The 57671-nt window shown below is 39.4% G+C and carries 51 protein-coding genes, 1 tRNA gene, 2 pseudogenes and 1 riboswitch (1 of these 55 running past the window's edge); of the genes and pseudogenes, 6 read left to right on the forward strand and 48 right to left on the reverse strand.

Translation table 11 applies throughout. The annotated features are described in order from the left end of the window. The 4 genes from tig to KP78_RS16510 all read right to left on the reverse strand — a co-directional run. Positions 1-22, reverse strand: partial view of a trigger factor gene (gene tig / locus KP78_RS16500; protein WP_041090495.1) — the 5' end (the start) only. Its footprint begins 1268 nt before the window's first position; 22 of the gene's 1290 nt are visible here — the first part of the coding sequence; it begins with the start codon at positions 20-22; its stop codon lies off the left edge, out of view. 153 nt (positions 23-175) lie between these two features. Beyond that, the gene (locus tag KP78_RS16505) at positions 176-1141 is read right to left on the reverse strand and encodes a tetratricopeptide repeat protein (RefSeq protein WP_041090496.1); all 966 of its coding nucleotides are present in this window, start codon (positions 1139-1141) and stop codon (positions 176-178) included. A 441-nt stretch (positions 1142-1582) separates the two neighbouring features. Then, positions 1583-1741 (reverse strand): hypothetical protein, encoded by a 159-nt coding sequence (locus tag KP78_RS20170; RefSeq protein ID WP_157841519.1) that lies wholly within the window; start codon positions 1739-1741, stop codon positions 1583-1585. Next, on the reverse strand, positions 1731-2105 hold the full coding sequence (locus KP78_RS16510; protein ID WP_041090497.1) for a hypothetical protein: 375 nt from the start codon (positions 2103-2105) through the stop codon (positions 1731-1733). The genes KP78_RS20170 and KP78_RS16510 overlap by 11 nt, the downstream gene beginning before the upstream one ends. A gap of 410 nt (positions 2106-2515) precedes the next feature. Here KP78_RS16510 and KP78_RS16515 point away from each other — a divergent pair, with 410 nt between their 5' ends. The 4 genes from KP78_RS16515 to cotJC all read left to right on the forward strand — a co-directional run bounded on the left by KP78_RS16515 (position 2516) and on the right by cotJC (position 4573). Continuing rightward, on the forward strand, positions 2516-2836 hold the full coding sequence (locus KP78_RS16515) for a hypothetical protein (RefSeq protein ID WP_041090500.1): 321 nt from the start codon (positions 2516-2518) through the stop codon (positions 2834-2836). Positions 2837-3464: 628 nt separating this feature from the next. Next, on the forward strand, positions 3465-3713 hold the full coding sequence (locus tag KP78_RS16520) for a spore coat associated protein CotJA (protein WP_422723719.1): 249 nt from the start codon (positions 3465-3467) through the stop codon (positions 3711-3713). Positions 3714-3717: 4 nt separating this feature from the next. Beyond that, positions 3718-3981 (forward strand): spore coat protein CotJB, encoded by a 264-nt coding sequence (locus KP78_RS16525; protein ID WP_041090504.1) that lies wholly within the window; start codon positions 3718-3720, stop codon positions 3979-3981. Positions 3982-4003: 22 nt separating this feature from the next. Further along, positions 4004-4573: a spore coat protein CotJC gene (gene cotJC / locus KP78_RS16530; protein WP_041090506.1), complete on the forward strand. Its 570-nt coding sequence runs from the start codon at positions 4004-4006 to the stop codon at positions 4571-4573. Positions 4574-4809: 236 nt separating this feature from the next. Here the strand turns inward: cotJC and KP78_RS16535 are convergent, their stop codons facing one another. The 7 genes from KP78_RS16535 to KP78_RS16565 form a co-directional block, all read right to left on the reverse strand. Then, the gene (locus tag KP78_RS16535; RefSeq protein ID WP_041090508.1) at positions 4810-5964 is read right to left on the reverse strand and encodes a M20 family metallopeptidase; all 1155 of its coding nucleotides are present in this window, start codon (positions 5962-5964) and stop codon (positions 4810-4812) included. Positions 5965-5966: 2 nt separating this feature from the next. Beyond that, complete coding sequence (locus tag KP78_RS16540) at positions 5967-7013, reverse strand: ABC transporter ATP-binding protein (protein WP_041090510.1); 1047 nt, start codon at positions 7011-7013, stop codon at positions 5967-5969. Continuing rightward, complete coding sequence (locus KP78_RS16545) at positions 6994-7992, reverse strand: ABC transporter ATP-binding protein (protein ID WP_041090511.1); 999 nt, start codon at positions 7990-7992, stop codon at positions 6994-6996. Before KP78_RS16545 ends, KP78_RS16540 begins: the two co-directional genes overlap by 20 nt. 47 nt (positions 7993-8039) lie before the next feature. After that, the gene (locus KP78_RS16550) at positions 8040-8960 is read right to left on the reverse strand and encodes an ABC transporter permease (RefSeq protein WP_041090512.1); all 921 of its coding nucleotides are present in this window, start codon (positions 8958-8960) and stop codon (positions 8040-8042) included. Positions 8961-8978: 18 nt separating this feature from the next. After that, complete coding sequence (locus KP78_RS16555) at positions 8979-9896, reverse strand: ABC transporter permease (protein ID WP_041090514.1); 918 nt, start codon at positions 9894-9896, stop codon at positions 8979-8981. A 63-nt stretch (positions 9897-9959) separates the two neighbouring features. Continuing rightward, a complete protein-coding gene (locus KP78_RS16560; RefSeq protein WP_041090516.1) occupies positions 9960-11522 on the reverse strand; it encodes an ABC transporter substrate-binding protein in 1563 nt (520 codons plus the stop codon). A 279-nt stretch (positions 11523-11801) separates the two neighbouring features. Next, entirely contained in the window at positions 11802-12848 is a 1047-nt protein-coding gene (locus tag KP78_RS16565; protein WP_041090517.1) for a DmpA family aminopeptidase, read from the reverse strand. Between the two features lie 275 nt (positions 12849-13123). Here KP78_RS16565 and KP78_RS16570 point away from each other — a divergent pair, with 275 nt between their 5' ends. Next, positions 13124-14206, forward strand: a complete 1083-nt coding sequence (locus KP78_RS16570) for an ATP-binding protein (protein WP_052474896.1) — start codon at positions 13124-13126, stop codon at positions 14204-14206. A gap of 361 nt (positions 14207-14567) precedes the next feature. Here the strand turns inward: KP78_RS16570 and KP78_RS16575 are convergent, their stop codons facing one another. The 26 genes and pseudogenes from KP78_RS16575 to KP78_RS16700 form a co-directional block, all read right to left on the reverse strand. Beyond that, on the reverse strand, positions 14568-15977 hold the full coding sequence (locus tag KP78_RS16575; protein ID WP_084220126.1) for an NCS1 family transporter: 1410 nt from the start codon (positions 15975-15977) through the stop codon (positions 14568-14570). Positions 15978-16087: 110 nt separating this feature from the next. Next, positions 16088-16834, reverse strand: coding sequence for an aspartate/glutamate racemase family protein (locus KP78_RS16580; protein WP_041090519.1), 747 nt, complete (start codon positions 16832-16834; stop codon positions 16088-16090). Between the two features lie 162 nt (positions 16835-16996). Further along, positions 16997-18415: an NCS1 family nucleobase:cation symporter gene (gene ncs1, locus KP78_RS16585; RefSeq protein WP_052474898.1), complete on the reverse strand. Its 1419-nt coding sequence runs from the start codon at positions 18413-18415 to the stop codon at positions 16997-16999. A gap of 302 nt (positions 18416-18717) precedes the next feature. Beyond that, entirely contained in the window at positions 18718-19965 is a 1248-nt protein-coding gene (locus KP78_RS16590; protein ID WP_041090521.1) for a hydantoinase/carbamoylase family amidase, read from the reverse strand. Positions 19966-20008: 43 nt separating this feature from the next. Beyond that, positions 20009-21796 carry a hydantoinase B/oxoprolinase family protein gene (locus KP78_RS16595; protein WP_041090523.1) on the reverse strand — a complete coding sequence of 596 codons (1788 nt, stop codon included), beginning with the start codon at positions 21794-21796 and terminating at the stop codon, positions 20009-20011. A gap of 1 nt (position 21797) precedes the next feature. After that, positions 21798-23870, reverse strand: a complete 2073-nt coding sequence (locus tag KP78_RS16600) for a hydantoinase/oxoprolinase family protein (RefSeq protein ID WP_041090525.1) — start codon at positions 23868-23870, stop codon at positions 21798-21800. Positions 23871-24059: 189 nt separating this feature from the next. Beyond that, positions 24060-25745, reverse strand: a complete 1686-nt coding sequence (locus tag KP78_RS16605) for a sigma 54-interacting transcriptional regulator (RefSeq protein WP_052474899.1) — start codon at positions 25743-25745, stop codon at positions 24060-24062. Positions 25746-26022: 277 nt separating this feature from the next. Further along, a pseudogene (locus KP78_RS16610) lies at positions 26023-26903 on the reverse strand (aminoglycoside phosphotransferase family protein); the annotation flags it as partial. Positions 26904-27050: 147 nt separating this feature from the next. Beyond that, on the reverse strand, positions 27051-27344 hold the full coding sequence (locus KP78_RS16615; protein ID WP_041090526.1) for a Dabb family protein: 294 nt from the start codon (positions 27342-27344) through the stop codon (positions 27051-27053). Between the two features lie 123 nt (positions 27345-27467). Continuing rightward, positions 27468-27971: a GNAT family N-acetyltransferase gene (locus tag KP78_RS16620; RefSeq protein ID WP_041090528.1), complete on the reverse strand. Its 504-nt coding sequence runs from the start codon at positions 27969-27971 to the stop codon at positions 27468-27470. 207 nt (positions 27972-28178) lie between these two features. After that, positions 28179-28334: a hypothetical protein gene (locus KP78_RS20830; protein WP_235420967.1), complete on the reverse strand. Its 156-nt coding sequence runs from the start codon at positions 28332-28334 to the stop codon at positions 28179-28181. Positions 28335-28407: 73 nt separating this feature from the next. Next, positions 28408-28945: pseudogene (locus KP78_RS19450) on the reverse strand (LD-carboxypeptidase); the annotation flags it as partial. A gap of 73 nt (positions 28946-29018) precedes the next feature. Continuing rightward, the gene (locus KP78_RS16630; protein ID WP_235420968.1) at positions 29019-29501 is read right to left on the reverse strand and encodes a GNAT family N-acetyltransferase; all 483 of its coding nucleotides are present in this window, start codon (positions 29499-29501) and stop codon (positions 29019-29021) included. Between the two features lie 800 nt (positions 29502-30301). After that, complete coding sequence (locus tag KP78_RS19455; protein ID WP_106388593.1) at positions 30302-30469, reverse strand: aspartyl-phosphate phosphatase Spo0E family protein; 168 nt, start codon at positions 30467-30469, stop codon at positions 30302-30304. A gap of 1162 nt (positions 30470-31631) precedes the next feature. Then, positions 31632-34859, reverse strand: a complete 3228-nt coding sequence (locus KP78_RS16640; RefSeq protein ID WP_041090531.1) for a DEAD/DEAH box helicase — start codon at positions 34857-34859, stop codon at positions 31632-31634. Positions 34860-35239: 380 nt separating this feature from the next. Continuing rightward, positions 35240-35313: transfer RNA gene (locus KP78_RS16645), tRNA-Arg, on the reverse strand. A 108-nt stretch (positions 35314-35421) separates the two neighbouring features. Next, positions 35422-35928 carry a metallophosphoesterase gene (locus tag KP78_RS16650; RefSeq protein WP_041090533.1) on the reverse strand — a complete coding sequence of 169 codons (507 nt, stop codon included), beginning with the start codon at positions 35926-35928 and terminating at the stop codon, positions 35422-35424. Between the two features lie 9 nt (positions 35929-35937). Next, entirely contained in the window at positions 35938-36534 is a 597-nt protein-coding gene (locus KP78_RS16655) for an XTP/dITP diphosphatase (protein WP_041090534.1), read from the reverse strand. After that, on the reverse strand, positions 36531-37292 hold the full coding sequence (rph, locus tag KP78_RS16660; protein ID WP_041090536.1) for a ribonuclease PH: 762 nt from the start codon (positions 37290-37292) through the stop codon (positions 36531-36533). The genes KP78_RS16655 and rph overlap by 4 nt, the downstream gene beginning before the upstream one ends. Positions 37293-37442: 150 nt before the next feature. Continuing rightward, positions 37443-38246, reverse strand: coding sequence for a glutamate racemase (gene racE, locus KP78_RS16665; RefSeq protein ID WP_041090539.1), 804 nt, complete (start codon positions 38244-38246; stop codon positions 37443-37445). Positions 38247-38257: 11 nt separating this feature from the next. Continuing rightward, entirely contained in the window at positions 38258-38716 is a 459-nt protein-coding gene (locus KP78_RS16670) for a MarR family winged helix-turn-helix transcriptional regulator (protein WP_041090540.1), read from the reverse strand. A gap of 132 nt (positions 38717-38848) precedes the next feature. Continuing rightward, positions 38849-39073 (reverse strand): helix-turn-helix domain-containing protein, encoded by a 225-nt coding sequence (locus KP78_RS16675; RefSeq protein WP_041090542.1) that lies wholly within the window; start codon positions 39071-39073, stop codon positions 38849-38851. Positions 39074-39169: 96 nt separating this feature from the next. Continuing rightward, positions 39170-39631: an acyl-CoA thioesterase gene (locus KP78_RS16680; protein ID WP_041090544.1), complete on the reverse strand. Its 462-nt coding sequence runs from the start codon at positions 39629-39631 to the stop codon at positions 39170-39172. Positions 39632-40184: 553 nt separating this feature from the next. Then, a complete protein-coding gene (sdhB, locus tag KP78_RS16690) occupies positions 40185-40949 on the reverse strand; it encodes a succinate dehydrogenase iron-sulfur subunit (RefSeq protein WP_041090667.1) in 765 nt (254 codons plus the stop codon). 20 nt (positions 40950-40969) lie between these two features. Beyond that, entirely contained in the window at positions 40970-42730 is a 1761-nt protein-coding gene (gene sdhA / locus KP78_RS16695) for a succinate dehydrogenase flavoprotein subunit (protein ID WP_041090548.1), read from the reverse strand. 84 nt (positions 42731-42814) lie between these two features. Continuing rightward, positions 42815-43423: a succinate dehydrogenase cytochrome b558 subunit gene (locus KP78_RS16700; protein WP_041090549.1), complete on the reverse strand. Its 609-nt coding sequence runs from the start codon at positions 43421-43423 to the stop codon at positions 42815-42817. A 498-nt stretch (positions 43424-43921) separates the two neighbouring features. On the opposite strand from KP78_RS16700, the gene KP78_RS16705 reads away from it, so the two are divergent. After that, positions 43922-44374: a YslB family protein gene (locus KP78_RS16705; RefSeq protein ID WP_041090551.1), complete on the forward strand. Its 453-nt coding sequence runs from the start codon at positions 43922-43924 to the stop codon at positions 44372-44374. A gap of 61 nt (positions 44375-44435) precedes the next feature. Here KP78_RS16705 and KP78_RS16710 read toward each other — a convergent pair whose 3' ends face one another. The 11 genes from KP78_RS16710 to KP78_RS16760 form a co-directional block, all read right to left on the reverse strand. After that, complete coding sequence (locus KP78_RS16710) at positions 44436-45683, reverse strand: aspartate kinase (protein ID WP_041090552.1); 1248 nt, start codon at positions 45681-45683, stop codon at positions 44436-44438. Positions 45684-45804: 121 nt separating this feature from the next. Next, positions 45805-45986: riboswitch (Lysine riboswitch) on the reverse strand. 68 nt (positions 45987-46054) lie between these two features. Further along, positions 46055-47827, reverse strand: a complete 1773-nt coding sequence (gene uvrC, locus KP78_RS16715) for an excinuclease ABC subunit UvrC (RefSeq protein WP_041090554.1) — start codon at positions 47825-47827, stop codon at positions 46055-46057. 153 nt (positions 47828-47980) lie between these two features. Then, entirely contained in the window at positions 47981-48295 is a 315-nt protein-coding gene (trxA, locus tag KP78_RS16720) for a thioredoxin (RefSeq protein WP_041090557.1), read from the reverse strand. A gap of 75 nt (positions 48296-48370) precedes the next feature. Beyond that, complete coding sequence (locus tag KP78_RS16725; protein WP_052474900.1) at positions 48371-49447, reverse strand: ABC transporter ATP-binding protein; 1077 nt, start codon at positions 49445-49447, stop codon at positions 48371-48373. Between the two features lie 12 nt (positions 49448-49459). Then, positions 49460-51067: an ABC transporter permease gene (locus tag KP78_RS16730; RefSeq protein ID WP_041090560.1), complete on the reverse strand. Its 1608-nt coding sequence runs from the start codon at positions 51065-51067 to the stop codon at positions 49460-49462. Further along, positions 51054-52148 carry an extracellular solute-binding protein gene (locus KP78_RS16735; RefSeq protein WP_041090562.1) on the reverse strand — a complete coding sequence of 365 codons (1095 nt, stop codon included), beginning with the start codon at positions 52146-52148 and terminating at the stop codon, positions 51054-51056. Before KP78_RS16735 ends, KP78_RS16730 begins: the two co-directional genes overlap by 14 nt. Positions 52149-52380: 232 nt before the next feature. After that, a complete protein-coding gene (locus KP78_RS16740; RefSeq protein ID WP_041090564.1) occupies positions 52381-53361 on the reverse strand; it encodes an electron transfer flavoprotein subunit alpha/FixB family protein in 981 nt (326 codons plus the stop codon). A 60-nt stretch (positions 53362-53421) separates the two neighbouring features. Then, positions 53422-54195 carry an electron transfer flavoprotein subunit beta/FixA family protein gene (locus KP78_RS16745; protein WP_041090565.1) on the reverse strand — a complete coding sequence of 258 codons (774 nt, stop codon included), beginning with the start codon at positions 54193-54195 and terminating at the stop codon, positions 53422-53424. A gap of 27 nt (positions 54196-54222) precedes the next feature. Continuing rightward, positions 54223-54996: an enoyl-CoA hydratase gene (locus KP78_RS16750; protein WP_041090566.1), complete on the reverse strand. Its 774-nt coding sequence runs from the start codon at positions 54994-54996 to the stop codon at positions 54223-54225. 16 nt (positions 54997-55012) lie between these two features. Further along, positions 55013-55594, reverse strand: a complete 582-nt coding sequence (locus KP78_RS16755; RefSeq protein WP_041090567.1) for a TetR/AcrR family transcriptional regulator — start codon at positions 55592-55594, stop codon at positions 55013-55015. A 276-nt stretch (positions 55595-55870) separates the two neighbouring features. Then, positions 55871-57568 (reverse strand): long-chain-fatty-acid--CoA ligase, encoded by a 1698-nt coding sequence (locus KP78_RS16760; RefSeq protein WP_041090568.1) that lies wholly within the window; start codon positions 57566-57568, stop codon positions 55871-55873. Positions 57569-57671: the final 103 nt, after the last annotated feature.

Raw genomic sequence — 57671 nt, forward strand, 5'->3', positions numbered from 1 at the left:
GTTTTTCCCATTTAGCTGACATACTAAATTCCCTCCAACACATCTATAGTAATTATTGGTTTCACGCTAGTTAGCAGTGAAGACTTTGATTCTGTGAATATTGCCATCACGAACCCATTATACAACCATTTTATTATAACATATGATGACTTGCTTTCAACAGCTATACATTACATCATATAATTGAAGCTTTTTCAAGTATCTCTAGTTCTTTTGTGATTGGACTATCAGCCAAATCACCCCAGCCCTCTTGTTGACCCATATATTGATAGGCAAGCTGAATATACGCTTTGGCTAGTAATGCTTCGTCTTTGTGCTGCCATGTTAAAGGATAAAGAAGAAAAACATGACGTTTTACAATTTCTGTTGTCAGGTCAACAAGGTAAGGATCCGCATGCCCAATCTTTGAGTCAATCTCTTGTTGAACCTTTAAATATGATAAGGATTGAAAAGGATCTTCAAGTTCAGCAGGAATCACCTGCAGCTTCTTATTCCATTTTTCAATAGCGGCGAAATCTTGTATACCCTGCTCTCTCAACACATTCAGTACCATTGATTTAATAAATGGGTGTACCTCCTTTTCCTTTAATGAAGAAATAAGGTCATTACGAATAGGATAGATATTTTGCTTTGACAAATTTGCCACTTGAATCATTTGCTGTTCAAGCTCTTGTTCAAGTACAAATGCTTGAAGCGCTTTATCTTCCTCTTGCTGTTCCTGCCGCTTACTCATGGATAGTAATTGTAGAAACTGCTCTTCTCTATCAGGAGATAAAACCCTTTCCTCCATCACAGTCTCAATGGTTGCTGCAATCCGATCATACTCTTTTAGTTGAATCAAGTTTAATATATACAGCTCCAATACTTCTTCATAGTTCCCGAACCCCTCATGCAGCATCCGTTCACATAATGTTTTTGCAAGGCTCCATTGTCTATTCTCATAATAAGCAACCGCAAGCGTCAGATTAACGACGGCATCTTCTTCAGCAATTTTATATGCCTCAAGGAGCAGTTCAATTGCCTCTTCGTGCTGCTGATCCTGAAGCCTTGCCAATCCCTTTTCGACTAAACGATCCTTTAATCCTGGAAAAGGAATGACCTTTCTTTCACGAGATCCTTTATTTCCGGGTCGATTTGGCACGCACGATTCTTCCTCTCATTCAAATAATGTGTTTTGAGTGTAGCATTATCGTGCATTAATTTCCAAACAAAAGTAGGAGTTGTTTCAAACCGAGGAAGCACAATGATACACAAAAACCAAAATAAACGCTGTATCCCAAATTTAGTGGTACAGGGTTCATCGATGTAGCTTTATTTCTCATCTTAATAATGAAGCTGTTTTTGTAAAAAAACTTTTGAAGAAATTTCAGATGGTTAATTCAAAAAAAACCAACTTTTCGCTGAACATAAATCTCGTCGAACTCCTAACCCTATCTATGAATCATATAATAGATAGAGTTTTTCTGTTATAAAACTCTATACTGTTTTTCTTATTTTTTCACCCTGTACATGGCTTGATCTGCCTCTCTCATTAACGTTTTAAGCCCTTTATCATTACTTGTTAATAAACTGGACACCCATACTAAAAATCATGACCTTCAATGGTAACAGGATGAGCTGAAAGTGTGTGTAAAAGCCGGTCTCCAAATGCTTTCGCTTCTAATTGTTCCGCTGAATCTTCGGGTACTAAAAGGATTAATTCATCTCCTCCAATACGAGCAGCAATACTGTTATGACTCAATTGCACAAAGAGTACTGTATATGTCTCTATTCCCTTTAAAAATAGGTACACCAAGAAAGCAGCCATTACCGATTTTCATCGTAACTGGATGATTAAAGGTTAAAGGATTCTCTCTCAAATTCGGAATGACAAGAGGCTCACTTTCATTTTCTACTACGAGGCGACCAAGTACATCACTAAAAGGTGTATGGTCGCCCTCCTTTAGCAAAAGAGACTGCCGGTTAAAAGCTTTTATAATAAAGTTGTTTATTTTACTAGCAAGAAAAATGGTGTTTACATCAATCGTTTCACTTGATAGCTCCAAGACATCTTTTGCCACGGTGTCTAGTTTACTGTAGTACCCTTCTCCATCAAGCATTTTCATTTAAGACGATCTCCTATGCGAAATTCAATCCAATTGCTTTCTTTCTGACCAACACTTCATTTTTTTAAAATTGTTGGCTCAGATATTTCTAGGTATTGCAGTACTTTCGGACCGCCAAACGTATTAAAAATTAATGCTTTCATTTTTCAATCTCTTTTTCTAAAAATATGAGCCTCATGTTAACGGAATCTTAGTTATTCCAAAAGTTCATATTACATGTTTGATTGATTTCTTTACTATACAAAACCACCTTTATTTATAAATAAAATGTCCGTTTTTTTTTGAGTATCCTCCGCTTACAACAAATCCATATACCCGTCCAAGGATACGATGTTGTATTGTAAATATATGTTTGTGGATTTTTTCACGTTCCAGGTGTATCATGTCACTATCGATTTAGGAGGAATAACGTGGAAAAGAGACGTGTCAAAATACTAATCGTTCTATTTTTTTCAGTTTTTATTCTGTCTGATTATCTTGACACAATACAAGGTGCTCATCCTTTTCAATCAACGGATACATTTTCCAAATATGATAATGGATTAGAACCAGCTTTGAATAAAGATGGCGAACATATCCTAAAGTTTTTCACGGCTGTACCTGCAGAAGCAACCATCTTAATCCTATTAGTTTTGTTTTATTACCAATTTCCGATATGGTATTTAAGCAGGAAAATGATCTTCCTCCAGCCCATTTACTTTGGGTCTAAGTTTTTAAATAAACCTATTTGATTGTCTTATAAAATCAAAATCAAGGAGGAAATGAATCATGATGTTATTGAGATTTGCAGTTATTGGGATGTTTTCATTTACAGCAATCAGCATATTAGCTTTTCAAAGCATTGAAGCCATTCAAGCTTTTATAGATCTTGCAAAAAAGAAATAATAACGATGGAGTGAATGGGCAAATGTCCATTCACTCCTTTTAATGTATTCTCAAGCTTACACACCCCTCCTCATTGTTCTCTCCCGTTTTTTCTCTTTCTGCGACTTCTATACTAAAATTCTTTAAAATTCCGTTATATTTTTTAGATTACATGTGTCTATAGTGGCGGGTACCAGATATAGCACATGCGTTTATACTTGTTTCCTTTACCGGTTTATTAATGATTGAATATGGTCATATTGATTATTTTTTAGCAGCAAACCTACTATGTAATCCGTCCCCGGTTCCGTGTTGGGCAGTAAACTAGCAAAAGAGTTTCTTTGTTTTTTCTTCAAATATTAATCGTTGTCATGATTTTTATAAGTGGTATTAAAATTATTTTTATGTAGTTTTTGATAAGGTGAGCTTTTTATAAATGGACGATACATACCAAAACTGAACATGAATATAATCTTAGAATTAATAATTTGTGAGGTGAATAAATATATGCAAAACCAGCCTAAAACGTTCTCGAACATAAAATCCTACACACCTTTTCATAGCACCCTTGATCCTTGCCCTCCAATTGGCCAAAAATATTATCGCACCCCCCCTAACTTATATTTGGGAGTTCAGCCGTCTAATCTTCAGCAATTCACCCCATTGGAAGCACTAAAAAAAGGAACTTTATGGCCTGTATTTTATGATTTTTATGAAAACCCCTACAAAAAAAGAGGTGGATAACACAATGATTAAGGCATTACCAAATGAGTACTATCAACAATTGGAGGAGATTCAGGCAGTTGACTTTGTATTAATGGAGTTAACCTTATATTTGGATACACATCCCGCTGATTCTCATGCTATTCAGCAATATAATCATTTTGCTCACAATAGTCTACTGCTCAAGCAAAAATTCGAGGCTAAATTCGGACCACTGCAACAAAGAAGCATAAATCAGAAAAATGATTTTTGGATGTGGAAAAGCGGGCCATGGCCATGGCAAATTTAAAAAATAATGAGGTGAAAGCTAAATGTGGTCATACGAAAAAAAATTGCAATATCCTGTAAAAGTAAGTACCTGTAATCCTACACTGGCAAGATACTTAATGGAGCAATATGGAGGAGCAGATGGAGAATTGGCGGCAGCTCTTCGCTATCTGAACCAGCGCTACACAATCCCTGATAAAGTAATCGGTTTGTTAACAGACATCGGAACGGAAGAATTTGCTCACCTTGAAATGATTGCAACAATGATTTATAAATTAACAAAAGACGCAACACCACAGCAATTGCGAGATGCTGGACTTGGAGACCATTATGTAAGTCATGATAGCGCATTATTTTATAATAATGCATCTGGTGTTCCATTTACTGCTGCATATATTCAGGCAAAGGGCGATCCAATTGCCGATCTATATGAAGATATCGCAGCAGAAGAAAAAGCACGTGCAACCTATCAATGGATTATTGATATTTCAGATGATCCAGATTTAAATGATTCTTTGCGTTTCTTAAGAGAAAGAGAAATTGTGCATTCACAACGTTTTAGAGAAGCTGTGGAAATGCTCAAAGAAGATCGCGATCAAAAGAAGGTTTTTTAAGTTAGTTCTTACTATTTATTCTCCATATAAATAAAAAAATAAGCCCTTGTACATGTGTAAATCATTGCACAGGAGCTTATTTTATTTCTAGATTGCTGGTACGTACAGTCTTAGCATTACCAAACTATTCTCTTTTATTGAATAAATCATTAAAACACTTCTGTCATAGCGTGAGAGGTAAATGGTTCATGATCACTTCTGACGAGCATGTAATCAGTAGTGATGTGGATGAAAAACTATTTATTCTCTTTATTATACTCTCTAGATAAACGCTGAATAATTTTTGCAAGCATATGGGTTCTCTCTGTTAACGTATCAAGCTCCAAATATTCATTTTCGCTATGAGGATCCCCGCCAACTGGTCCAAGTCCATCGATCGTTGCTACTCCTGCAGCCGAGGTATAAGAAGCATCAGAGCCTCCTCCAGTGAAGGTATCTTTCACTTCCACTCCAACCTCTTTTCCAACTTTCTTTATGATGGCTAGAAGTTCTTTTGTTTGTTCATTCTTTTCCATCGGAAGCCTGGTAATCTCACCGCTTACTTCAACCTTTGTTCCAGGTACATCCGTGTGAGAGCAAATCTCTTCAATTTCTTTTCTTACCTGGTCCGCTTGTTTTGCTTTAGATATCCGAATATCCACCTCTGCAACTGCATGCGGTGAAATCGTATTAACGGACGAGCCTCCTTCAATGATCCCAACATTGACTGTGATCCCGCTCTCATGATCATTCAACTCATGCAATTGAATAATTTTGTGGGCAAGCTCTTCAATGGCACTTCTTCCTTTTTCAGGTTCAATTCCAGAATGGGCTGCAATTCCTTCTACTGTCAGCGTAAAACGTCCTCCTCCTTTTCGAGCGGACACGAGCGATCCATCCTTGCGCGCTGGCTCCATTATAAGAGCATATTCCTTCCCCTTGGCGTGTTTCTCAATTAGAGACCGCGATGTAATGGAACCGATCTCTTCATCTCCATTCAAGATGATTTGAACGTTTTGATAGGATTTATCATTTTTTTCTTTTAAAGCTTTGATGGCATAAAGCAGTTCAACCTGACTCCCCTTCATATCCACAACACCAGGGCCGTAAGCTCGATTTCCATCAATATGAAAAGGTCTTTCATCTGCTGTGCCTTTAGGAAAGACAGTATCCATATGAGCAACGAGAATAATCTTCGGATTAACGGCCTCTTTATGTTGGATAATTAAGTGATTTCCATATTCTTCTTGCTTGTCAACTACAATTTCAAAACCCAATTCTTTATATTTCTCACTTAAGATTGTACCGATTCGGTCAACCCCTTTTTTAATATAAGTACCACTATCAATATTCACGATCTTTTCCAATAGGCTAATCATTTCTTCATTCTTCTGTTTTATATAACGTTCCATTTTTATCTCCTTTCTGCCAAAACTGGCTTTTCAGCAATAATACCTTTTCCATTATTTAATGGATAATGACAAGCAACAAAATGCCCCTCTTCTTTTTCCTCAAATATGGGTGTTTCTTTTTTACATGTTTCATCTGCATACGCACAGCGCGTATGGAAACGGCATCCTGACGGAGGGTTTGTTGGACTTGGGATATCCCCTTTTACGATTATTTTCCCATCAGGATTTCTAAGCGTAGGATCAGGAATTGGAATGGCCGCGACTAGCCCTTCCGTGTAGGGATGCATTGGCTTTTGAAACAATTTTTCCTTCGTGGTGAGTTCAACAATCTTGCCTAAATACATGACTGCGATTCGATCACTAATATACTTAACCGCAGGTAAACCATGGGCAATAAAGATAAAGGTAAGATCAAATTCTTTCTGAAGCTTCGCCATCAGGTTCAAAATTTGAGATTGAATGGAAACATCCAGTGCTGAAACAGGCTCATCACATATAATTAATTTAGGTTTTAATGCAATAGCTCTTGCAATACCAATTCGCTGGCGTTGTCCACCGCTGAATTCATGCGGGTATCTTTTAGAATAGGAGCGATCGAGCCCAACTGCATCCATTAAATCAAAGACTTGCTCCTTTAGTTGTTTTCCTTTTGCCGCTCCATGCGTTACAAGCGGTTCGGCAATGATATCAAATACTCTCATTCGGGGGTTTAATGAAGAAAAAGGATCTTGAAAGATCATTTGAATATTCTCTCTCTTTTTTCTTAATTCTTCTCCTTTTATCTTTGTCAAATCTGTCCCTTCAAAAAGTATTTCTCCCTCTGTCGCATCAAGCAGCCTCATAATGAGATTTCCAGTCGTTGATTTCCCACATCCCGACTCACCGACTATGCCAAGTGTCTCTCCGTGTTTTACGTGTAAATCAATTCCATCCACTGCTTTTAATAGAACTTTTTTTCGAGAAAACCATCCTTCAGAAAGATCAAAATGCTTTTTGAGATTTCTCACTTCCAACAAATAAGGTGTTTCTTTATGATTTAACGAGGTCATGAAGATTCACCTCCTTTTCTTCATGCAGCCAGCATCTGACTTTGTGGTTGTCGTTCAGCTCCATTAACTCCGGCTGCTCTGATACACATTTGTCCATCGCAAACTGACATCTAGGATGAAACCTGCATCCTTTAGGCATTGAAAGCGGGTTTGGAACCGTCCCTTCAATAGAGACTAATTCTTCATCCAGCATATGTACTTTTGGCGTGCTATCCATTAATCCCTTCGTATAAGGATGCTTTGGCTCTCTGAATAGGGTGTATACATCCGTATGTTCAACTATTTGTCCAGCATACATCACCATAACCGTATCAACCATCTCTGCCACAACACCAAGATCATGTGTTATAAGAAGAATAGAGGTTTCTAACTCTTCATTTAAATCTTTCATCAGTTCTAAAATTTGCGCTTGTATCGTGACATCCAATGCCGTCGTCGGTTCGTCTGCGATCAGCAATTTTGGATTACATGACAAAGCCATCGCAATCATAACACGCTGTCTCATACCTCCGCTAAGAGAATGGGGGTAGGAAGAAAAAATTTTATCTGGACGCGGTATACCAACCTTCTCTAACATTTCAATACTTTTTTGTTTGGCAACTTTACTTGTTACCTTTTGATGAAGTTTAATCGATTCAGAAATCTGGTTTCCTACAGTAAATAATGGGTTAAGGGAAGTTAAAGGCTCCTGAAAAATCATGGCAATCTCATTCCCTCGAAGCTTTCTCATCTCTTTTTTCGACAATTTCGTAAGATCTTTGCCTTCAAATGCTAGTTTCCCATCTTCAATTCTCCCAGGTGATCCAACCAGTCCCATAATCGAAAGAGAAGTAACACTTTTTCCGGAACCTGACTCCCCAACAATGGCGATCTTTTCCCCTTTTTTAATATCAAATGATACACCGTCAACGGAAGGAACAACACCGCTTCCTGTATGAAAATGCGTTTTTAAATCCATCACTTCAAGTAATTTTGTCATTTCAAACCTCCGTTCCTTCATTCTCCTCCACTGATTTAGATAAAAAATCACGATCTCCCCTGCGAATGAGGATCAAGGACATCACGCAGCCAGTCACCCAGAAAAATAATCCCAAGAACCGTAATCGTAATCGTTACTCCAGGAAATGTTGCGAGCCACCAGCTTGTAGCTAAGTAATCCCTTCCATCACTTAAAATACCACCCCATGAGACTGTCGGAGGCTGTATACCCAACCCAAGAAAGCTTAATGAAGCCTCTAGTATAATGGTTGTAGCAACACTTAATGTCGAGATCACAATAAAAGAAGAAATTACATTAGGCAGCAAGTGCCTCAAGATAATTTTATTGTTTTTCACCCCTATTGATCTTGCTGCTTTAACAAACTCTCTTTCTTTAATAGAAAGTACCTCTCCCCGCACAAGTCGAGCATAACTCACCCAGTTGGTTACACCAAGCACAACAATTAGGGTTATAACACTTGGACCAAAAATAGTTAGAATAACAAGTGCAAATAAAATATTTGGTATAGCTAAAAATGAATCTACCAGTCTCATCAGTATATTATCAATAATTCCTCCGTAAAATCCGGAGATCAATCCGATAAACACTCCGATGATTCCTGCTAGAATAACTGAAGTAACACCAACCATTAACGACACCTGTGAACCGTAGATAATCCTGCTTAAAATATCTCTTCCCAAGTTATCCGTCCCCAAAAGGTGAGCAGCTGTACCACCGTCCATCCAAAAAGGAGGAAGCAGCATATTAGCCGGATTAATTGCTGCCGGATCATGCGGTGCTATCCACTTTGCCGTTAATGAAACCAATACGATTAAAAAAACAATTAAAAAACCGACTGTTCCCGTTTTACTTTTTAACAGTAAGCGAGCCCATTTAAGAAAAGGTTTTGCCTCTTTGTTTATTATTTCTCCATTTTCCGCAGCCACATTTACTTGCGCACTAGACATCTCATGACCTCCTTCTCATTAGTTGTATTTAATTCGTGGATCCAGTAGCCGATACAGTAAATCCGCGAATAAATTCATCAAAATGACGAGAATCGCGATGACAAACACACAAGCTTGAACGACTGCCATGTCTCGAGTATTTACAGCTTGAATCAGAAGCTGTCCAAGCCCAGGCCACGAAAACACAGTCTCTGTAATCAACGCTCCACCGACTACTGTAGAAGTCTGCAATGCCGTGATCGTCACAACCGGAATTAATGAATTTCGAAAGGCATGCTTATATACAACAAAAAAATCATGGATCCCCTTACTTTTTGCGGTTCGCACGTAATCTTGGTTTAAAATATCAATCATGCTCGATCGGATAAGCCGTGTCATTTCTGCAGCGATTCCGGTCCCAAGAGTAATGGCGGGCAAAACTAAATGCAGCATTGTCCCTCGACCGGATACCGGAAACCATCCCAAAGTGACGGAAAATAACAGAATCAGCATGATCCCCAGCCAAAAATTCGGCATTGCTTTTCCGATAACGGCACCGCCTGTTGCCAGCAAGTCAAGACTTGAATTGCGTTTAGTTGCAGACCAAATACCTAAAGGAATCGAAATGACAATTGCCACAAGCATGGCCGCTACTGCAAGCTCAATCGTTGCAGGGAGCCTATCAAGCACTATAGGCAAGGCACTTTGATTAAATCGGAAGGATTCTCCAAAATCACCTTGCAATAAGTTCACAACATAGGAGCCATATTGAACAAGAAACGGACGGTCAAGACCAAGCGCTTCTCTTAAATTTTCAACATCCTCGAAGCTTGCATCCTCTGGAAGCATTAAGGCAACTGGATCTCCTGCAACAAAAACAAGTGAAAAGATAATAAACGAGATAATTAACAGGACAGGGATCGTTTGCAGCACTCTGCGAATGAAGTATTTGACCATAGTTCCACTCCTTATAACAATGACTAGGAAGAAAAATCCTCCCTAGTCATCACTAAACGCTATTTATTTTTTTGTAATAGAAGGTGCATATAACATTTCATCCATTGTTGGAACGAAATTAATACGATCACTAACACCATGGTTAATGGTTTCTTGATGCAACATGATGAATGGAAGATCTTCCGCTGCTATTTCTTGGATTTCTTGAATTTGCTGCTCTCTCTCCGCACTATCCATATTTTGTGCAGAAGCTGCTAATAACTCTTCAATTCGATCATTCTTATAATCTGTTTCTCCTGCAAAACGCTCAGCACGATACCAATCGACAGAATAAGCACCATCAAACATAGAGTTACCTAATCCTAATAGATAAGCATCTTTATTTTCTTTTGCAGCTCTCATTTCTACGAAGTTACTCCACTCCATAAATTCGATATTCACTGTAATGCCGATTTGTGATAACATGCCTGCTATCATTTCAGTTACCTCGACATCTTGAAGATATCTTCCTCTTGGTGAATGGAGCGTCATTTCAAATCCGTCTTCATACCCTGCTTCTGCCATTAATTCTTTTGCTTTTTCAAGGTCGTATACATAGGAATCATACAGTTCTTCGTTCGCACCAAAGTTACCAGGAGCGACCATGGTTTGTGTCGGGATTCCTGCACCTTGTAAAACATTTTCTGTTATAGCTGCGTTATCGATCGCTAAGTTCATTGCTTGTCTAACACGTACATCAGAAGTAGGATATCCTTCTGTTGAACGAAGAACGAGAAGGATATTACGGTTTGATGTTTCACGAACCATGGAGGTTGAATCCCCAGAATCAACGCGCTCCCAATCTGCTGGCGGAACATTCACCGCAATATCAACTCCGCCAGTCAAAAGTTCAGATACGCGTGTAGAATTTTCAGGAATGATACGAAACACAACTTCATCCCATTCTTCTACCTTTCCTAGATAATAGTCTTCAAATGGAGTAAACACGATACGATCATCCGTTACCCACTCTTCAAACTGGTAAGGACCTGTTCCGATGGGATTTGAAAGGAAATAATCCCAGCCATTCTCCTCAATATAATTTTTAGGAAGCATTCCTGAACCAAGGCGAGAAAGTCTTGGAAGTAAAGAAGGCTCTGGAGAATGCGTAATAATTCGCACTGTATGTTCATCTACAACTTGTACTTCTTTAATCTGGTTATAGTTCGGGTATTCACGGAGCGTGTCATCTTTCGCTACTCTCTCAAGCGTGAATTTTACATCCTCAGCAGTAAAGTCATCACCATTGTGAAATTTAACCCCTTCTACGAGTTTTACTTCTAAGGTAAGATCATCAATTTGCTCATAGCTCTCAGCTAGCTCAGGTTGAATTTCCTGATTTGAATCTTTCTTAAATAGATAGTTGAACATGTTGTCGTGAACTGCTTCCGTTGACGTATTGTTGTGGTTATGAATGTCAAAACCAACAATATCTGTCCCCAAAGCAATTGTAAGCGTGCCCCCGGAAGCTTCTGTCTCCTCAGAACTATCCGTCGTAGTACCCGTGTCACTGTCACTGCTGCAAGCAGCAAGCAGCAAAGCAAATAGTACGACGATTGACCCTAAAAACTTGTTCGCCTTCTTCAAGTAAACTCCCCTTTTCTTTATGTATTTTTCTATAAAAAGCCAAAACGGCTATTTATATTATAAATATACAATATTCTTATTAATTTGAATACTTAGTAATTATTACACTCACTGACATTACATTTCAATATATTTTATAAATATTTGAAAAAAAATTTTAAATCACGTTTTATGCTTCAATCAACATCGTGCAAAAATCAATCATTATCGTTAACATAATCAAAAAAATAAAAAAAGACAGATTCTCTATTTGAAAGAGAATTTGCCTTACTATCTATGCTATCGTATATCATGCATAAAGTCTTTTAATGAATAAAGGGTATTTCCATTTCTCCCTGTGGTTGTCTCTGCTGTAATTAGTGAATTTAAGATGGCTTCCTCTGTCGTTTCGGCAGCAGCAATAAATGCTTGGTCAATATCCTCTTCGTGAATAGCATAAGATGGAACTAACTGATTGGGATTATCATGACTAATTTTATTAGCAGTTGAAAAGCCGATAAAAATATCTCCGCTCCCGTTTCCAATATAGGAGCCCGTCCTGCTGAGCCCGACACTTGCTCTTTTTATGATTCGCTTGAGCTGACGGGAGGTGACGGGTAAATCTGTCGCAATCACAATAATAATGGAGCCTTTATCACCCTCAGCCTGATTGTACAGAAGCTTCTCCTGAATTTTTTCTCCGGCTCTTTTACCGTCTAGTAGAAAGTTATGTATTTCTCCAAAATTTGAAAGCACAAGTGCTCCAAGCATATATGTACCATGCGGATATTGAAGTATTCTTGATGAGGAGCCAATTCCCCCTTTTAACCCAAAAGACTTCATTCCGGTTCCAGCTCCCACAGCTCCTTCTAAAAATTCTCTGTCACTCGTTTTTAATGCTTCATATACATGCTCTTTTTTTACAGCCTGCGCACGAATATTATTTAAGAACATATCATTGCATTCTCCTACGATAGGATTTACAGTTCCGGTCGTATTCCCAATCTCTTCGTTTTGTTCGATCATATAAGTCAGCAAGCTGTTTGTGCATTCTCCGATGCTTAAAGTATTCGTTAATAGAATTGGCGTTTCAATTGTTCCAAGCTCTTCAATCTGTATCGTCCCTACGGTTTTTCCAAAGCCGTTCATGACATATGCTGCACCAATCACCTTTTCCTTAAAGAGATTTCGATCATGTGGATGAATAGCTGTTACGCCTGTTTTTAGATCCCCATCATCGATTGTAGCGTGTCCCACCGAAACCCCCATTACATCAGTAATTTTATTTAGTACGCCCGTCTTTAGCTTGCCAATCTCGACCCCATAATCCCTTATTCTTTTTTGCATAAAATGTACCTCCAATGCCGCATTCTATTAATTATTTTAATATTATACAAAATTAGTCATTTTATAAGATCTTTATGCAGGGATTTCCCTGAATCACGTCGAATAACATCCTTGTCAAGGAATTGCTGATTATCATTAATTGATCAAATACCATTAACTTATCTTATAAATATCTTCACCTTAATTATTATAATTATCCATAATCTCATCTTCTATTTACTGTCGCTATAACTGTATTTTCAACTTTAGAGAATGATTAGCAAGGAGCGGATAAAGTGAAAAGTAAAAACTACAATGGATTCTACAAAACAATCATTGAAGATGAAACAATCTATCGACAAATCATTGAATATTCTGTGGAAACAATCGTGATACATGCTGGTCACAAGGTTTTATATATAAATGAATCCGGAGCAAAATTTTTAAGAGGGACAAAAGAAGCACTTTTAGGTGCGAATGTGCTCGATATATTTCTAGAGGACTCGCAGCCAATGATCATTGAACGAATTCATAAAGGAATGACAGGAACCGAACCAGCCGAGCTAGTTGAACAAACTATACGCCGATTAGATGGAACACTTGTTGATGTGGAGCTATATTGCCATCCCGTTATTTTTGGTGATCAAAAAGCGATTCAATCCATATTTCGAGATATTACAAAACGCAAACAATCCGAGAGGCGTTTGAATGATAAAGAAAAATTAGCTTCAATTGGACAAATAGCAGCGGGTATTGCTCATGAGGTGAAAAACCCTCTAACATCGGTAAAGGGTTTTCTTCAATTATTAAAAGAGACGCAATCACATCCCTATTTAGATACAATGGAAGCCGAATTGAATAAAGCGCTCGATACATTACAAAACTTACTGCAAGTAGCAAAGCCCGACTTACTTGAGGAACCAATCGTTCCAATTGATTTTTGTAAGGAATTAACCTCCTTAATGCTCTTATTCCAGGAAAGACTTTATAATGTGGAAGTAGAATTGCTTTTAACAGACTCAAATATGATCATTCTTGGAAAGAAAAATTTATTTCTAAAGGCGTTTTTCAATCTCTTAAAAAATGCTCTTGAAGCGATGAATAATAATGGGATCATTCGAGTTGAGCATTACTATGAAGATAACATGATTCATATAAAAGTGAGTGACACGGGTATAGGAATTCCAAAAAATAAGATCAAAATGCTGGGGACACCTTTCTTTTCCAGTAAAAGTGATGGAACTGGTATGGGACTGACCCAAGTATTTACCACGATTGAGGATCATGGGGGAATGATTAGAGTCCATAGTGAAGTTGGAAAAGGTACAACCTTTCATGTTCAGCTGCCTATAAATGTCGAACAAAAGGTTACCGATTAATTGAAAATCGCAGGCCTTTTATGTTTGAAATTAGGGTGGATTGTAAATTCAGCAATTCACTCATACTATTCAACTTTTGTAGAAAAACTATTTTTTAAAAGATAGATTTAAAGCTAAAATAAGGTATTAATTCTCAAATTTTATCGATATACCCTGAAAAAATGACTTGTTCCTAAAATGGTCAGTACAATAATTAAATACAACTGTAAAAAGTCTGAAATATGTATTGGCATAGTTTTCTTTTTTAAAACTTGTATAATTTAATTCAATATCCATTAATCTCAGGAATCTTCCTGCTGATAAAAAATCCCCACTTTATAAGCAGGGATTTATATTTCCATACAACTTAACTATCTATTTTTTAACCAAGCTTCACTCGATTTTGCTCTTCACTAACCCGATTTTTAAATGTTGGAATATAAGTACAGCCAGCCCAATAAAGAAAAGTACTGATCGGCAAACTAACCATCCAAGAAATTGGCAAGAAGATGACGCCTATAATTCCTCCAATAAAAAGAGAGCCTAATCCTAGCCAACTATATTTTACCGTATTTTCGTACATAGCATCGATATTAACCTTTTGTCTGCGAACAAAATAATAATCAGAAATTAAAATACCTAAGAGCGGTCCTAGAAAGGCTGAATAAAAGGCTATGAAGGTAGAAAAAGATGAACTTGTGATGAGCAGCCAAGGAAAAGTAACTATACTTAATATCCCTACAATAATAACTGAATGGCCCCACTTTAAATTAAAGATTTCCATTAATACAAGTGCAGGCGGTTCGATGTTAATAGTTAAGTTACTTGTAAATTGTGCAACCACAATGAATATCATCATAGCCACAGCAACAGCCGGATTTGGGATAACGGATACGAGGGCTTGAACAGGGTCCCAAATTCCAGTAGCAGCTGCTGACAATACTCCAATTGCAAGCATGATGATAAACATAGGAACGATTCCAACAATATGCCCTACCCAGTTGTGTTTTGCGTCATTTTTTAAGTAACGGCTTAAGTCTCCGTTGTTGATGGCAGCTGTAATTAAAATACCTACGGAAGCTGTAATCGCTGCAAAGAACGGCATACCCCAGTCCGGAGCAGTATTCCAGCTTGTGGCCATATTTATGTTACCTACACTGATAAGCTGATAAACAATATAGCCTAAAAACCCAAGAACGACCACTGACAAAAGTGAATCAAACCATTTAATGCTTTTTATTCCAAAGTATCCAATAATCGTTTGCAGTACTTGGAATAGGATGAAATACAACCATATATTGCTATATCCCCAGATCGTTTGTGTCACATAATTTATGGCACTTGCTCCTATCCAGGAACCAATCCCGTACCAGAAAATAGCTGGAATGACTCTGATTAACGAAACAATTCTTGCACCATGATACCCAAATGGCAAACGAGCTTGAACAATGAATGGTATTCCATGTACCATTCCTGGCTTTGAATTCACAACAAAGAAAATACCAATAATAAATGCTGATATAATGGTTACTAGAGCTGCTTGAATTATATTTAAATTTCCAACAGGAGGCAGGAATGACTGCCCAATCATAAATAGTTGGATAACAACCATTGAAGATATCCAAAGAGTGATGTACGTTGTCATTCCAAAAATACGGTTTTGATTTGGTACAGGCCTTAAAGAATCACGTCTTGAATTTTTATTTAGTTCTGTTGTGTCATAACCCATTTTTAGCACCCTCTCACTCATGATTAATATAATTTCTAAATTTTCAGTCTTTGTTATAAACAATAGAAGTGCCGCCCAAAAATTGATTGGGTTACACTTCTACCCAAAAAGCTTGTTTTAACCATATTGCTTTTCTTTCTCTAAATCTCTTCTTGTGTGTATTCGTTAGAGATCTACTTAACTGCTGCTTGATCTCCAAATGTATCCAAAAGACCGGTATACTCTTTTTTCTCCGGGTATTTATAAGTTTTAAGTTTGCTAGTTTTCTTTCCTAAATCCACAATAGATTCAGCAAATTTCACTCCGGCTACCACACCATCAATAACAGGAACTCCCAGCTTCTCTTCTAACTTGTCTGCAAAGTCTGCCATGCCAGCACATCCCAGCAAGATAGCCTCTGCATTATCTTCAGAAACAGCTTTTTCTCCTTCTTCTTCCAACATTTTCATTCCTCTTTCAGGATCTTTTTCAAAATCAAGAACTGATAATGGTGTAGTTCTGATGTTTACTACTCGTCTGCTCATTCCATATGAATCAACAAGCTCCTCCAGCATTGTTTTAATTCTTGGCAAAACCGTTACAACGGAAAATCTTGCGGCAAGCATTGAAGCTAAATAAAGAGACGCTTCCGCAATACCCACAACTGGTTTATCCGTTACTTCTCTTGCAGCCTGCAGCCCCGGATCACCATAACATGCAATGACGTAAGCATCTACCCCTTCTTTTTCTCCCTTTATGATCTCTTCAATAACACCTGGTATACTTAGATATTCATCATAATAGGATTCTATTGAAATCGGCCCCATTTTTGGGCTTACTGCAAGGATTTGAGTATCTGGCCTTGCTGCGGATTTAGCTGCATGCTCAATACCCTCTGTCATTTCCAACGTCGTATTCGGATTAATTACTTTAATTTTCATAAAAAATTCCTCCTCAGATTTGTCAATTCTTTTGGTAAATTAACTTTTAAGCAGGCTTTCAAATTCGAACTCTAATAATTTCTACGAAACGAACTTTGTTAGACTGTGCTTTCAAGAGAGATCCTATTACAGTTGCCAAATCTTCTATTGTTTCTTAATAAATCAAACTTCCTTTTTAATTTGTTGATTTTCAATTACAAAATCTTTATTTGTAATTTCTGGCTGATTATATATTTTGCAAATCCAATATTTCATCAGTACGTAATACAGTACCATTGAAATTATTAACGCTGAAAAAAAGCCATAGTCTGGGGACAGAAACACAGATAACCCAGCAGGAATATACGCAATAACAGCAGCAGGATTTATATTATGCCAGTATTTGTATTGACCATCCACTTTATATAGTTCTTCTATATTTAGTCTGCGCTTTCTAAGTAAATAGTAATCTGAGAACATAATACCGACTATTGGTGCTAATGTTGCTGTAATAAACATTAAAATTTCCGGGATATATTCAGCGTAATTCCATGGTTGTATGAGTAGTCCAATAACTCCTGCCGTAATTGAACCAGCCACAAATGTAATTTTACGCGGAAAAAGATTGACTATTATATATCCCGGAGGAAGAAGGTTTGCACTTATGTTTGTAGACCATTGAGCTAAGATAACAAAGGCTAGGCAAATAAATAAAAGTAATGGATTATCCTCTCCCATTGTTTGAACTAGGACATCAATAGGATTCCAGTTCCCTGTTGCTACTCCACTTGTTAGCCCAATGACCGTAAATAGTAGCATCGACCCTACTAAGCCTACTGTATGTCCTAAAAAGCTCCCTTTGTTCATTTTCCACCAATTGGTTTCATTTTTATCGTTGTTAATTTTTAAAAACCGGGTAAAATCAGGAGCATTTAACGCCATTGTAATATAAGTACCCATCATGACTACAATCGCGTATCCCATAGAGATGCCGCCTTCTCCTCCCCTAGAAAAAATATCATTAATACTTAACTCGTATTGCTGCATTATAAACACCTGCATGATCAAACCAATTATTAAAATACTGGGAGCTGCCAACCATCCAAAATTTGTTATGGCTTTTATCCCCATTGCCGTATTAATAATTTGTAAGGCCCCGAATAAAATGATTAATAATGTTAGGTTCGAATAGCCGATTAGCATTTCCATAATGACATCTAAGGCATATGCACCCATCCAGGTTTGGAAACCAAACCAAAATATCGCTGGAATCGCACGAATCACAGCAGGTATATGTGCACCTAAGTATCCAAAGCAGGCTCTAATGACAACTGCGTAAGGGATACCGTATTTAATCCCTATATCGCCTAACATAGTCAAAAGAAGAGCTACAATTAAATTCCCCAGGAAACAGGCAATAACGATCTGTAATGGCGATAGAGCAGGATAAAGCTGAGCCGCTGCAATAAAAGTTACTAGCTGGACCGCTATGCCTATCCACAAAACTAAAAAGCCTAATGTAGAAACTTTTCTATCATTCTCTGATGTAGGCATGATATCTTTCCCGGTCAAACTAATACCTTTACCTGTATCCTTATTCAAATGCATTACCTCCTAATATTTAAGTCTATCCAAAATTTCATTAAAATCATCTTACAATCTCTATTTTTTTCTTTGCGGCTGTATTTAATTCGATTCCCAATAGATAAATGATACTGTGATGATAATCCAGGAAGAATATTAATACTTAGAGATTTTTCTAGATGAGAGATAAAATTTTTTCATGTACATGTGATAGCATGAAGACCCTGGAGGTAATGGCCCATATGGATTTTATCTATTATTTAATATTAGTGTTCACCTCTTTTCACTTTCAAATTATTTTTAGTGAATCAACAAAAGATCTATAAATACTTTAAAACTGTTTTATACAACACTTTAGTGCCAAGTAGGATATCAGCTATTTCTGCCCATTCTTTTGGCTGATGACTTATTCCATCCCGGCATCGAACAAATACCATTCCTATATCTGTTATCTTCGCTAATAGCATCGCATCATGCCCTGCTCCGCTGACCATTACCGGAGCCGCTATTCCTATACTAGAAGCGGCTTCCCGCAAACTATCAACTAAATTTTCCGAACATTTTACAGGTTTTTCGTCTACAAATCTTTCAATCTCATACTCAAGTCCTCTCGATTTACAAACATGTTTAATTTTTTCTTCTATTTTTTGAATTACGTTGTTCCTTCTCACTAATTCAATGTCCCTAATATCAAGTGTAAACTCAACAGATTCAGGAATAATATTATTTCCTCCGGGGAAAACAGCCATTTTTCCAATTGTTCCTACTGTAGGAGCGTTGGGATCTGCCATACATAGGCTTTCAACTTCAATTACTACTTCTGCAGTTCCTATGAGTGGATCCCTGCGTAAATTCATTGGCACAGTTCCTGCATGGCCCGCTTCACCTTTCAATCTTACTTTTAGCCATGATGGACCAGCGATGCCGCTTACAATTCCTACCGGATAGTCATTAGCATCTAAATATGGCCCTTGTTCAATATGCATTTCCAAATACATCTTAATATCACCAGCCTTACGGACAGACTGCTCAATAAGGTCAGGATCAATGCCAAATCCAAAAGATTTTAACGCATCATATCGAGAGATGCCATCCTCATCTTTTAAACCTAAGTGTTCACGTTTAATTTTACCGACCATACCTCTGCTTCCAAAGAGACCATCTGAAAATCGGGAACCTTCTTCTTCACAAAATGCGACCACTTCAATAGGATGATCATGCGAGATATCGGCATCATATATGGATTGTACTATTTCCAGTCCTCCGATAACTCCGATGATCCCGTCAAATCGGCCGCCATTACGAACAGAGTCAATATGGGATCCAATCATTACAGATGGTAAAGAGGGGGATTTCCCCTCCTTCCGTCCGATTAAATTCCCAAAGTGATCATGTGAAACAATCATTCCCGCTTCTTTCATCCATTCTATTACAAGCACCTGCGCGTCTTTATCTTCCTCACTTAAAGCTACTCGCTGAACCCCTGTATCATTAACTTTCCCAATTTTAGCAAGGCGCATAATACGGTTATACATTCTTTCACTATTGATCTGACAAATTGTCTGCATCCAATCATCCTTTGTATTAATACATTCAAAACTAGTAATAAAATTATTTAGCCATAAGCACTCGTTGATTATTTGTTTTTACATGATCAACCATATTTAAATCCGTTATTATTACTCCATAGTCATCAAAAGCTTTTTCTTTATTAATATATCCATCAAGCACATCCGATAATACTTGCTCTGGATCTCTTTCAAGAGGATTCCCATATCCGCCGCCACAAGGTCCAACCAATTGAAGTGAATCCCCTGTTTTAGTTGGCCGATTTGGTAATTTAGAAGGAAGCTTATGTCCTTCTTTATTCTTGCCATCACGAATTGTAAGACTTCCAACTGAACCTTCATTTCCGCCATCAAATCCCCAAGGCTTGAATTTATGTCCGTCTCCCTCTACAGAGACACTTGCGTCTGACAGGAATGAGATTTCACGGATAGAACCAATTCCTCCGCGCCATTTACCTGCGGCCGCTTCATTATCTCTTAATTCATATCGGTTCACTCTGAGCGGATAATGGGATTCAATGTCTTCAATTGGGTTATTTCTCGTATTCGCATAGAGAGTATCAACTGTATCCATTCCATCTTTTCCGCTGCGACCGCCATAACTCCCTTCCATAATATCCATGTATACCCAATAGTCATTTCCCTTTTTACCACTAAAAGCAACGACTTGAAGGTTTCCAACTCCTGCACTGATTTGATGAGGCACTACCTGACCTAAGGCCTTCATTAACGTGTCTGCAATAATGTTCCCTGAACAAAAACGAGCAATGGTTGGAGCGGGAAAAATCGGATTGCAAATTGCTCCTTCAGGCGAAATGATTGAGATTGGACGCACCAATCCAGAATTTTGCGGGAAATTACCATACTCGGTTGAATCCAAAAGTATCGAACGCAGTGTTAAATAAATCGCGATGTCAACCGTTCCGATTAAGGGCATATTTATTGGTTTATCTGGAATTTGTGGCGATGATCCAGTTAAATCAACAGTGATATCACTATCTTGAACCTTTACAGTAACGACAATTTTTATATCTTTATGTGTACTGTCATCACTATCCAGGTAGCCATCCAAATAGCCTTCCGCCACATACTCACCATCCGGAAGCTGTTTAATGGCATTTCTCATCATCGTTTCCGAGTACCTCATTAATTCATCAGTAGCGGCTTGAATCGTTTCTAACCCATATTTTTCTACAATTTCCACATAGCGATTAGAACCAATTTTTGCTGCTGCAATCTGCGCCTCCATATCCCCGACAACCATATCCGCTGCTCTAATATTGTCACGCAGCATATCCCAGATATATTTGTTCTTAACACCTTTTTCATAAACTTTAATTGCTTTAAATTGAAGACCTTCTGCGTAAGCATCAACTGCATCGACAATTCCACAGCTTCCTGGTGTTGAAGCACCAATATCGAGGTGGTGTGCGGTTGTTACTGAAAAACCGATGAGTGAATCTTCATGAAAGACCGGTACACAAAAACCAACATCTGGTCCATGGGAGGCTCCATGGTATGGAGAATTATGCATAATGATATCTCCTGGAAAGAAGGTATCTCCCCGCTCTTCCATAATTTCTCGAATTCCTTTTACATAACCCGGAATCGGTCCAGATTGAAGGGGGGTACTGTGCGATGACTCACAAAGCTGCTGACCATTAATATCAACCAATGCACAACCAAAATCTTCCGACTCACGGATAATACTGGAGTAGGACATTCTAGCCAGCTTATGTCCCATTTCAATTGCCACATTTTCTAATGCACCTAGAATAACTTGAACGGTAATCGGATCTGCTTTTATTACATCAGTATTTGTGTTCGTCATCCTACACACCAACCTTTATAATCATATTTCCATACTTTTCGATATGCGCAGTACAGTTAGGCGGAATCACTGTTGTCGTATCCTTTTGGAGAACGATTGCAGGTCCTTTAAACTCTACACCCACAGGGATTTTGTCTCTTTTATAGAATTTTGTCGGTACATTTTGAAGTTCCCCATCGAGATTAAAAATACTTTCTCCCGTCTTCACTAATGCATCCTCGAGACTATACGCAGGCTCATTCGCTTGTTTTTCAATTTTTGGCATTACACCAATGCCCGTAACCCGAATGTTTACGATCTCGATCGGTCTTTCCTCAAAGTGGTGCCCATACTCATTTTTGTGATTTTCATGGAATTCATCAAAGGTTTTTTGAAGCTTTTCATTATTTAATACACCGGAGGATAAATCGACTCGAAGCTCGTACCCTTGTCCTGCATAACGGCAATCTGCACTCCGATGGATTTGAATAAGCTCATCAGAAATCCCATCCTCTTTTAACTGAGCAATTAATTTTTCTTCAAGAGTAGAAAAGTCTTCATTTAGCTTATCAAATTTTAGATTTGTACTCATTAGAAATGCTGTTTTGATCACATCGTATTTTAAATCTGTTGTTAATAAGCCTGTAGCGGAATTGATGCCTGGGTATTTAGGAACAAGAACCTCTGGAATATTGAGAATTTGTGCCACTTCAACAGCATGCAACGGACCTGCTCCACCAAATGCCACTAATGAAAACTCCCGTGGATCTTCTCCTTTTTGAATCGTTTTTTCACGAATGGCGTTGGCCATATTGTTATTCATAATTTGCAGAACACCTTCAGCTGTCTTTTCTCTGCTCAAATTTAATTCTTCTGCTAATTCATCAATTACTTTATATCCTGCATTTGGATAGATCTTCATTTCTCCACCAAGAAAATTGTTTTCATCAATTCTGCCCAGTACAATATTGGCATCACTAACTGTTGGTTTTTGCCCTCCATGTCCATAACATGCAGGTCCCGGACGTGAGCCGGCACTTCTAGGCCCAACCTTAAATGCTCCACCTTTATCAATATGAGCAATACTTCCGCCGCCTGCACCGATTGTATGAATATCAATCATCGGCACCATGACTGGATAACCGGCTATAGATGTATCTCGTGCAGAGGATTCTGTATATCCATCGTTTGTTATTATCGCGATATCTGCACTTGTACCTCCTACATCAAAGGTAATGAGTTTTTTGCGATCCGATAATCCCCCTGCCCATGCACCGCCAAGCACACCTGCAGCTGGTCCGGATAACAGGGTATTGATAGGTTTTTCTGATACCGTCTTTGGAGTTGCCACTCCCCCGTTTGACAGCATGATATGTAGTTCAGCGGAAATGCCCGTGTCTTTTAATCGTTTTTCAAGATTATTAATATAATATTTCACTTTTGGTCCCACAAATCCGTTGATCGAAGCTGTGGTAAACCGTTCAAACTCACGAAATTGAGGCGATACTCCTGAAGAAGTCGTTACAAATGCTTCTGGATATTCTTCTTCAATAATTTCCTTCACTCGTTCCTCGTGACCCGGATTAATATAGGAGAATAAGAAGTTGACAATAATGGATTCAACCTTGTTTTCTTTTAACGTTGCAACTGCCTTTCTTACTTCTCCTTCATCAAGCGGTGTAATGATTTCGTCCTTGGCCGGCCCCATTCTTTCCGTCACAGCAAGACGATTTCTGCGCTGCACTAAAGGACGATCCTGCCATGGAATTTCTTGCATGATCGAGTAATTTTCCGGACGCTGATGCCGTCCGATATGAATGATATCTCGGTATCCTTTCGTCGTTAACATCCCGGTTTTCGCGCCATCATACTCCAAAATGGCGTTGGTCGCTATCGTTGTCCCATGAAATACGTGATCAATTTCTGATTTATTGATATTATAACGTTCACATAATTCCAATATCCCTCTAACAACACCATCTGAAGGGTCTTCAAGTGATGTAGGCACTTTATGGATCTCAGTTATACCACTCTCTGTATCACTTAAAATTACATCTGTAAAAGTTCCGCCAACATCTATTCCGAATAGTTTCATAAAAATACCTCCTCTTTTGCTATACCTTTTATTATGCAAGAAGCGTGCCAACTTTAATCGCTAATAAAAATGGGAAAAATCAGATAAATAAAATAATAGACTTGCATTATTGCAAGTCTATAAAAACGCTTTCAATTAAACAAACGATTATTCTATATATTCTGAAAACTAATTGCAGAATTGCAATACCTATTGCATTTTTGCAAAGTCAATTTCATATTTCTTAATTTTCCTGCTGATAGTAGATAAATCAACACCTAGCTTTTCACTTACTTCTTTCATAGTTTTAGATTCTTTAAGTGTTTGCAAGATGATCTTCTTCTCAAAATGATTCATTGCATCCTTTAAATTTAACGTTGTAGGGGCTTCTGTATTTCTTATCATTTTTTCTGGAAGATGTTTTATTTGTATTTGTTCATTCGGTACGGTAAGAATAAGACGCTCAATTGTATTTTGAAGCTCCCGCACATTGCCTTTCCACTCATGATCCATAAACAGTTGAACCACGTCTTTATCTATACTTTTAGCTGTCTTATATTTTTCATTATAAAAATCGACAAAGTGTTCAACTAAAAATGGGATATCTTGTTTTCTTTCGGCTAATGGCGGTATGGTAATGGGTATCACAAACAAACGGTAATAGAGATCCTCTCGAAAGGTTCCTTCCCTTACCATTTCCTCCAGATCTCGATTAGTAGCCGTTATAAAACGAACATCTACTTTAACTGGTGTTGTATTGCCAAGTGGTGTAAATTCCTTTTCTTGCAGAACCTGAAGCAGTTTAGCCTGTAGATTAAGAGGCAGCTCTCCTATCTCATCCAGAAATAACATGCCTTTGTTCGCTGCAACGACCAGGCCTTTCTTCCCTTCTTTACTTCCACCGGTAAAAGTGCCCTTTGAGTAACCAAAAAACTCTGATTCCATTAGGCTCTCAGGAATTGCTCCACAGTTCACTTTAATAAACGGGGCATTTTTCCTTGAGCTTAGCTGATGAATAGTTCTCGCCAGCACTTCTTTTCCTACACCTGTTTCACCTTGAATAAAAATTGTCGCATCGAAATCTGCAACCCTGTTTACTAGATCATATACCTTTTCCATTGCCTTGGATTTTACAACAATGTCCTTTGCTTTCTTTTGTACTTTATTAAGCTCCTGCTGATAATAGCGAAGTGTATTTTTCACTTCCTCCAGCTTATTTTTTAAATCATCAACCTCTGTTACATCCTTCGATATATTCACTACTTTGCTTAATGTTCCGTCTTCATTAAAGATCGGGTGGCCATCAACAAGTAATTTCCTTCCTGATTGCGTCACTTGTTCAAGCCGGATAGGCTGCTTTGTATCAATTACTTTTCTAGTCGAAGAAAAGTTGATAACACCTTTTTTTTCTAATTGAAATGCTGATTTCCCGACAAATTCATGTTCTTTTAATCCCATGATACGTTCACAATTACTGCTTACTCTTAATATCAATCCATCAGATTCTGTAATGGTAACCAGTTCTCCTGTTAAATTCATAATAGATTCTATTTCTTTCTTTAAATTCGACATAGCAGGGGATTTAACAATAAAACTTTGCAGAAAATCATTCGGAAACTTAATAATAATTCCTAGTTTACTTAGTTTAATTGGAAATTCTATTAAATTAGCATATTGAGAATTACCATATGTCGTAATGTCTGCATTTCCTTCTTTTATTACTTTAATAATGTTGCTTTTAGGAATGATGTGCTGGATCATTTTTTCTTTGATTTGTTTCGCAGAAAGGTTTAGCATCTTTTCAAAATAGTCATTAGTATATAGTATCCTGCCCTTATAATTTACGAGGAGAATACCAAAAGAAAGAGACTGTTCGTAAATGTTCTTTTCAATCAATGCTAAAAACTCCTTCTATAAAAAATTTACCGGTTTTCGTGATTCCACTTATAGGAAAATTAATAGTGGCCTGATGAAATGATTATGATCTGCTATACCAATTCCCCCATCATATCATCGCTCCTTTTCCAAGTTCATATGAAAAGATCATCTCCAAATCATTTCTGCTTAAATCATAGTTCTACACATGAGTTTCCATAAAAATTCTTTTTTTACTATATTGGTCCATCTCTTTTTTAACCACAGACCATTTTTTCACCTCATATAATCCGAAACCAGGTTTTTCTAGCTCAAAATTCTTGTGATCTTCCAGAACAACATGCAAGCGTTCCATCATTTCATCTGCAACACTGATGCCTGCTTTTATTGACCAAACAATGGAAAAAAATAAAGTCATTGCCACATAAATCGCATAAAGCCTCCAAAAATCTTCCGGGATTTTTTGATTGAAATACCCAATTATTTGTCCAATCGAAAAAGGAATACTGATCTCTCTTCTAAACAGAGCGATCTTAACAATATCATGATTTGGATCCCCCCAATCATAACCATTAAAATCAATGACTCCATTATATCGCTTATCCTTCACGATGATATTTTCCAGGTGGAAATCATCGTGCTGCAATTGATTTGGACGATTTTTTATAATCCCTAAATTTCCATCGATAAATTGAAAAATTTTATCATTACTGCTAATTTTCACTTCGCAGGTTTGGTATGCTTTTACATATTGTTCGTGTTTTTTTAGTGCTCGCTCATACCAGGGTTTAATTATTTTTGGTGCCTGGTACAAATGCATTCTGGCATGATCTTTTCCTGCTTCTAGCCCAATCATATATTGTACCTCTTTTGTCCATTCCGGCATTAGCGTTTTTGCATCTTCTCCTTCAATAAAAGAAAAAATACTATAACATAGAGCCAATTCCTTTACCGCCCCAATTTCCATTGGCTACGGAGAGCGAACTTTACACTTTTGCATTTCTTGGAGTATTTGAAACTCCATTTTCTTTCTTTCATGCTCCGCAGCAGAACCTTTTCGTTATTGTTTAAAAATACAATATACTTTCTATCACTTGAAAATCATTTGGTAATTTCTATTATGCGAGTCGCAGACGTTAAAGAGTATATTCGATTTTGAAGCAATTCTAAATAATCCATAAATCTTTCCTCTCATGTACATTTTGAAGACATTTTCTTTTATCAATTGAAAATTCATTCACAACCGTAACGACTGTATTTCTGGAACTCTAATTTAATAATTTATTAAAAAAAGCCCAACAATACGGTTAGGCTCATGACGAAAATTTATAATTCTATGTCTACTCCAATGCTGTCCACACGTCCAACTTCTCTAATAAAAGCAGCGACCGCTTGATGCTCTTCATTCGCAACATATGCGTCAAGTGCAGCCTGATCTTCAAATCGAACGGTTAGTACAATTTGATACTCTTTACTTTTTTCTGCTACGTTTAGACCAGCTTGAAGATCCACAATTCCTGTAAGATGGTTTTTCAACGCCTTGAATCGATCAACTACTTCCTGCAGTTGTTCTTGTGTTGTGCTTTCTGAAAACTTAACTAGTACGGTGCGATTAATCATATGTATTCCTCTTCTCTCTATATTTTTCATCCCCATTGTTCATCGTAACGAATATCGATAGAGAGAGCAATAGATTAATCTCCTGCGCTTATTATCTTTTTCCCGGCCATGTACAATCAATGCCTATTTATTTTTTATCGAATAAATATAATGGTTTTTCTTAAAAATAAAAACTTCTTTTTCTTTTGTAAAACCATTTTTCTCTGCAACACGAACTGAGGCAGCATTGTGGGGATCAATAATGCTGATCAATTTTTTTAAGCTCCATTCATTAAAGCCAAATTGCATACAAGCGCTGACTGTTTCAGATCCGAACCCCTGCGACCAATAGTCTCTATTAATGTGATAGCCGACTTCAACTTCTTGAGTATCATCTATTACCTGTTTAATAAGACCGCAGTCACCAATTAGCTCACCTTTTTCCTTTAAACAAACAGCCCAGAGCCCAAACCCATTTTTCTTATATCTGTCTTGATTTCTTTTAATCCACTCTTTCGTTTGCTCGAAGTTCAAGGGGGCTGGGTAAAACTTCATCGTTTCTTCGTCAGAAAAGACAGGATGAAGTGAACGAGCATCCTCTTCATTGAATTCTCTTAAAATAAGCCTTTCCGTGCTAAGAATTTTCATGTTACACAGCTCCTTTCACACTCAAACTAAGCTTTCGTGAAAAAAGGCTCCTTAGGCAACCCTTCATTAAATAAATTGTATTTTCACTGCACACCCGTTAGCTCAATAAGACTTAAAAAAGAATTCCTGGAGCAGCCTTATATAATACAATTAGTTTTTCCTGTTCAAACATCGCTTTTTCAATCATTTTATTCCTTGAAGAAAAAACTACAGGGGCCCCTGTTCGAACAAATATTTTGTCCAGCTTACTTCCTCTAGTTGTTCTTCGTACGTTTTGTAATTAATTATACGCACAAAAAAATCATTTACATGATCACTGAACCGAAACATTTCATTTGTAATTTGCTCGACTTTGTTTATCATAACTGGATAAATTTTGTTTATTGCTTCTTTAATAATAACCTCAACTTAATCCTTTATTGACAAGCCTCCACCGTGGCGAAGGATTGTTATGCTGCCACTCCTTCTGATAGCCGGAGGATGAATGTTGAAGAATCGATTTGCCAGCTTTAGCGGATAAGATATGCTCCCACATCCACGTCGTATTATCTTAATATTTCCCTCGTAAATCGATAAGATTCGTTCCATGAGCAGTCGCAATACCGGTTTTTTAGCGTAATAGCTAATAACAAAAGACTTATATCAGAGTATCCTAAAACCTATTTGTTTTTTAGATTTTCAAAATCAACATATTCAAGCATTTCTATTAAGATCTCTCCACCCCAAGGAGGAACAATGAGTTCAATTTGATCGTCCTGCATCATGATATTAAACTCTTCTGCACGTTTTTTTGCAGGTGCTGATTTTGCTTTATACTACGTCCAAACTGTCTCACCGCAATCAACGAGGTATCCTTTTTCTTCCATACGATCACAGGTTTGCTTTAACAGATCATGCAATTTTGTTGATATTCCCGATGAAGGTGCCGTAACACCGATTAATGCTCCTTTTTGTAAAAATGGATAGTTAACCATAAGAATCACTCCAGACTTATGTTTTCATAAGATGATCAATTTCAATTTTATCTTGAGTTTTTTATCTATTACTTTATAAATCCAGCTTCATCGTCCATGAAGTGCCAGACTCTCCAACCTTCACAAAGCCAAATTTTTTATAGAGATTCATTGCTTTATTCTCAGGGTCTACACTTAAGGAAATGGCGTTATACCCATCTGTGCTTGCTTGATCTAGCAGCTTCTCAAGCAGCATTGTTCCGATTCCAAGACCCGTATAGTGCTGAAGAAGTGCAATATCCAATTCTGGGATCTTATGATCGATAAACCCATAGCCTTTATTTTGTTCATCAAATAATCGATACCAGGCTGCACCAACCGGCTGATTAAGCTCATTAAAAGCCACAAAGCCTTTGTCCCCTTGTCTTCCCCACCCATCAAGAAGGTTTCTGATTTCAGGTCTTGAAAGTAACTCCTCTTTCAATGGTTTATCCTTTGGCATATAAATCATTTCATACAGCATATCCCATAAAAAAGGCATATCTTTATTTTGAATAAACTCAATACGAATCGTCATCATTTCTCCTCGCTTAACTCGTTTGTTTACATGTTGTATGACTACTTCAACAAAAAGCGTGCTTTATCCTTTTCTTGCAAATGCACTGCTTTCGTCCTGCCACTAAAACGTAACGTCAGGAATATTAAATATTTTATATTCACGCGAACAAGGAGGAGAATGAATTCATCACAACCACATTAACTGGAGCTCTTCTCCAATATTGAGGAGATGATTTCACTGTCTCGCAACAAACTATTTTTACTAACGTTTAGAAGGAAAAATCGATAATAAGTTATAAAATTCAAGTATATAAGGTTAATAGGATTAATTTTACTTGGAGGGGTTATTGCAGCATATGGAGAAGTGTTGATAAAGTAACTACTGCTACTTTGGTTGGATGATGTGTTCCAGCCGAGACGGTAACTGAAACGTTCTTTGTTATTGATGTAACTTTTTCAAAACTATTAAAATAAGGCAAACACGGTTATTTAGCAGCTTCATGAAATGATACACGGTGAACCAACATTTGAGTCTCATCCAATGCCCGATATAAGTGCAAAACAAGGTGAAGATAGCATGATTCAAAACACCTTCTTCTTATAGGAAGTAAGTTCTGGATCAGTGTCTAGCGGCAAAATGGTATTTGATATAAATGACGAAGCTGCAAATGTTGAAGTTCTTTCATTACATAATCAAACAGGCATTTTTGGTAGAGAAACCAGTATATTTAATTTCCATAAACAGAAAAAAAATTTTTCTGTTCACATAATAGTCAGAACACGAATAGCCCCTTCATCATCAGGGGCATTTCATTCATGCTAACTATTTTTTTGTTTTATATTCTGATCTATTTTTTGATGAGTATTTAAGAGAATGTCTAGCTCTTGACTGCATTGAACGGTAGTTTGATTTGTTAAGCCACCTTTTTTTGCTATCTGTGAAAGTTTATTTTTTTTCAGTTCGATCAACCGTATTAATTCTTCCACCTCATTCAAGATACTTCTCCCCTATCTTATTATTTTGCTCTATTTATATTATGCAAAATTTTAAATAAATAGTGAAGGCTTTCGACAAAATTTGTGCTATTGTTACAAAAAATTATATTTATGTAATAAATATGGAATGTTTGATACATAAAATAGTGAAAGCAAAGAAATGAAAATTCTTTAAAGGTTGCTTTTATAATAATTGAAGATGTTTTTGCTGATGGATAAGGATTCTTGCTGTATTAGACAAGATCTCTTATTCTTCAGATACTCAATTGCTATTTAATCCGGTTTACACAGTTCAAATTACACATTTCATTTTTTACAATATTTTCTTTTTTTCACTCCATAATGTTATATGCTTATAGATGAAAAAGGAACAATTAAGATTGCTTTAATCCTTTAACGATTAAAATAAAGCGATAAATCTATGAAACCGTTAAAATTCAGAGGAGTAAGGTTATCTTAATTTCAGCACACCAATTTTAATCATAAGGAACCTATTGTTTTAAGCTTATAGATCCGAAATTTGGGTGCTTAAATGATTTTTTTGTTAAAAAGTGATTCTCCTCGGCTTCAACCACTTTTGTGAATTCTTTCCGAGATTGTTGAATTTTTCCCTTTATTTCTTCGGGCGTCATAAACTCTTCGGAAGGAATTACATAAGATGAGCCTCAACCTTGGTCATGCGATCCGTTGTTAAATGGATAGGTTGTTACTCAGCAGCAACGCTATCTTCCTTTGCTAATTGCTGTGAAATAGAATGTGTAATTACACGCTTCATTAAATATAGATGATGCAAAACTTGAATAATTGTCCAGGTTCGATGATAACGCGTTCATTCAGTTGTTGATCAGATAACTCATTCACGCTTAGTAAAATTTCTGTTCTTATTTTATTATTTTATTATTTTCTTCCATCAACTATCAACCTCTCTTTCTAACTATTGTATCAAAATAAACCTAATAATGGTAATAGGTACTAGTTTTAAAACGACATATTCTTCCCCGATTACTTCAACTAAAGCGTGCTGACAAGTGCTTCGTATTATAAGATCAAACAGTAAAATTTTGCAAACCTTATAATACAAACGCACCCTCCAATTTACCGTTTAGAAGCGTTACTTTTTCAACAAATTAGTTCAAAATGCTTCTAACACCTTCTATATCATCAATATTTCCCGAATATCCTCTTCAGTAAGAGCAGATGACGCTTTCTTCTCAGAATCGATGATTTCTTCAATCAGATGTCTCTTCTTTTCTTGCAGTTCATTCATTTTTTCTTCGATTGTGCCGCTGGCAACGAGCTTAATCACCTGTACAACATTTGTCTGACCCATACGATGGGCACGGTCGGCTGCTTGTTCCTCGACTGCAGGATTCCACCATGTGTCATAGAGGATAACGGTATCAGCACCTGTCAGATTGAGGCCTGTACCGCCTGCTTTCAAGGAAATGAGAAATAAATCACGTTGGCCTGCATTAAATCGATTGCAGATTTCCACTCGTTCTTCAGATGGGGTTTGTCCATCAAGATAGAAAAAAGGCAACCCTTGAATCGCTAGATCTCGACTGATGAGCTTAAGCATTTTCGTAAACTGTGAAAAAATCAACACCCTTCTTCCGGAAACCTTTGATTCCTCTACAATCTGCATCAGCTGTTCATATTTTGCCGAGCTTCCTTTGTATCCGTCCACAAACAAGGCTGGGTGACTACAAATCTGACGCAACCGTGTCAAACCAGCCAGAATTTTGATGCGATTTTTCCGGAGTGTATCCTTGTCCAGATGCTTCAGCGTGTCGTGCCTCAGCTTCGCCAAATAGGCAGCGTAAAGCTTCTTTTGATCTGGAAGCAGCTCCATTGATTCCAGCGATTCGATTTTTTCAGGAAGCTCTGATAGTACATCCTCTTTCATCCTGCGAAGCAAAAACGGACGGATCCTTCGGGCTATCGTTTTCCTTGAGAGGTTACTGTACTCTTTTAACCCCAGGAATAGTTCAGGAAAGACAACATGAAAAATGGACCACAGCTCCTCTAGTGAATTCTCCACTGGTGTACCAGTGAGGGCGAAGCGATAATTGGCCGATATCCTTTTCACCGCTCTTGCTGTTTGGGTTATCGGATTTTTAAATGCCTGTGCCTCATCAAAAAACACCGTGTGAAAGGCTTGTTTCTCAAACCACTTTATGTCGCTGCGTACTAACGGATAGGAGGTAATGACAACATCTATATCCGTTAAATCCTTCTGTATCTTGAACCTCTCTGTTTTATTTCCATCAACGACAATGGCTTGTATATCAGGTGCAAATTTGGTGATTTCACTAAGCCAGTTATACGTCAAAGATGACGGGCAAACAATCAGGACCGGGAGCTTTTTTTTTCGGATGTCAGGAAGCTCTGATAGAATGAACGTGATGCTTTGCAGCGTTTTTCCCAGTCCCATATCATCTGCGAGAATCCCTCCAAAGCCATAGCCGGCAAGTGTTTTCATCCATTTGTATCCGCTTTTTTGATAGTCTCGCAATATCAGCCCTAAGCTTTTCGGCACCTCGAATTTCAGACTGTCCGGATTACGGATATTTTCCAAGAACTGACGGAACGATTCCTCTAACGTGAATGCACTGCGATCATCAACAGAATCAAGAAGCCGAAGCCCCTGGACGATTGGTAAATTCAAGCCGCTTTCCAGATCTTCATTTTGAACCGGAAGTGCATTCAGAAAACGATGAATCTCTTCAAATTCCTTTGTCTCCAGCGAGAGGAGTGAACCGTTCCGCAAACGATAATACTTCCTTTTTTCCTCTAGTGCCAAAAGAACCTCCCGTATCTGTTTTTCAGGAATGCCGTCCATTTCAAATTTGAATTCCAGCCAGTTGGTCCGTTCTTTTTTAACCCTCACCCTAACCTGCGGATGAGCATTGCCTCTAAAAATCCGGTTTCTCACTGCCGTAGTTGCATAGATCTGTACAATCGTTTGAAGCTTCGGCAGGACATGATACAAGAACTCATACTCAAGCTGTTCATTATGAAAAAAATATCCCCCGTCCGTCTTGGCAAACGAGCTATCCTCCATCAGCTGCAGGATTTCGTTCTCCTTCTCCGCATCCCTTATCACTTTTGATCCTGCCCAGAGTTCTCTACCTTCCAATGGATTAATCACCATATTTTCATAGTGAAACTCCAGACCAGCAAGCAGGCGATCTTTCACACGATCCAAGTATAGCTTGGCGATCAACGGCGTCTTCACAAACTGCTCCACAACAGCACCAGATAGTTGGACATCTCCTAATTTTTTCAAACCTGGAACTACTTTTTCCAGGAAAAAATCGAGTTGCTCGTGAGAAATCGGAATTTGGTTCGTTTCTGAAGCATCTAACATCTGTTTTAAGTCAGACAGACGTTTGAAATCCTCATGTTTCAACTGAATTAATTTCCCTCCAGATAAAACAGACCGATATGTGTTCAGTACAATCAGATGATTCAAGCCTTTGATCTTCAGTTGATAGCCCTTGCCCTCAGCCTCTCCAAAGTTAAACTGTAAAGGAATCAGTTCGTCCGAAAAATGAAGACCGTCATACGTAATCCCGTTGTACTCCAGATTCACCAATGGTGCTTTTGTAAGTAAAGGAATCAGTGGTTTCCAAGAAGATGGCGGGATGAGTAACATGTGATTGCTAATTGGTTCTTCAGATTTGTCCGGTAGTGCGTCAACATACACTTTTTCATCATGGATTACTTGGATAAGCTGCTGAATAACAGCATCTGTTTCTTTATCAAAGCAGTGAAGGCTTGGGTCGTACGTCAATGAAACGGAAAGCAAGCTCGGCTTGCCTTCTCTCACTTGCTCCAAAAAATCCCGGATACTTAGCACTTTAGTCTTACCTATTGCAACTTCTATACCGAATATAAACGTATCCTTGCCTATGTTGACCGGTTTTAACGTAAACGCTGGATCAAGCAGCTGTCTATTTTCAAAGTGAAGCTGATGGCCGCTTGATCGTATTGGCTGATCATTGAAAAGCGTCAATAAGCCTTTTGTCAGCTCGAGATTGGTTGAAGAGCCAGATTGACGTTCCATTTCCATTGCCTCAATAGGAATTGTTCCTTGACGCTGATGTTCGTAAATCGACAGTAAAACCGCTGCGATATGCTGACAATCCTTTTGAAAGGAAGCTAGCTTAGGGCAGCTGCATTTCGTGTGAAACCCTCCGCCCGCATCCTTTTCAATGATGACATGGGAATCCTCCATTCCTGCAACCCTTGCTTCACAACGATCGGAACTGTAATTTTCAAATGTTATTTTATTCGCGCGGTTAAAAGCGGCTCCTCTATTGAAGGAGACTGTACCGCACAGTTCTTTAATGATTTTTTGATTTAGTTTTATATTCAAGTGACGTGCTCCCTCCTGAGGGATATTAGCTTCTTAACAAACTCTTTACATGGATTGATTGTCTCCAATTCATACGTACAATTTTTCCATGAACATCTCCTACTGCTATCAAGCATCTACAGTAGCGTTACTCTTATTTATAGTATTCAGCACCTCTCCATGCCTTCATGTAAAGAGAAACGCTCTTGTCATATTATGACCTTACGACATTATAATTGTAAATGAAGGCACCCGAAATGAAGCCATATTTACAAAAAACGGTCAAAGAGCTGTCCTGCGGCTCCAGAAAACAACAAAAAAAGCCGATATGCCTCGGACACTAATGATTAGATTATTTCTAATCGTTAGAACCGTGATATATCCGCCTTTTCTTTCGTTAGCGTCCCAGGAGAGATTCGAACTCCCGACCGACGCCTTAGAAGGGCGTTGCTCTATCCAGCTGAGCTACTGGGACATTGTATGTATTTGCTTTAGGACAATTATTATTATATGAATAAAGCATCATAAAGTCAACATTTTTTTATAAAAAAGAGGCGCACATTGTTTTACGCCTCTTTTTTCTTCAGAGCTTGCCGCTCCATGAGGTTATCTCTTCGTGATCCTCTTTTAGAAATACAACGGATACGTCTTGACCGTTTTTCTCAACAATTGCATAGGAGGATTCGTTTCTGTCTCTTGGCAGCAGGATGCTTCCAGGATTGACGTAGAGGCATCCGTCAATCACTTCAGCTCCGAGCTGGTGCGAGTGCCCGAAGAAGATGAGGTTCGCTTCTACTTCCTTCGCCTTATAATGGATGCGCTGCAGTGATTCTTTAATGCCGTATAAATGACCATGGGTGATAAAGACCGTAGTATCATCATCCATCTTCTCGATATGTTCAGTAAGATAGGTATGATCTCCATCACAGTTCCCTCGAACCTTGATAAAATCCTTCATTTCTACAGAATCATACGGAAGCTCTGAATCACCGCAGTGAAACATCGCATCTACCTTACCCTCGTAATGCTTTTTTACATTCATGATTCGGCTGCGATCACTATGGTTATCGCTTATAACAAGAATTTTCATCGTTACACCTCATTTCACAAGAGTTGGAAGCATTATAGCAAGTAATTTTATCGCATTTCCTCGGTGACTGATTTCATTTTTTTCATCTTGATCTAGCTGTGCCAGCGTACGCTTTTTATCCTCCACCCAAAAAATCGGGTCGTAGCCAAAGCCGTTCGTACCGATTCTTTCCTTTGTAATCGTACCTTCACATTGTCCAGTGACGGTAATGGTTTTATCACCGGGTCTTGCGACAGCAAGCGTACAGTGAAAATGCGCCGTTCGTTTGTCTTTAGGCACATCCTTGAGCTTTTCAAGCACCTTATCAATATTGGCTTCATCGTCTTTTTCTTCCCCTGCGTAGCGGGCAGAATAGACCCCAGGCTCACCGTTCAGTGCATCAACGATTAAACCGCTGTCGTCTGCAATGGTCATCACGTTATACTGCTTAGAAATGGTCTCCGCCTTCAGGACTGCATTTTCTTCAAATGTCGTGCCTGTTTCCTCTACATCAATCGCGTCCGGATAATCAAGCAATGTCTTAATCTGATAGCCTAATGGCGTAAAAAGCGTCTCAAATTCACGCGCTTTCCCTTTATTGGCCGTTGCGATTAGGACCGTATTCATATAGGATTCACCTCGCCTAGCGCAGGAAGCTTACGAGCTATTTCTCCAAGAGCTTCCTTTTGTGCCTTCATGATTGATTTAAGACCCTGATCTGAAACAGCAATCATATCAAGCAGCTGCTGATGAGTAAATGTTGCTTCTTCTCCTGTGCCTTGAAGCTCAACAAATTCTCCTGCTCCTGTCATCACCATATTCATATCAACAAGTGCTGCGCTGTCTTCTGCATAGTTTAAATCAAGCACAACTCCATGCTCTTCCACCATCCCTACACTGATGGCAGCTAAGTAGTCTTTAACAGGAAACAAGGGAAGAGATTTTTCTTCTGCAAGCTTTGCAATGGCCAGTGTCATTGCGACAAACGCACCTGTGATGGAGGCTGTCCGGGTGCCGCCATCCGCTTGAATGACGTCACAATCAATCCAGACCGTGCGTTCACCAAGTGCATCCAAATTAACAACAGATCGAAGAGCACGCCCGATCAGACGCTGTATTTCCATTGTGCGTCCGGCAATCTTTCCTTTAGAGGATTCACGAATATTACGCTGTCCTGTTGCTCTTGGAAGCATCGAATATTCCGCTGTGATCCAGCCCTTCCCCTGCCCTCTCATAAATGGAGGAACACGCTCGTCGATACTTGCTGTACAAATTACTTTCGTATTTCCGACAGAGATTAATACCGAACCTTCCGGGTGCATTAAATAATCTGTATCTATTGTCATTGGGCGAAGGTCCGCCACCGATCTTTCATCTATTCTCATACCTATTGTCCTCCTTGTAATCCTCTTCAGCCCATTAATACGATAAATGTTATTCCTTTCCGTCTTCACCAGTATAACAAACTCAGCCTGTTATGAAACGTTAAAGGATAGAATCAACTTTGTAAAAATGCAAATGAAAAAGCCGAGGTTTTATCCCCTCGGCAAACGAATCATTTCAACACGAAGCTTATCATTTTTAAGCCATTCTTTTGCAACTCGTCCAAAAATAGTCGTTGAACCAGTCGTATAAAAATGATGGCGCGGTTCTACATTATGCCCATTGAGATCATTCCGATAGGCTAAAATTGCACTTACTTCACGTGCTGTCTCATCACCAGAGCTGATCACACTTACAGATGGTCCCATGAATTGCTCGATAAGGGGCTGCAGCAGCGGATAATGTGTACAGCCTAATATTAGGGTATCTAAGTGTTTTGATTTTAGCGGTTGTAGTGTTTCAGCGACAATTTTTTTTGCCATGGAGCCGGCATGCTCTCCACTCTCTACAAGCGGCACAAATTTTGGGCAAGCAAGCGGATACGTTTCAATCGTTGGTCTAAGATCGTGAAGTGAATGCTCGTAAGCTTTACTTCTCACTGTTCCAATCGTACCTAGAATTCCGATATGATCATTTTTTGTGTGTTTAATAGCCGCTCTTGCACCTGGAGCAATGACACCAATCACAGGAATATCAAATGCTTCTTGAATTTCCTCTAATGCTACGGCTGTCGCAGTATTACAGGCAATAATCAGCATTTTAAGATCGTGATGGTATAAAAACTTTGCCATTTCCCATGTGAATTCTTTTACTTCTTGACTGGGTCTTGGTCCGTACGGACAGCGTGCCGTATCGCCAACATAGACGATTCTTTCATTCGGGAGCTGACGCATGATTTCTTTTGCGACTGTCAGTCCGCCAATCCCAGAGTCCATTACACCAATTGCTTTATCCAAGGAAACTTACCTCACTCTGATTTCATTTCATTATGCAGCTTACGTAAATGGTTTGACAGCGACCTCACTTCTTCTTCTGTGGAATCCATCAATACCTCTTGTAAATAATGCTGACGCTTTTTGATTACATCTTCAATAATACGCTCGCCTTCTTGTAAAAGATGAATTCTGACAACGCGTCGATCGTTTTCATCCTTCACCCTCATGACAAGTTCATTTTTCTCCATACGATCAACAAGATCTGTTGTCGTACTGCATGCTAAATACATTTTATTTGATAGCTCTCCTATGGTCATATCTCCCACTTCAAAAAGCCATTGCAGTGCAATAAACTGTGGAGGGGTAATCGTATATTGACTTAATATCTCGCGGCCCTTTTGTTTAATGATACCAGAAATATAGCGGAGATCTTTTTCGATGTCTGCCATTACTCCTGCCGGGTGAAGCTCACGCGTTCCCTTCGTTTCCATCAGCTTTCGACACTCCTCACGTATTCATTCTATTTGCATTGTCGCCCTTTTTCAAAAAAATATCAAGAATCTTTTTCTGAAATTGAGCATATGTATAGCCATGAAAAGGGGGAAATCCCCTTTTCACTAACCTTACAGTGAGAGTTCACCCATTCGTAAAAGCTCAACAATCGCTTGCGATCTCCCTTTTACTCCTAGCTTCTGTATCGCATTGGAAATATGGTTACGCACTGTTTTTTCGCTAATAAAAAGCTCACCAGCAATGTCTTTCGTCGTTTTATCCTGTAGCAACAGAGTGAAAACTTCTCTTTCCCGCTTCGTCAAAATTGACGACCTTCCGTGATGTTGCCTATTCATGCTCCATGACCCTCCTCACATAACTCCACTGGAACGGCTTATTCCATTTTATGTGTATGGAGTGCAAGGAGTGCATTACTAGTTATAAATTCTACATTATGTATGTTGAATATCAGACGTGATTAACCGCGCTTTTTGTTCTTCAGTCCATGCGTGTCCCTTTCCTGTTTTTTTGGACATTTGCACCACTGTTCCACGGCCGACAAATACGGTTGCCCCTTTTTCGTTTACAGCTTTGTAGTGAACATCTGCCGAGGATTTCCCTACAGACGCCATTTTTACATATACTTTAAGCTTCTGGTCAAAGTATACCTGCTGCAGATAATCACATTGTAAATTCGCAACCACCGGAATCGTTTCATGCTCTGGGCGAACCCATTCCTGCATAAATCCAATGGCTTTAAAAAATTCAATTCTCGCTTGTTCAAAATAGACAAACGTAACGGTGTTATTTAAGTGGCCAAATAGATCTGTTTCTGAAAATCTTACCGACACTTCATGATAGTAAATAAATTCTTTTTCCCATTTTTCAATATCCTGAATATAAGCTACCCTCATTATGTGAGCCTCCTAAAAATATGAACAGTCATTCATTTTTATATTATAGCTTATAAATTATTGATTTTACAGAATTTTATGTTTTTAAGGCTGAAAAGGATGAAACGAAAATATTGTAGCTATTTTATTTTTCATAGAGTTTGTTAAACGTGTACGCTCATTTCCGCTACAGGCGCTCTCTTTCCGTGGGGATGTGAGCCTCGCAGGTCGCAGTTGCACCTGAATAAGTCTCGCCTGTCCCGATTCAGCCCGCTGGAGTCTCTCGCCTTCCCCTTCAATCAACTTCGTGCAAAAAATGAATGAAGACCTTTTTATTTGAAAGGGTAAATTAAATTCATTTGTAGTTTCTGCTTCGGTCGTTCGCTTTCCGCGGGCTGTCCCATAGCCTTCACGGCTCATGACGCGCCTCTGGGGTTTTGCTTTGATGCGCTTTTCTAAGCAGGCGTTTCACGCACCCGCTCCAAACAATATAATATGAAAATAAACACTTATCTATAGCATAGCTTTTCCATAAAAAAACTGCAGGTGCAAAGCACACCTGCAGTTTGATTTATTAAGCTTCCTTATCGCTTCCGAAGAAGCCTCTGAACATTTGGAAGCTTGTATCACGGTTTAGTGCTGCAATGGACGTTGTCAAAGGAATTCCTTTTGGACAAGCCTGAACACAGTTTTGAGAGTTTCCGCAGCTTGCAAGGCCCCCGTCACCCATGATCGATTCAAGACGCTCGCTTTTATTCATTGCACCTGTTGGATGTGCGTTAAATAAACGGACTTGTGATAAAGGTGCCGGACCGATAAAGTCTGATTTGCTGTTCACATTTGGACATGCCTCTAAACACACACCGCATGTCATACATTTTGACAGTTCATAGGCCCACTGGCGTTTTTTCTCCGGCATCCGCGGTCCAGGACCTAGATCATACGTACCATCGATTGGGATCCATGCTTTTACCTTTTTTAAGGAATCAAACATACGGCTGCGGTCTACTTGAAGGTCTCGCACTACCGGGAATGTTTTCATTGGCTCAAGACGAATGGGCTGTTCCAGCTGATCGATCAGTGCCGTACATGATTGACGCGGTTTGCCGTTGATTACCATTGAACAGGCGCCGCATACCTCTTCCAAACATCCCATATCCCATGAAATCGGCGTAGTTTTTTCCCCTCTGGCATTGTAAGGATTACGGCGAATTTCCATAAGAGCAGAAATCACATTCATATTTGGCCGATAGGGAATTTTAAACTCTTCCGTGTAAGACTCGGAGTTAAGTTCATCTTGTCTGGAAATAATAAATGTAATCGTTTTTTGTTCTGTCATTGTTTCCTTTACAGTCATGTCTACTTATCCCCTTTCTTCTTGGAGTAGTCACGTTTTCTTGGTGGTATCAATGATACATCCACTTCTTCGTAGAAAAGCTCAGGTGAATTTGTAGCTGTGTTGAACTTCGCCATTGTTGTTTTAAGGAAGTCTTCATCGTTACGATCCGGGAATTCAGGTTTGTAATGCGCCCCGCGGCTTTCATTACGATTTAATGCACCAAGCGTTACAACGCGTGATAAGTGAAGCATATGTTTAAGCTGACGAGTAAACACAGCCCCTTGATTGCTCCATTTAGCTGTGTCGTTAATATTAATATTTTCATAACGCTCTAGAAGCTCTTGAATTTTTTCATCCGTTTGCTGAAGCTTGTCATTATAACGAACTACTGTTACATTGTCCGTCATCCACTCCCCAAGCTCTTTATGCAATACGTAGGCATTTTCTTCTCCATCCATCGTCATCACATGATCATATTTAGCCTGTTCTTCCTGAACGTGGCGTTCAAAAACAGTTGAAGAAATATCCTCTGCTGTTTTTTCAAGTCCATTGATGTATTTCACAGCATTTGGTCCAGCGACCATTCCACCATAAATAGAGGATAGAAGTGAGTTTGCTCCAAGGCGGTTTGCACCGTGAATAGAATAATCACATTCTCCTGCAGCAAATAGACCAGGTATATTGGTCATTTGATCATAATCTACCCAAAGCCCGCCCATTGAATAGTGAACTGCCGGGAAGATCTTCATTGGCATCTTGCGGGGATCATCTCCCATGAATTTCTCATAAATCTCGATAATTCCGCCAAGTTTAATATCTAGTTCCTTTGGATCCTTATGCGAAAGATCCAAATACACCATATTTTCACCATTTATACCAAGCTTCTGCCGCACACATACGTCAAAGATTTCACGTGTTGCGATATCGCGCGGCACAAGATTTCCATACGCAGGATATTTCTCTTCAAGGAAGTACCATGGCTTCCCATCTTTATACGTCCAAACACGGCCGCCCTCACCGCGAGCTGATTCACTCATAAGACGAAGCTTATCGTCTCCAGGAATGGCTGTAGGGTGAATTTGAATGAACTCGGCATTTGAATAATAAGCACCCTGCTGATACACAATGGAGGCTGCTGCACCAGTATTAATAACAGAATTTGTTGATTTCCCGAAAATAATGCCAGGCCCGCCCGTCGCCATGATTACCGCATCGCCAGGGAATGAGTGAATTTCCATTGTTTTAAGGTCCTGTGCTACAACCCCGCGGCATACACCATCGTCATCCAGTACAGAGCCAAGGAACTCCCAGCCCTCATACTTCGTTACAAGTCCTGACACCTCGTAGCGGCGAACCTGCTCGTCCAATGCATACAGCAATTGCTGTCCAGTTGTCGCTCCTGCAAAGGCAGTACGGTGATGCTGTGTTCCACCAAAGCGTCTAAAGTCTAGCAAGCCTTCAGGCGTACGGTTGAACATTACACCCATACGGTCAAGTAAGTGAATAATGCCAGGTGCTGCATCACACATTGCTTTAACCGGAGGCTGGTTTGCTAAAAAGTCTCCCCCGTATACAGAATCATCAAAGTGTTCCCAAGGAGAGTCTCCCTCTCCTTTTGTATTTACAGCCCCGTTAATGCCGCCTTGCGCACAAACAGAGTGAGATCGTTTAACCGGAACAAGTGAAAACAAGTCTACTGACATCCCAGCTTCTGCTGCCTTAATGGTCGCCATTAATCCGGCAAGACCTCCACCGACAACAATAATTTTCCCTTTACCCATCATGTCACACTCCTTACTGTAATCCGTGACTGAATGACATCAGTCCTCACAACACTATTAATCATTAATCTTGCTTTTATATGTTTATACGAATGCGAATATAGCTTGAATACCGACGATGGAAAGTGCGATAAAAACGATCATCGTCACATAAGTGGAAATCAACTGTGAACGAGGTGAAACTGTAATTCCCCATGTTACAAAGAATGACCATAGTCCATTCGCAAAGTGGAACACAGTAGAAATTACACCAGCTATGTAAAATGCAAGCATGAATGGATCAGCCAATATCGATTCCATCATGTGGAAGTTAACCTCTGCTCCAAGCGCTGCTTGAATACGTGTTTCCCAAATATGCCATGTAACAAAAATTAGTGTAAATATGCCGGTAAAACGTTGAAGAATGAACATCCAATTTCTAAAAGTCCCGTATCGTCTTGCATTGTTTTTAGCTGTAAATGCAATATAGACTCCATAGATTGCGTGGAAATACAGCGGTACGAAAATAATAAAAATTTCAAGAAATAGTCTGAAAGGCAAGCTTTCCATGAAGTGAGATGCATCGTTAAAGGCCTGTTCGCCGCGAGTAGCGAAGTGGTTAACGACCAAATGCTGGATGAGGAAAATTCCAACTGGAATGACGCCCACTAAAGAATGCAGTCTCCTCAGGTAAAACTCTCGATTTTCTGCCATTGAATGTTACCCCCTCTAAAAATAAATACAAGCTGTATGCAGTCGAAAAATAATGAATATTTTGACGAACAGCATTGCTTAACCGCACAATATAACATTTATGTGACAAATCAATTGTACTCCCATAAGATAGGAGCGTCAAGAAAACGTATACATAAAAACGATTCAGTATTTTCGTTTATTCATGTAAGCAATTCACATAAAAAATGCCTAAATACTGCAATACTTCAACAATCTTCAGACAATTAACGTTAATTATTTTCACGGAAATAAAATGTCAAGTTTATACATAAAATATTAATTTTAAGTTAGTTGATTTCACAAAATATTCACAATTAATTATGTTAGGAAAATTTCATCTGTCAACTGTGCATTTTCTCGTTCAATATTCCCTGTTTTTAAAAACGAGATCCGACAAATCCTTCAAATCTTCAAAGCTACCTTACACTTTTTATCAGATCGCAGTATAATGGAACCGTGGAAAGAGAGGTACATATTATGTCTGAATCAAGTGAAACACCAAAACAAATCAGCCTGTTTGGCTATTCATTAATCCGGGACGTTCTTGTACCCGAGCTGCTTGGTACGCATACAAACGAAATTCTGTATTGGGCTGGAAAGAACTTGGCACGAAAGTACGCTGTACAAAATGAAGAAGAACTTATTCATTTTTTTAAAAAGGCTGATTGGGGAAACCTTCAGCTTGTTAAACAAAGAAAAGAAGAAATCATTTTAGAATTAACGGGACCCTTTCTTGAAGAACGCATGAAAATGAACCAGGCTGAGTATTTTACATTGGAAGCCGGTTTTCTTGCAGAGCAGTATGCCATGTTAAAGCAATATCAAACAGAGGCGATCTATGAGCCTCAAAAAAGAAAAGCTACTGTTCAGTTTGTTATTAAATGGGATAGCCGAGATCCGTATGAACTGCCCTCTCGCAAAGTAAAATAGTTTAGGCTGAATGAAATGAAACGCCGAGCAGTTTATCATTGCTCGGCGTTTCTCGTTCCAATTAAGCCTTGGCTGCAAGCGCTGCTACAGGCTGCAGCTCTTCAAGTGAAAAGCTTTCGTGAACGATTTGAGCAGCTTTTAGCATATCTCTTTGATCTACTACAGTGGATACTTTGATTTCGGATGTACTCACCATTTTGATTGCAATATCATTGGTTGATAATGCTTCAAACATTTGGGCAGCAACACCAGGGTTTGACACCATCCCAGAGCCAACAATTGAAACCTTTGCTAGGCCTAGCTCATATTCAATTCGTTTAAAACCAAGCTTGTCCTGATTGTCGCTAAGTACTTGAAGTGCTTCTTCAAGCTCTCCTCCCTTGATCGAAAAAGAAAGATTTGTTAACGCAACCTCAGATCTGCTCTGAATGATAATATCTACATTGACATGATTTGATGCCAGCGTACTGAAAATATTCGCCAGTCCCGTTACTTCATTTTCAAGACCAAGAATGGTCACCCTGGCAATATCCTCTTCAAATGCGACACCGCGCACGACTAAATTTTGTTCCAAATTAGAAACCTCCTCAATCAATGTTCCTTCGGTTTGTTCAATACTGGATCGCACTGTAAGCGTGATTGAATAGTTTTTTGCAAATTCAACCGCTCTTGGGTGTAGTACGCCCGCTCCAAGATTTGCAAGCTCCAGCATTTCATCATAGGAAATACCCGCTAGTTTTCTTGCCCCCTTTATGTAACGAGGATCTGAAGTATATACACCATCCACATCTGTATAAATATCACACCGGTCTGCTTTAAGTGCAGCTGCAAGCGCAACTGCCGTCGTATCCGATCCGCCGCGTCCAAGCGTTGTAATTTCATGGTTGATATCCATGCCCTGGAAGCCTGCTACAATCACAACATTTCCTTGTCCTAGCTCTACATGCAGTTTTGTCGGGTCTATATGTGTAATACGTGCTTTACTGTGAACAGACTCGGTTTGAATTCCGGCCTGCCAGCCTGTCATCGAAATGGCCGGCTGTCCTATTTCCTGCAGTGCAATTGAAAGCAATGCAATAGTTGTTTGTTCACCTGTTGTCAGCAGCATATCCATTTCTCTTTTGCTTGGTTTTAAACTTAATTCTGATGCCAATTTAATTAAATGATCCGTTGATTTTCCCATTGCCGATACAACGACAACAACTTGATGCCCATTTTGCACCTCCTGTACGACTCGATTCGCCACATTTTGAATGCGCTCGACCGATCCGACAGAGGTTCCTCCAAATTTTTGTACGATGATCCCCATGGTATTCCCTTCTTTCTCCTTGTATTTCTCACCAACAGGTATATCGAAAAATGTCCATAAAAAAAAAGCAATAGGATATGCTATCCCATTGCTTTTGAACAGATAAGTTCAACGCTGCCACAGGTGAGATAGCTCTCCAAGATGATTAAACATCTTGACAGCTCTGCATTTCTTCAATGCAGAACCAGCGAATGACTGGATGAACAGGTCATTTACTTCGGCGATCGTCCCTTTCACGCTGCATCAGTGGAATTCATCTTCCTCCGCAGTGCTACTTTTGAGTCTCGCACCTCTATCACCACTTCATAAATAAAAGTGATTGTGTATAAAACTAGTTTAGATTATAGCATGATACGCCCATGCAATCAATGCTATTCTTGCAATGTTTTTACAATTTCTTCTGCTGTAGCTGCTGGAATACCTGCATTCATTACTTCAGCAACGGTAGCTTCCCGCAATTTTTTAATTGACCCAAAATGCTTGAGTAATAGTTTCTTGCGTTTAGGACCGATGCCAGGAATGCCGTCAAGCACCGATTGAATCGAATTTTTCCCGCGGAGCTGCCGATGAAACGTAATGGCGAATCGGTGAACTTCATCCTGAATACGTTGAAGTAAATAAAACTCCTGACTCGTTCTCCCAAGCGGTACAATCTCTAACGGATTGCCAAAAAGAAGCTGAGATGTCCGGTGACGTTCATCCTTTGCCAATCCGGCTAGCGGAATCTCAAGCCCCAGCTCATCCTCTAAAATCTCACGCGCTGCTTCAATCTGTCCTTTTCCTCCATCAATTAAAATCAAATCAGGTAAGGGAAGTCCGTCTCTCAATACGCGAGTGTAACGTCTTCTGATAACTTCACGCATAGATTCATAGTCATCAGGCCCTTGTACTGTTTTAATTTTATATTTACGATAATCTTTTTTTTCAGGACGACCATCAATAAAAACAACCATTGCTGAGACAGCATCACTACCCTGAGTATTAGAGTTATCAAACGCTTCGATTCGCAGCGGCGGATGAATGTTCATCGCAAGACCAAGCTGATCGACAGCATTAATGGTTCGATTTTCGTCCCGCTCTATTAATGAGAACTTTTCTTGCAGTGCAATAGTCGCATTTTTTTCTGCAAGTTTTAACAGGTCCTTTTTCTGCCCACGAACAGGCTGTCTAACGCTTACGTCCAGCAATGCTTCGGCCATTTCACTATTCACCTCTGCAGGCACAAGCACCTCTCTTGGTTTGAAATGATTAGGCTTCATATAAAATTGACCCAGATAGGTTAAAAATTCTTCTTCTGGCTCAGCATAGATCGGAAATAACGAGACATCGCGCTCAATCAGCTTTCCTTGACGCACGAAAAACACCTGGACGCACATCCAGCCTTTATCCACCGCATAACCAAATATATCGCGGTTGGTAAAATCATTCATCGCCATTTTTTGTTTTTCCATTGTTGCTTCAATATGCGAAATTTGATCACGATATTCCTTTGCTCGCTCAAATTCAAGGTTATCTGCAGCTTCCATCATTTTTTGGTGGAGAGACGCTTTCACTTCCTTATATCCCCCATTTAAAAAACGGCTAATATCCTCCGTCATTTGACGATACGTAGACTCTTCTACATTAAATTCGCATGGCGCCAAACATTGACCTAGATGATAATACAGGCACACCTTGTCTGGAAGAGAGGTACATTTTCGCAATGGATACATCCTGTCAAGCAGCTTCTTTGTTTCGTTCGCTGCCTGCGCGTTAGGATATGGCCCAAAATACTTTCCTTTATCTTTATTTACCTTACGCGTAATTAAAAGCCTTGGATGTCGTTCAGCCGTTATCTTTAAAAACGGATAGGTTTTGTCGTCCTTAAGCATGACGTTATATTTAGGATCGTGCTTTTTAATTAAATTGAGTTCTAAAATGAGCGCTTCCATATCGGAGGAAGTCACGATATATTCAAAATCCTCTATCTCAGAAACCAGCCTTTGCGTTTTACCATCATGAGAACCAGTAAAATAGGATCTCACCCGATTCTTTAATACTTTTGCCTTTCCCACGTAGATAATCGTGTTTTGGCGATCCTTCATTAAATAACAGCCGGGCTGGTCAGGTAAAACCGCAAGCTTGTGCTTCAATAATTCATTCATTTCGATTGCCCCCCGTTACTGTTAAAGTAGTGTAAATCCATCATAAACAATCCATCTGTGAAACGCAAAAATCGAGCCGTTTGGACCCGGCTCGATTGACAATAGATCAAAGATTATATAAAAAAACCGAGCCTTTGCGGCTCGATTTTTCTATTACGCGTGCTTGTTTAGCAATTCTTCAAGCGCTTCTTTCGGTTGGAAACCAACTACTTTATCCACAACTTCTCCGTTTTTGAAAACGACTAGTGTAGGGATACTCATAACGCCGAATTTGCTTGCTGTTTCTTGATTTTCATCAACATCCAGCTTAACGATTTTTACTTTGTCACCCATATCTGCATCAAGCTCTTCAAGAACTGGAGCAATCATCTTACAAGGTCCGCACCAAGGTGCCCAAAAATCTGCTAATACTAGACCATCATTTGTTTCAGTTGAAAATGTTTGATCTGTTACATGAGAAATAGCCATAATAATTTCCTCCTTTAATACCGAATATAGCAAAATTATAGCACCGACAATCTAGTTACGCGAGTTTTTTGCTTATCATGCGTGCTGCAATTCTTTTACCTGCTCGTGAGCTTGGATTTCATTCGCTGGGTCAGGAAGAAAATAATAATCCTCAAATGAGAAGCGCACTTTTTCACCAATGTCCGGAATGTTGAAGAACGGGTCACTCGTGAAGAAAGATAGCTTCGTTTTCTCATAAGAAATCACAATTTCTTTATATTCCCCTTCAAAGGCAACCTGACGGACAGTTCCTTCATAGTCGCCTGTTGGAGATAAAGCGATACTGTCCCTGCGCACAACTAGAAATCCTGAACCACCAGGTTTCCCCGAAGGATCATACAGCTTACCGAGCTGGGTATGAATATAATCCCCCACTTTTTTTGCTTCTATAAGGTTGGAACGAGAAAGAAATCTGGCGACAAATGGTGTCACAGGTGTGTGATACACCTCTTGAGGAGTTCCAAACTGTTCAATCTTACCTTTATTCATCACAAGTATTTTATCTGCAATAGCAAGTGCATCCTTTTGGTCGTGGGTAACAAAGACCGTCGTAATTTTCGCCTGTTTCAGGATGCGTTTGACTTCAAATCGCATCGTGTATTTTAATTCAGCATCAAGATTAGAAAAAGGCTCATCCATTAACAATACCTTTGGTGAAGGAGCAAGTGCCCGCGCCAGCGCCACACGCTGTTTTTGTCCGCCTGAAAGCTCATGCGGGAAGCGCTTATTCATTCCCTTTAGCCCAACAAGATCGAGCATTGTTTCAACTAACGTAGCGCATTCCTTTGTTGGCTTTTTTACACCAAAGCGAATATTTTGTTCTACATTTAAGTGAGGGAAAAGCGCGTAATCCTGAAACACCATCCCGACCTTCCGTTTGTTAACCGGAACCCATTGGTGTCTTGAATCGATTGGCTGGTCACTTAACAGAAGGGTCCCTTCCGACTGCATTTCAAAGCCCGCAATGACACGCAGCGTCGTTGTCTTGCCACATCCACTCGGACCTAAGATCGCAACGATCTCCCCTTCATTTGCTTGGAAGTTAACGTCATTTAATACTTGTTCACCTTTATTAAATGATTTACAGATATTCTGCAGTTGAATGGATGCCACACTCACCATCTCCTAATATTTGTTCATAACCCATCTAATTGGCAGTATCGATATAATAATAATCAGCAATGCGCTCGGTGCCGCCATTGCATAAAAGCCATCTGATGTTTCAATCCATACTCGAACAGAAAGCGTATCAAAACCAGCGGGGCGCAGCAATAGCGTTGCCGGCAGTTCCTTGATAACACTGACAAAAACGAGCGAGAAGCTGGCGATCATTCCAGGCTGTATTAATCGTAAGATAACCTGATTCAACACTTGCACTGGTCTTCTCCCTAAGCTTAACGCGGCTTCATCAATTTTTGGTGAAACCTGCCCCATGGACGATTCTGTTGACTGGAGTGATTGAGGTAAAAATCTCATCATATAAGCCATAATCAACATGGCGATGGTCCCGTACATGAATGGAAGATAATTGATAAAAATAAAAATCACACCTAATGCCACAATAACACCCGGAAGCGCATAACTCAAATAACTTATGACATCCACCATCCGTGAAAGTACACTGCTAAAACGTGTTTTCACATAAATTAACGGCAGGGCGAATACGAGACAGAGCGCTGAGGTAATGGCTGCTGCTGTAAAGCTGTTCATTGTAAACTGGAAAAACCTCGAATCAATGACACCGGAAGCCACTGCAATGCCGCTCCAATAAAGGAGCACAGCGATTGGTATCGCAGCAAACAAACCAAAAACGGTGCCAACAAATAGCAGCGCTGGCGTTTTCCATTTTCCAAGATCAATCAGTACCGGTTCCTTGCTCGTTCCATCAATTTGATAAAATTTCATTCTTCTTTTGGACAAATACTGCAGATATAAAAATACCAGGGTAATCAAAATAAGAATTAAACTGAAAATTGATGCACCAACTCGATCAAAGCTTCCCATTTGGAAATAGATTGCCTGCGTAAATGTTGGATACCTTAGCATGGCTACAGCACCAAAATCACTGACAATATAGAGCGCTACTAAAATTGCTCCCGATCCAATAGCCGGCCGGACCATTGGAATGGTTACTTTACGAATTACACCTAATGGAGATAACCCGCTTATATACCCCGCCTCTTCAAAGGAAGGGTTAATTTTTTGTAAGGATGCGCTGACAATTAAATAAATATACGGATATGTAAATCCAGTAAGAATTAATACGACGATTGGGAAAGAAAAAACATCAATCGTTGAACCGAACCATCCTTCAACCCAACCACTGGGTCCCAAAAGGATAATATATGAAACTGCTCCTACATACGGAGGAATCGTGAGCGGGATAACCAGCAGCCATCTCCAAATTCTTCTTCCCGGCAAATTGGTATTAACTACAAGTATTGCAAGTATTACACCAATCAGTAAACCTAATAGCGTGACAGCCAGTGTTAGGCTCAGTGTTTTTTCTAATAAGAAGGGTATACGAGTGTCTAGCAATTCCAACCAGCGTTGACTACCATTATCAAATGAACGGACAGCGATATAAATGACAGGAATCACCATTAAAATCCCCGTTAAGACAACCATTGCACTTAACGCGAGACCTGGTGATTGCGAGGAACTAAAAATACGACTAAAAGTTCGAGAGAAAAACCCTCGAACCTTCAGACCTATTTTATTATTGGACTTCAAGCGGAAGACCCGACTGTTCGATTAATTGTTTGGCATCATTCCAAACTGGGCCTAGCTCACTTAATGGTATGTCCATCGTTTTATACTCGCTGATTGGCAGTGCTTCAGGTACTGCTTCCACATCAGGATGAAGTGGAACTTCCTTGCTGTTGAACGCAAAATCTTTCATATTGTCTTCTTCAAGCATAAATGAGATAAATGCTTCAGCATTCTCTGGATTTGGTGCACCATTGATAAAGCCGATTCCTGCAGCATTAACAAAAGCGCCCATTTCATCTTCACCTTGGTCAGGATAGATGAAGCCTACATTGTTTCCTTCTGCTTCAGCTAGCTGCTGATGGTAATAATAGTTATTTACTAAGCCAAACTTAAACTCACCAGCGCCGACAGCTTTACGAATATCTCCATGTCCTGATAAAACAGCACCTGCGTTTTTGCCGCTTTCCTGCAGCCACTCAGCTGTTTTGTCATCTCCCCACTCAGCGCGAAGAGCCGCTACGTGAGCAATCATCGATCCGTTGCCGCCACGAGTGATCGCATATTGGCCATCCCATTTTGGATCTGCAAGCTCTTCAATCGTTTGAGGCATTTCCTCTTCCGAAATCAAATCCTTGTTATAGATAAAGCCGCGTGTACGTGCAGATAACCCAATCCAAGAATTATCACTTGCACGATATTTCTCATCAATCACTTTCGCATCTTCACCTTCATACGGCTGTAAAATCCCTTCTAAATGAAGGTACTCCATCGCTGCAGTGTCATTTGAAAAGAAAATGTCTGCCTGTGGGTTCACTTGCTCTTCCACAATACGATTTACTACCGTTTCATCTGTTGCAAGCAAATGAACCTCTACCCCTGTTTGCTCTGTAAACTTATCCAAAATCGGCTGGACAAATTCTTCTTTTCTAGATGAATAAATAACTAGCTCACCTTCTAACTCCTCGCTCGCTTTTACTGCTTCGTCTGAGTTGGTATCAACGGAACCTGATGCAGCTTCATCAGCTGAATCTGAACCGCACGCCACCATAACTACAGCAAGAAGCGCTAGAATGGCGATAAGCCAAAGCTTCCTAACATTCATATTCCTACCTCCTGTGATCTATGTATACTATCAATGACAAATATTCTCATATAATTGAGAATGATTATCGTTGATAATATTCAGTCTACTTTAGTTGAGAATGGTTGTCAATAAGCTTTTAAAAAATATTGAGAATGATTTTCATTTTTAATTACCAATGGATAAACTCGCAAAAAACCACCCAGTTTAGGAAAGTGAATCTCCAAACTGAATGGCTTTTCCATTCGTGCTATTAAGATGTTGCTACCTTTAACTTCTTAAACTCTTCTGTCAGCAGCGGGATAACCTCAAATAGGTCACCTACGATCCCATAGTCTGCTACTTTGAAAATATTTGCTTCAGGATCTTTATTGATCGCTACAATCACTTTCGAGTTGGACATACCCGCTAAATGCTGAATGGCTCCCGAGATACCGCAAGCGATATAAAGGTCTGGTGTAACGACCTTTCCGGTTTGACCAATTTGCAGTGAGTAATCGCAGTATTCCGCATCACATGCACCTCGGGAAGCTCCGACTGCTCCACCAAGCACATCTGCAAGCTCTTGAAGCGGCTTGAAGCCGTCTTCGCTTTTCACTCCGCGCCCGCCTGCTATAACGACCTTAGCTTCAGATAAATCGACTCCTTCTGTAGCCTTTCTTACAACATCTTTAATAATTGTACGAAGGTCTTTTATCTCTGCAGAAAGCGTTATTACCTTTCCGCTGCGTGAAGCATCTTTCTCTAATGGAGCAATGTTGTTCGGGCGAATTGTCGCAAAAACAATTCCTTCCTTGACCATTTTTTTCTCAAATGCTTTTCCGCTATAGATTGGACGGACAAACACCACGTCGTCTCCTTCTCCTTCCAATGAAGTCACATCGGAGATCAAGCCGCTTCCCAGCTTCCCTGCAATACGCGGTGACAAATCTTTCCCTAGTGCCGTATGTCCAAAAACAATTCCTTCAGGACCTTCAGCTTCAACTACAGCCAAAAATGCTTGAGCAAAACCATCAGAAGAATAGTGCTTCAGCTTCTCATCTTCCACCACCACAACACGATCTGCACCGTACGCAATTAGCTCTTGACCCTGCGAAGCTACTGTTTCTCCAATAAGTACCCCTACTACTTCACCGTCGTTAGCAATGGTTCTTCCTGCTGCTAGCGCTTCAAATGACACGTTACGCAGTGCACCATCTCTCATTTCTCCTAATACTAAAACCTTTTTCCCCATTTTCGTTAACCTCCTGAAAAGTGATGATGTTGTATTTATTTCGTCTGCTGAAATCTTCCTTTATACGACTTTATTATTCTTGTGAAGCAGATCGACAAGCTCTTTTACCTGCTGATCAATTTCACCTTCAAGGACTCTTCCTGCTTCCTTCTTAGGCGGAAGGTAGATTTCAATCGTTTTCGTTTTTGCTTCAACATCGTCTTCCTCTAAATCCAAATCATCGAGTTCCAGCTCTTCAAGAGGTTTTTTCTTCGCTTTCATGATCCCTGGAAGAGATGGGTAACGCGGTTCATTTAAGCCTTGCTGTGCCGTTACAAGAAGCGGAAGGGATGTCTCAAGCGTTTCTGAATCCCCTTCTACATCACGTACAATTGTGACGGTTTCCCCATCGATCTTGATACTCGTAATTGTGGTAACGTACGGGATATTCAGCTGTTCAGCAACGCGCGGTCCTACTTGACCCGACCCGCCATCAATGGCTACATTTCCTGCAAGGATCAGATCAGCTTCCTTATCCTTCAGATATTCTGCTAGAATACGAGCTGTTGTGAATTGATCTGTTTCCTCCACATCGTCCTCGATATTAATAAGAACCGCCTTGTCTGCACCCATCGCAAGAGCTGTTCTTAGCTGTTTTTCGGCTTCTTCTGAGCCTACAGAAACAACTGTCACCTCTCCGTCATGCTCGTCCCGCAATTGTATCGCTTCCTCAATCGCATACTCATCGTATGGATTGATAATGAACTCTGCACCATCTTCCGCAATCTGTCCCCCGTTTATTGCAATCTTTTCCTCAGTATCAAATGTTCGCTTCATTAAAACGTAAAAGTTCATCCTTGTTCCCTCCGTTTGTATCGTGAATTATTCTCCCTTAAATACCGGTGTTCTTTTTTGAATAAAGGCTTCTATTCCTTCTTTTGCATCTTTTGATGAAAATACTTCACCAAACCATTCCGCTTCTTTGTCTACCCCTTGCTGAAAATCAGCGGTTTTTGCATACTGCAATAGATCAAGGGCTGCTTTAACTGAGACCGGGCTTTTCTTCGCAATTTTTCTTGCAAGCGCTTTCGATTTTTCGAATACTTCTTCCTCTGGGAACGCTTGGTTTACAAGTCCCCATTGAACCGCTTCAGCACCCGAGATCGGTTCGCTGGTTAATAGCATCTCAGTTGCTTTTGGAATCCCAACATATCTTGGCAGCCGCTGCGAGCCCGCAAAGCCGGGAACAAGCCCCAGCTGAAGCTCTGGCAGCCCAAGTTTTGCCGTTTCACTTACATAGCGGATATGACAGGACATTGCAAGCTCCAGCCCGCCTCCTAATGCAGCACCATGAATAGAAGCAATGATAGGCTTACTAAATGTTTCGATACGTTCAAATACACGCTGTCCTTTTTTTGCATGCTCTCCAAACGCCTTGCCATCTTTAATTTCGGTGAATTCTTTTATATCTGCTCCAGCTGAAAAGAAGCGCCCTTCACCATGGATAAGCAGTACACGTACATCGGCATCATGTTCAACACTCGTTAGCCACTCATCAATTTCAGCAACAAGCTCGCTTGATAGTGCATTGGCCGGCGGGCGCTGAATGGCAGCGAGCGCAATCTGGTTTTCGATCTTGCATGATAAGAAGCCCATCCTCTTCCCCCCTATTCTATGGTCTTAAGCCTTTTGCAATTAATGAGTGGACACCCGGAGCAAGCTTATTAATATCATATTTTTGCTCATTTATCACCCAGGTGGTCGCTACTTCATCTATTGTACCAAAAACCATCTGTCTTGCTAGCCGGATATCCAAATCTTCGGAAAAATCACCAGACTCAACTCCGCTATGTAATACCTCATCAACCAATAAAAGATATTCCTTTAAAACCTTATTTATTTTTAAGCGAATATCTTTATTTGATTGACGTAATTCCAGCTGTGTGACAATTGCCAGATGTTGATCTTCAGACAGCATTAAAAAGTGGTTCTCTACTAAAACATATAATTGATCGACTGCACTTTCCTTGCGTGCCATTTTGTTCCGGATCTTTTCAACGAATTGACCCATCTTCTCTTCAAACAATGAGATTAAAATATCCTCTTTGTTTTTAAAATAAAGATAGATCGTTCCGTCTGCAACACCTGCTTGTTTCGCAATTTTTGACACTTGTGCTTGATGGTAGCCTTTTTCAGCAATGACCACTACTGCAGCATCTATAATTTGTTTGAACTTTGGTTTATCTCGTTTCATCGGGTCATCGCCTTTCGTTACATAATCAATGATTTATTCAGAAGACTTTGTTAAACTTGTCTGTTGATTGGAGCGAAAGGCCTTCGCCTTCCGCTCCAATCAACAAAGTACAAAAATTAACAATTACCTTTAAAATAGTCATTAAAAAGAAAAATAAAAATATGAATGATTATTCATTCATATTTTTATCTTACTAAGTAATTATACTCTCGTCAAGTATAATCCTACAATAGAATAATTGGAAAGAGTCAAATAGTTGCCCTCTTTCCCGTCTTATTATCCAAGCTTTTTATTGGCCTGTTGTTTTTCTTTTTCTTCTTCAACAAGCTTTCTTCTAAGAATTTTACCAACAGCCGTTTTGGGCAGCTCATCTCTGAATTCATAGATTCTTGGTACCTTGTATGATGCAAGGTGCTGACGGGCATATTCATCAAGTTCTTCTTCTGTTGTATGATGTCCTTGCTTTAACACAATAAAAGCTTTAACTGTTTCACCGCGGTACGTATCTGGCACACCGACGGTTACAATTTCCTGGACAGCTGGGTGCTCATACATCACTTCTTCAATCTCGCGTGGATAAATATTAAACCCACCCGCAATGATCATATCCTTCTTGCGGTCCACCACATAAAAGAATCCTTGCTCATCCATGTAGCCTAAATCCCCTGTATGCAGCCATCCATCTCGTATAGTTGCCGCGGTTTCTTCCGGCTGATTCCAGTATCCCTTCATAATTTGCGGACCTTTGACAATAATTTCTCCGATTTCTCCAGGGGGAAGCGGTTCACCTGTTTCCATGGATAAAATCCGCGAATCCGTATCAGGCCACGGTACGCCAACACTCCCTTTAATTCTCTTTTGATCCCATATAAAGTTCGCATGTGTAACGGGAGATGACTCAGTTAATCCATAGCCTTCAACCAGCTTGCCTCCTGTTACCTGTTCAAATTTTTCCTGAACCTCAACAGGAAGCGGTGCTGAACCGCTAAGACAAGATTCAACGGAAGATAAATCATATTTACTTAGCTCTGGATGATTTAAGATGCCAATATAGATCGTTGGCGCACCCGGGAAAATGGTTGGGCGTTGCTTGTGGATCGTTTTTAATGTAGTTTCGACGTCAAATTTCGGAAGCAGTATCATTTTGTAGCCTTGCATAACAGAAAGAATCATAACTGTTGTCATACCGTACACATGGAAAAATGGGAGAATGCCAAGAATGCTTTCTTCTCCTTTTTTGTTTTTATAAAGCCAGGCATCACACATTGAAGCATTGGCAATCAAATTTTTGTGCGTCAGCATCACGCCTTTTGGAAATCCAGTAGTGCCGCCTGTATACTGAATAATAGCAATATCTTCCTCAAAATTAAATGATTGCTCTTTTGGAGTCGGTGATGAAATTTTCAAGATTTCTGTTAGCAGGTGATTGCTGCCGCTGTGCTCCACCTTCACCGTAATTCCATACTGCTTTTTTTGAATAAAAGGATAGATAAAATTTTTAGGAAACGGCAGAAAATCCTTTATCCCTGTGATAATCATATGCTCTAAACTAGTGTTTTTAAAAACTTTTGATACACGCGGAAATAAAATATCAAGCGTAATAATGACCTTTGCACCCGAGTCCTTCATCTGGTATTCAATTTCACGTTCTGTGTAAAGTGGATTGGTTTGAACCACAACACCACCGGCAAACAGGATACCATAATAGGCAATAACGGAAGCTGGCGTATTCGGCAGCATAATTGCTACACGGTCACCCTTTTCCACACCAATGTCCTGTAGATACTTCGCCATTTTCAGCGAGCTTTCGTTCACTTCTTTATACGAAAATTCTTTCCCCATGAAGTGAATGGCCATCTTTTCTGGATAATTCTTTGCTGCCTCCGTCAAATATGCGTGAACCTGCTTTTGCTCATACGTTAGCTGTGTAGGAATTGTGTCGGGATAAAGCGCAAGCCAAGGCTGTTCTGACATGTAAATCCCCCCTTAAAACTTAATAAATTAATTGAAAATTCCCATTACTATATTTATTATAATCGAAATAGAAAGCGGTTACAATTTAACATATGAAAAAAGA

Source organism: Jeotgalibacillus soli, from assembly GCF_000829435.1.
Classification (GTDB): Bacteria; Bacillota; Bacilli; order Bacillales; family Jeotgalibacillaceae; genus Jeotgalibacillus; species Jeotgalibacillus soli.

What these genes read in the sequence shown, in the direction of transcription:
- KP78_RS16510 (WP_041090497.1), bottom strand. Translation starts at nt 2,105, where the DNA reads ATGAAAATGCTTGATGGAGAAGGGTACTACAGTAAACTAGACACCGTG.
- KP78_RS16525 (WP_041090504.1), top strand. Translation starts at nt 3,718, where the DNA reads ATGATTAAGGCATTACCAAATGAGTACTATCAACAATTGGAGGAGATT.
- cotJC (WP_041090506.1), top strand. Translation starts at nt 4,004, where the DNA reads ATGTGGTCATACGAAAAAAAATTGCAATATCCTGTAAAAGTAAGTACC.
- KP78_RS16535 (WP_041090508.1), bottom strand. Translation starts at nt 5,964, where the DNA reads ATGGAACGTTATATAAAACAGAAGAATGAAGAAATGATTAGCCTATTG.
- KP78_RS16540 (WP_041090510.1), bottom strand. Translation starts at nt 7,013, where the DNA reads ATGACCTCGTTAAATCATAAAGAAACACCTTATTTGTTGGAAGTGAGA.
- KP78_RS16545 (WP_041090511.1), bottom strand. Translation starts at nt 7,992, where the DNA reads ATGACAAAATTACTTGAAGTGATGGATTTAAAAACGCATTTTCATACA.
- KP78_RS16550 (WP_041090512.1), bottom strand. Translation starts at nt 8,960, where the DNA reads ATGTCTAGTGCGCAAGTAAATGTGGCTGCGGAAAATGGAGAAATAATA.
- KP78_RS16555 (WP_041090514.1), bottom strand. Translation starts at nt 9,896, where the DNA reads ATGGTCAAATACTTCATTCGCAGAGTGCTGCAAACGATCCCTGTCCTG.
- KP78_RS16565 (WP_041090517.1), bottom strand. Translation starts at nt 12,848, where the DNA reads ATGCAAAAAAGAATAAGGGATTATGGGGTCGAGATTGGCAAGCTAAAG.
- KP78_RS16580 (WP_041090519.1), bottom strand. Translation starts at nt 16,834, where the DNA reads ATGAAAATTAAAGTAATTAATCCGAATACGACGTTGGAAATGACAGAG.
- KP78_RS16590 (WP_041090521.1), bottom strand. Translation starts at nt 19,965, where the DNA reads ATGCAGACAATTTGTCAGATCAATAGTGAAAGAATGTATAACCGTATT.
- KP78_RS16595 (WP_041090523.1), bottom strand. Translation starts at nt 21,796, where the DNA reads ATGACGAACACAAATACTGATGTAATAAAAGCAGATCCGATTACCGTT.
- KP78_RS16600 (WP_041090525.1), bottom strand. Translation starts at nt 23,870, where the DNA reads ATGAAACTATTCGGAATAGATGTTGGCGGAACTTTTACAGATGTAATT.
- KP78_RS16615 (WP_041090526.1), bottom strand. Translation starts at nt 27,344, where the DNA reads ATGATTAATCGCACCGTACTAGTTAAGTTTTCAGAAAGCACAACACAA.
- KP78_RS16620 (WP_041090528.1), bottom strand. Translation starts at nt 27,971, where the DNA reads ATGAAAATTCTTAGCACGGAAAGGCTTATTTTAAGAGAATTCAATGAA.
- KP78_RS20830 (WP_235420967.1), bottom strand. Translation starts at nt 28,334, where the DNA reads ATGATAAACAAAGTCGAGCAAATTACAAATGAAATGTTTCGGTTCAGT.
- KP78_RS16630 (WP_235420968.1), bottom strand. Translation starts at nt 29,501, where the DNA reads ATGACGATTCGTATTGAGTTTATTCAAAATAAAGATATGCCTTTTTTA.
- KP78_RS16650 (WP_041090533.1), bottom strand. Translation starts at nt 35,928, where the DNA reads ATGAAAATTCTTGTTATAAGCGATAACCATAGTGATCGCAGCCGAATC.
- KP78_RS16655 (WP_041090534.1), bottom strand. Translation starts at nt 36,534, where the DNA reads ATGAATACGGTCCTAATCGCAACGGCCAATAAAGGGAAAGCGCGTGAA.
- rph (WP_041090536.1), bottom strand. Translation starts at nt 37,292, where the DNA reads ATGAGAATAGATGAAAGATCGGTGGCGGACCTTCGCCCAATGACAATA.
- KP78_RS16670 (WP_041090540.1), bottom strand. Translation starts at nt 38,716, where the DNA reads ATGGAAACGAAGGGAACGCGTGAGCTTCACCCGGCAGGAGTAATGGCA.
- KP78_RS16675 (WP_041090542.1), bottom strand. Translation starts at nt 39,073, where the DNA reads ATGAATAGGCAACATCACGGAAGGTCGTCAATTTTGACGAAGCGGGAA.
- KP78_RS16680 (WP_041090544.1), bottom strand. Translation starts at nt 39,631, where the DNA reads ATGAGGGTAGCTTATATTCAGGATATTGAAAAATGGGAAAAAGAATTT.
- sdhB (WP_041090667.1), bottom strand. Translation starts at nt 40,949, where the DNA reads ATGACAGAACAAAAAACGATTACATTTATTATTTCCAGACAAGATGAA.
- sdhA (WP_041090548.1), bottom strand. Translation starts at nt 42,730, where the DNA reads ATGGGTAAAGGGAAAATTATTGTTGTCGGTGGAGGTCTTGCCGGATTA.
- KP78_RS16700 (WP_041090549.1), bottom strand. Translation starts at nt 43,423, where the DNA reads ATGGCAGAAAATCGAGAGTTTTACCTGAGGAGACTGCATTCTTTAGTG.
- KP78_RS16705 (WP_041090551.1), top strand. Translation starts at nt 43,922, where the DNA reads ATGTCTGAATCAAGTGAAACACCAAAACAAATCAGCCTGTTTGGCTAT.
- KP78_RS16710 (WP_041090552.1), bottom strand. Translation starts at nt 45,683, where the DNA reads ATGGGGATCATCGTACAAAAATTTGGAGGAACCTCTGTCGGATCGGTC.
- uvrC (WP_041090554.1), bottom strand. Translation starts at nt 47,827, where the DNA reads ATGAATGAATTATTGAAGCACAAGCTTGCGGTTTTACCTGACCAGCCC.
- trxA (WP_041090557.1), bottom strand. Translation starts at nt 48,295, where the DNA reads ATGGCTATTTCTCATGTAACAGATCAAACATTTTCAACTGAAACAAAT.
- KP78_RS16735 (WP_041090562.1), bottom strand. Translation starts at nt 52,148, where the DNA reads ATGAATGTTAGGAAGCTTTGGCTTATCGCCATTCTAGCGCTTCTTGCT.
- KP78_RS16740 (WP_041090564.1), bottom strand. Translation starts at nt 53,361, where the DNA reads ATGGGGAAAAAGGTTTTAGTATTAGGAGAAATGAGAGATGGTGCACTG.
- KP78_RS16745 (WP_041090565.1), bottom strand. Translation starts at nt 54,195, where the DNA reads ATGAACTTTTACGTTTTAATGAAGCGAACATTTGATACTGAGGAAAAG.
- KP78_RS16750 (WP_041090566.1), bottom strand. Translation starts at nt 54,996, where the DNA reads ATGGGCTTCTTATCATGCAAGATCGAAAACCAGATTGCGCTCGCTGCC.
- KP78_RS16755 (WP_041090567.1), bottom strand. Translation starts at nt 55,594, where the DNA reads ATGAAACGAGATAAACCAAAGTTCAAACAAATTATAGATGCTGCAGTA.
- KP78_RS16760 (WP_041090568.1), bottom strand. Translation starts at nt 57,568, where the DNA reads ATGTCAGAACAGCCTTGGCTTGCGCTTTATCCCGACACAATTCCTACA.